The sequence below is a fragment of the Brenneria goodwinii genome (assembly GCF_002291445.1).
Classification (GTDB): Bacteria; Pseudomonadota; Gammaproteobacteria; order Enterobacterales; family Enterobacteriaceae; genus Brenneria; species Brenneria goodwinii.
On sequence record NZ_CP014137.1, the window covers coordinates 1,436,523 to 1,494,193 of the forward strand.

53 protein-coding genes and 1 tRNA gene (2 of these 54 cut by a window edge) are annotated in these 57,671 nt (G+C 53.8%); 27 read left to right on the forward strand and 27 right to left on the reverse strand.

Going from position 1 to position 57,671, the window contains the following annotated elements; translation table 11 throughout:
* On the forward strand, positions 1-385 hold the final stretch of the coding sequence (locus tag ACN28R_RS06485) for a YdcF family protein (RefSeq protein ID WP_236840193.1). Its footprint begins 449 nt before the window's first position; 385 of the gene's 834 nt are visible here — the last part of the coding sequence; its start codon lies off the left edge, out of view; it ends in the stop codon at positions 383-385.
* Positions 386-444: 59 nt separating this feature from the next.
* Here the strand turns inward: ACN28R_RS06485 and ACN28R_RS06490 are convergent, their stop codons facing one another.
* The 4 genes from ACN28R_RS06490 to ACN28R_RS06505 form a co-directional block, all read right to left on the reverse strand.
* Positions 445-2,097, reverse strand: coding sequence for an alpha,alpha-trehalase (locus ACN28R_RS06490; protein WP_095833962.1), 1,653 nt, complete (start codon positions 2,095-2,097; stop codon positions 445-447).
* A gap of 307 nt (positions 2,098-2,404) precedes the next feature.
* Complete coding sequence (gene otsA / locus ACN28R_RS06495; protein WP_048638659.1) at positions 2,405-3,829, reverse strand: alpha,alpha-trehalose-phosphate synthase; 1,425 nt, start codon at positions 3,827-3,829, stop codon at positions 2,405-2,407.
* On the reverse strand, positions 3,826-4,617 hold the full coding sequence (gene otsB / locus ACN28R_RS06500; RefSeq protein ID WP_095835748.1) for a trehalose-phosphatase: 792 nt from the start codon (positions 4,615-4,617) through the stop codon (positions 3,826-3,828). The genes otsA and otsB overlap by 4 nt, the downstream gene beginning before the upstream one ends.
* Before the next feature lie 495 nt (positions 4,618-5,112).
* The gene (locus ACN28R_RS06505; RefSeq protein ID WP_156186759.1) at positions 5,113-5,262 is read right to left on the reverse strand and encodes a hypothetical protein; all 150 of its coding nucleotides are present in this window, start codon (positions 5,260-5,262) and stop codon (positions 5,113-5,115) included.
* A gap of 259 nt (positions 5,263-5,521) precedes the next feature.
* On the opposite strand from ACN28R_RS06505, the gene ACN28R_RS06510 reads away from it, so the two are divergent.
* Positions 5,522-6,154: a TetR/AcrR family transcriptional regulator gene (locus ACN28R_RS06510; RefSeq protein ID WP_095833963.1), complete on the forward strand. Its 633-nt coding sequence runs from the start codon at positions 5,522-5,524 to the stop codon at positions 6,152-6,154.
* A gap of 46 nt (positions 6,155-6,200) precedes the next feature.
* Here ACN28R_RS06510 and ACN28R_RS06515 read toward each other — a convergent pair whose 3' ends face one another.
* From ACN28R_RS06515 to ACN28R_RS06525, 3 genes are all read right to left on the reverse strand, one after another.
* Entirely contained in the window at positions 6,201-7,046 is an 846-nt protein-coding gene (locus ACN28R_RS06515) for an AraC family transcriptional regulator (protein WP_095833964.1), read from the reverse strand.
* A gap of 30 nt (positions 7,047-7,076) precedes the next feature.
* A complete protein-coding gene (locus ACN28R_RS06520; protein ID WP_095833965.1) occupies positions 7,077-7,703 on the reverse strand; it encodes a YbhB/YbcL family Raf kinase inhibitor-like protein in 627 nt (208 codons plus the stop codon).
* Between the two features lie 321 nt (positions 7,704-8,024).
* Positions 8,025-9,092: an SDR family oxidoreductase gene (locus ACN28R_RS06525; RefSeq protein WP_048638679.1), complete on the reverse strand. Its 1,068-nt coding sequence runs from the start codon at positions 9,090-9,092 to the stop codon at positions 8,025-8,027.
* A gap of 92 nt (positions 9,093-9,184) precedes the next feature.
* Here ACN28R_RS06525 and ACN28R_RS06530 point away from each other — a divergent pair, with 92 nt between their 5' ends.
* Positions 9,185-10,123 carry a LysR family transcriptional regulator gene (locus tag ACN28R_RS06530; RefSeq protein ID WP_236840194.1) on the forward strand — a complete coding sequence of 313 codons (939 nt, stop codon included), beginning with the start codon at positions 9,185-9,187 and terminating at the stop codon, positions 10,121-10,123.
* An 81-nt stretch (positions 10,124-10,204) separates the two neighbouring features.
* Here ACN28R_RS06530 and ACN28R_RS06535 read toward each other — a convergent pair whose 3' ends face one another.
* Positions 10,205-10,402, reverse strand: a complete 198-nt coding sequence (locus ACN28R_RS06535; protein ID WP_145957965.1) for a hypothetical protein — start codon at positions 10,400-10,402, stop codon at positions 10,205-10,207.
* Positions 10,403-10,414: 12 nt separating this feature from the next.
* Here ACN28R_RS06535 and ACN28R_RS06540 point away from each other — a divergent pair, with 12 nt between their 5' ends.
* The gene (locus ACN28R_RS06540; RefSeq protein WP_095833966.1) at positions 10,415-10,573 is read left to right on the forward strand and encodes an SDR family NAD(P)-dependent oxidoreductase; all 159 of its coding nucleotides are present in this window, start codon (positions 10,415-10,417) and stop codon (positions 10,571-10,573) included.
* 99 nt (positions 10,574-10,672) lie between these two features.
* Positions 10,673-11,467: an SDR family NAD(P)-dependent oxidoreductase gene (locus tag ACN28R_RS06545; protein WP_095833967.1), complete on the forward strand. Its 795-nt coding sequence runs from the start codon at positions 10,673-10,675 to the stop codon at positions 11,465-11,467.
* 105 nt (positions 11,468-11,572) lie between these two features.
* Here ACN28R_RS06545 and ACN28R_RS06550 read toward each other — a convergent pair whose 3' ends face one another.
* Entirely contained in the window at positions 11,573-12,328 is a 756-nt protein-coding gene (locus ACN28R_RS06550) for a GntR family transcriptional regulator (RefSeq protein WP_048638681.1), read from the reverse strand.
* Positions 12,329-12,773: 445 nt separating this feature from the next.
* On the opposite strand from ACN28R_RS06550, the gene ACN28R_RS06555 reads away from it, so the two are divergent.
* Positions 12,774-14,156, forward strand: a complete 1,383-nt coding sequence (locus ACN28R_RS06555; protein ID WP_095833968.1) for a cation:dicarboxylate symporter family transporter — start codon at positions 12,774-12,776, stop codon at positions 14,154-14,156.
* Positions 14,157-14,481: 325 nt separating this feature from the next.
* Positions 14,482-15,705 carry an MFS transporter gene (locus ACN28R_RS06560; protein ID WP_095833969.1) on the forward strand — a complete coding sequence of 408 codons (1,224 nt, stop codon included), beginning with the start codon at positions 14,482-14,484 and terminating at the stop codon, positions 15,703-15,705.
* 35 nt (positions 15,706-15,740) lie between these two features.
* Here the strand turns inward: ACN28R_RS06560 and ACN28R_RS06565 are convergent, their stop codons facing one another.
* The 6 genes from ACN28R_RS06565 to ACN28R_RS06590 all read right to left on the reverse strand — a co-directional run bounded on the left by ACN28R_RS06565 (position 15,741) and on the right by ACN28R_RS06590 (position 24,593).
* Entirely contained in the window at positions 15,741-16,046 is a 306-nt protein-coding gene (locus tag ACN28R_RS06565) for a DUF2149 domain-containing protein (RefSeq protein ID WP_095833970.1), read from the reverse strand.
* Entirely contained in the window at positions 16,046-16,531 is a 486-nt protein-coding gene (locus ACN28R_RS06570; protein WP_095833971.1) for a MotA/TolQ/ExbB proton channel family protein, read from the reverse strand. Before ACN28R_RS06570 ends, ACN28R_RS06565 begins: the two co-directional genes overlap by 1 nt.
* 20 nt (positions 16,532-16,551) lie before the next feature.
* Complete coding sequence (cobN, locus tag ACN28R_RS06575) at positions 16,552-20,484, reverse strand: cobaltochelatase subunit CobN (protein ID WP_095833972.1); 3,933 nt, start codon at positions 20,482-20,484, stop codon at positions 16,552-16,554.
* Entirely contained in the window at positions 20,484-22,469 is a 1,986-nt protein-coding gene (locus ACN28R_RS06580; protein ID WP_095833973.1) for a TonB-dependent receptor domain-containing protein, read from the reverse strand. Before ACN28R_RS06580 ends, cobN begins: the two co-directional genes overlap by 1 nt.
* Before the next feature lie 482 nt (positions 22,470-22,951).
* A tRNA-Val gene (locus tag ACN28R_RS06585) sits at positions 22,952-23,028 on the reverse strand.
* A gap of 191 nt (positions 23,029-23,219) precedes the next feature.
* The gene (locus ACN28R_RS06590) at positions 23,220-24,593 is read right to left on the reverse strand and encodes an MATE family efflux transporter (protein ID WP_095833974.1); all 1,374 of its coding nucleotides are present in this window, start codon (positions 24,591-24,593) and stop codon (positions 23,220-23,222) included.
* 429 nt (positions 24,594-25,022) lie between these two features.
* On the opposite strand from ACN28R_RS06590, the gene ACN28R_RS06595 reads away from it, so the two are divergent.
* The gene (locus ACN28R_RS06595; protein WP_048638687.1) at positions 25,023-25,658 is read left to right on the forward strand and encodes a riboflavin synthase; all 636 of its coding nucleotides are present in this window, start codon (positions 25,023-25,025) and stop codon (positions 25,656-25,658) included.
* Between the two features lie 54 nt (positions 25,659-25,712).
* Here the strand turns inward: ACN28R_RS06595 and cfa are convergent, their stop codons facing one another.
* Together cfa and purR are read right to left on the reverse strand one after the other, a co-directional pair.
* A complete protein-coding gene (gene cfa / locus ACN28R_RS06600; RefSeq protein ID WP_048638688.1) occupies positions 25,713-26,873 on the reverse strand; it encodes a cyclopropane fatty acyl phospholipid synthase in 1,161 nt (386 codons plus the stop codon).
* Between the two features lie 345 nt (positions 26,874-27,218).
* Positions 27,219-28,250 carry an HTH-type transcriptional repressor PurR gene (purR, locus tag ACN28R_RS06605; RefSeq protein WP_095833975.1) on the reverse strand — a complete coding sequence of 344 codons (1,032 nt, stop codon included), beginning with the start codon at positions 28,248-28,250 and terminating at the stop codon, positions 27,219-27,221.
* 375 nt (positions 28,251-28,625) lie between these two features.
* On the opposite strand from purR, the gene cydH reads away from it, so the two are divergent.
* The gene (gene cydH / locus ACN28R_RS06610; RefSeq protein WP_095833976.1) at positions 28,626-28,715 is read left to right on the forward strand and encodes a cytochrome bd-I oxidase subunit CydH; all 90 of its coding nucleotides are present in this window, start codon (positions 28,626-28,628) and stop codon (positions 28,713-28,715) included.
* Positions 28,716-28,794: 79 nt separating this feature from the next.
* Here the strand turns inward: cydH and ACN28R_RS06615 are convergent, their stop codons facing one another.
* On the reverse strand, positions 28,795-29,637 hold the full coding sequence (locus tag ACN28R_RS06615; RefSeq protein ID WP_048638690.1) for a C40 family peptidase: 843 nt from the start codon (positions 29,635-29,637) through the stop codon (positions 28,795-28,797).
* Positions 29,638-30,058: 421 nt separating this feature from the next.
* On the opposite strand from ACN28R_RS06615, the gene grxD reads away from it, so the two are divergent.
* Positions 30,059-30,409, forward strand: a complete 351-nt coding sequence (grxD, locus tag ACN28R_RS06620) for a monothiol glutaredoxin 4 (RefSeq protein WP_048638691.1) — start codon at positions 30,059-30,061, stop codon at positions 30,407-30,409.
* Positions 30,410-30,503: 94 nt separating this feature from the next.
* On the opposite strand, the gene rnt is transcribed toward grxD, so the two are convergent.
* On the reverse strand, positions 30,504-31,175 hold the full coding sequence (gene rnt / locus ACN28R_RS06625) for a ribonuclease T (protein WP_048638692.1): 672 nt from the start codon (positions 31,173-31,175) through the stop codon (positions 30,504-30,506).
* A gap of 217 nt (positions 31,176-31,392) precedes the next feature.
* Entirely contained in the window at positions 31,393-31,800 is a 408-nt protein-coding gene (gene gloA / locus ACN28R_RS06630) for a lactoylglutathione lyase (RefSeq protein ID WP_048638693.1), read from the reverse strand.
* Between the two features lie 342 nt (positions 31,801-32,142).
* Between gloA and ACN28R_RS06635 the strand changes: the two genes are divergently transcribed.
* Complete coding sequence (locus ACN28R_RS06635; protein WP_072065885.1) at positions 32,143-32,382, forward strand: DUF1289 domain-containing protein; 240 nt, start codon at positions 32,143-32,145, stop codon at positions 32,380-32,382.
* Positions 32,383-32,551: 169 nt separating this feature from the next.
* Positions 32,552-33,001, forward strand: coding sequence for a transcriptional regulator SlyA (slyA, locus tag ACN28R_RS06640; protein ID WP_048638694.1), 450 nt, complete (start codon positions 32,552-32,554; stop codon positions 32,999-33,001).
* Positions 33,002-33,221: 220 nt separating this feature from the next.
* On the opposite strand, the gene ACN28R_RS06645 is transcribed toward slyA, so the two are convergent.
* Positions 33,222-33,689 carry an outer membrane lipoprotein gene (locus tag ACN28R_RS06645; RefSeq protein ID WP_048638695.1) on the reverse strand — a complete coding sequence of 156 codons (468 nt, stop codon included), beginning with the start codon at positions 33,687-33,689 and terminating at the stop codon, positions 33,222-33,224.
* A gap of 321 nt (positions 33,690-34,010) precedes the next feature.
* Here ACN28R_RS06645 and anmK point away from each other — a divergent pair, with 321 nt between their 5' ends.
* The 5 genes from anmK (at position 34,011) to pdxY (ending at position 39,121) form a co-directional block, all read left to right on the forward strand.
* Complete coding sequence (gene anmK / locus ACN28R_RS06650) at positions 34,011-35,123, forward strand: anhydro-N-acetylmuramic acid kinase (RefSeq protein ID WP_095833977.1); 1,113 nt, start codon at positions 34,011-34,013, stop codon at positions 35,121-35,123.
* Between the two features lie 116 nt (positions 35,124-35,239).
* A complete protein-coding gene (locus ACN28R_RS06655; RefSeq protein WP_095833978.1) occupies positions 35,240-35,551 on the forward strand; it encodes an MliC family protein in 312 nt (103 codons plus the stop codon).
* Positions 35,552-35,762: 211 nt separating this feature from the next.
* Positions 35,763-36,419, forward strand: a complete 657-nt coding sequence (pdxH, locus tag ACN28R_RS06660; RefSeq protein WP_048638698.1) for a pyridoxamine 5'-phosphate oxidase — start codon at positions 35,763-35,765, stop codon at positions 36,417-36,419.
* A gap of 389 nt (positions 36,420-36,808) precedes the next feature.
* Positions 36,809-38,086 carry a tyrosine--tRNA ligase gene (gene tyrS, locus ACN28R_RS06665; protein ID WP_048638699.1) on the forward strand — a complete coding sequence of 426 codons (1,278 nt, stop codon included), beginning with the start codon at positions 36,809-36,811 and terminating at the stop codon, positions 38,084-38,086.
* A 177-nt stretch (positions 38,087-38,263) separates the two neighbouring features.
* Positions 38,264-39,121, forward strand: a complete 858-nt coding sequence (pdxY, locus tag ACN28R_RS06670) for a pyridoxal kinase PdxY (protein ID WP_048638700.1) — start codon at positions 38,264-38,266, stop codon at positions 39,119-39,121.
* Positions 39,122-39,182: 61 nt separating this feature from the next.
* On the opposite strand, the gene gstA is transcribed toward pdxY, so the two are convergent.
* Positions 39,183-39,791, reverse strand: coding sequence for a glutathione transferase GstA (gene gstA, locus ACN28R_RS06675; RefSeq protein ID WP_048638701.1), 609 nt, complete (start codon positions 39,789-39,791; stop codon positions 39,183-39,185).
* A gap of 389 nt (positions 39,792-40,180) precedes the next feature.
* On the opposite strand from gstA, the gene acnA reads away from it, so the two are divergent.
* Positions 40,181-42,856, forward strand: a complete 2,676-nt coding sequence (acnA, locus tag ACN28R_RS06680; protein ID WP_095833979.1) for an aconitate hydratase AcnA — start codon at positions 40,181-40,183, stop codon at positions 42,854-42,856.
* 340 nt (positions 42,857-43,196) lie between these two features.
* A complete protein-coding gene (locus ACN28R_RS06685) occupies positions 43,197-44,837 on the forward strand; it encodes an ABC transporter substrate-binding protein (RefSeq protein ID WP_095833980.1) in 1,641 nt (546 codons plus the stop codon).
* A 44-nt stretch (positions 44,838-44,881) separates the two neighbouring features.
* Here the strand turns inward: ACN28R_RS06685 and ribA are convergent, their stop codons facing one another.
* A complete protein-coding gene (ribA, locus tag ACN28R_RS06690) occupies positions 44,882-45,475 on the reverse strand; it encodes a GTP cyclohydrolase II (protein ID WP_095833981.1) in 594 nt (197 codons plus the stop codon).
* Positions 45,476-45,906: 431 nt separating this feature from the next.
* Between ribA and pgpB the strand changes: the two genes are divergently transcribed.
* The 5 genes from pgpB to yciH all read left to right on the forward strand — a co-directional run bounded on the left by pgpB (position 45,907) and on the right by yciH (position 49,689).
* Complete coding sequence (gene pgpB / locus ACN28R_RS06695; protein ID WP_095833982.1) at positions 45,907-46,668, forward strand: phosphatidylglycerophosphatase B; 762 nt, start codon at positions 45,907-45,909, stop codon at positions 46,666-46,668.
* Positions 46,669-46,937: 269 nt separating this feature from the next.
* A complete protein-coding gene (locus tag ACN28R_RS06700; RefSeq protein ID WP_048638706.1) occupies positions 46,938-47,243 on the forward strand; it encodes a LapA family protein in 306 nt (101 codons plus the stop codon).
* A 12-nt stretch (positions 47,244-47,255) separates the two neighbouring features.
* Positions 47,256-48,425, forward strand: a complete 1,170-nt coding sequence (gene lapB, locus ACN28R_RS06705; RefSeq protein WP_095833983.1) for a lipopolysaccharide assembly protein LapB — start codon at positions 47,256-47,258, stop codon at positions 48,423-48,425.
* A gap of 194 nt (positions 48,426-48,619) precedes the next feature.
* Positions 48,620-49,360 (forward strand): orotidine-5'-phosphate decarboxylase, encoded by a 741-nt coding sequence (gene pyrF / locus ACN28R_RS06710; protein ID WP_095833984.1) that lies wholly within the window; start codon positions 48,620-48,622, stop codon positions 49,358-49,360.
* Positions 49,360-49,689 (forward strand): stress response translation initiation inhibitor YciH, encoded by a 330-nt coding sequence (gene yciH, locus ACN28R_RS06715; protein WP_048638709.1) that lies wholly within the window; start codon positions 49,360-49,362, stop codon positions 49,687-49,689. The genes pyrF and yciH overlap by 1 nt, the downstream gene beginning before the upstream one ends.
* An 81-nt stretch (positions 49,690-49,770) precedes the next feature.
* On the opposite strand, the gene osmB is transcribed toward yciH, so the two are convergent.
* A complete protein-coding gene (gene osmB / locus ACN28R_RS06720; RefSeq protein ID WP_048638710.1) occupies positions 49,771-49,983 on the reverse strand; it encodes an osmotically-inducible lipoprotein OsmB in 213 nt (70 codons plus the stop codon).
* A 333-nt stretch (positions 49,984-50,316) separates the two neighbouring features.
* On the opposite strand from osmB, the gene araD reads away from it, so the two are divergent.
* Positions 50,317-51,012 (forward strand): L-ribulose-5-phosphate 4-epimerase, encoded by a 696-nt coding sequence (araD, locus tag ACN28R_RS06725; protein ID WP_048638711.1) that lies wholly within the window; start codon positions 50,317-50,319, stop codon positions 51,010-51,012.
* Between the two features lie 74 nt (positions 51,013-51,086).
* Here araD and ACN28R_RS06730 read toward each other — a convergent pair whose 3' ends face one another.
* Both ACN28R_RS06730 and ACN28R_RS06735 read right to left on the reverse strand, forming a co-directional pair.
* Positions 51,087-53,156: a carbon starvation CstA family protein gene (locus tag ACN28R_RS06730; protein WP_048638712.1), complete on the reverse strand. Its 2,070-nt coding sequence runs from the start codon at positions 53,154-53,156 to the stop codon at positions 51,087-51,089.
* A 249-nt stretch (positions 53,157-53,405) separates the two neighbouring features.
* Positions 53,406-55,340, reverse strand: coding sequence for an exoribonuclease II (locus ACN28R_RS06735; protein ID WP_095833985.1), 1,935 nt, complete (start codon positions 55,338-55,340; stop codon positions 53,406-53,408).
* A 532-nt stretch (positions 55,341-55,872) separates the two neighbouring features.
* On the opposite strand from ACN28R_RS06735, the gene ACN28R_RS06740 reads away from it, so the two are divergent.
* Positions 55,873-56,931, forward strand: coding sequence for a colicin E3/pyocin S6 family cytotoxin (locus tag ACN28R_RS06740; protein WP_236840195.1), 1,059 nt, complete (start codon positions 55,873-55,875; stop codon positions 56,929-56,931).
* Entirely contained in the window at positions 56,931-57,182 is a 252-nt protein-coding gene (locus ACN28R_RS06745; protein WP_048638716.1) for a DUF7683 domain-containing protein, read from the forward strand. The genes ACN28R_RS06740 and ACN28R_RS06745 overlap by 1 nt, the downstream gene beginning before the upstream one ends.
* Before the next feature lie 341 nt (positions 57,183-57,523).
* Here the strand turns inward: ACN28R_RS06745 and ACN28R_RS06750 are convergent, their stop codons facing one another.
* Positions 57,524-57,671 carry the 3' portion of a VOC family protein gene (locus ACN28R_RS06750; RefSeq protein WP_048638717.1) on the reverse strand. Its footprint extends 224 nt past the window's final position, so 148 of the gene's 372 nt are visible here — the last part of the coding sequence; its start codon lies off the right edge, out of view — the gene reads right to left on this strand; its stop codon occupies positions 57,524-57,526.

Here is a 57,671-nt window from a genome sequence, read left to right on the forward strand (position 1 = left end):
ACCGAGGAATATTATTCTTATTCAAGATCCCTTGTTGCAGCGCCGGGCTTACGCCACCTTTTGTCATACGTGGTCGGATTCAGCTAATAGACCGGAGTTTTTTAACTGGCCGACGTATATTCCCAGTCTGGTGAATACAGCAGATGGCGTGCGTTTCTCTGGCGATATTAATTACGGTCTCTGGGAAGTCGATCGTTTTATCTCCTTATTGTTGGGAGAAATACCACGCCTGCGGGATGATGCGCAGGGATATGGACCAAAGGGAAAAAATTATCTTTGCCATGTCGATATACCCAAACCGATTGAAGCGGCCTGGCAGTATATCATGCAGCATCCGTTGCTGTTAGAAAGCGGATGGCGCGAACGCGTCAGCAATACGCAATAAGGCTGGTCATCGGCGAAACGCGCTATACCCGGCAGACTTCAAGCTGCATGTGTGTTGCTTTAGAAATTCTCTCCGTAAAGGCCAATCAGCCTGCGCACTACGCCGTTCGTCCAGCCAAAACCATCCTGAAGCGGGTATTCACCCCCTCTGCCTTCGCGCGGCGTACCGCCGGCGATATGGTATTTTTCAATCAGCTTATGGTGTTGCCGGTAAAAAAGATTCACCGTTGTTAGCCAGTTGCGGGCGATTTCATCGCCAAGCGCATCATGGCCGTACATTTTAAAGCCTTGAATGGCCATCCATTGCAGCGGCGCCCAGCCGTTGGGTTTATCCCATTGTTCGCCGCTTTCATATTCGGTGGTCATCAGTCCTCCCGGAGTCAGCAGGCGTGCGCGCACCGCTTCCGCCAGCCTGTCGGCCTGTTCGTGGGTGGCGAGTCCCACATAGAGCGGTACGATGCTGGCGGCGGAAAAGAGCGCCATCTGCTGGCGATGCCAGTCATAATCACGAAAACAGCCTTCCTCTTCATCCCACAAATAGCGGGTAACGGCCGCGCGCCGGTCTTCCGCCTTTTGCCGAAATAGCGTCTCCGTTTCTTTATCGCCTTTTAACACAGAAATATTGGCGATGGCGCTCTCCAACTTGTAAAGAAACGCGTTGAGATCCACCGGGATAAACTGCGTGGTGCGAATACTGGCGAGGCGATTTACATCACGCAACCAGCGTGATGAATAGTCCCACCCTGAGGCGGCGCCGGCCCGCAGATCCCGGTAAACCTCATTGGCCGGACGGGTGGAGTGTTTCGCGGTTTCCACATCTTCCAGCCAGGACTCATCGCGCGGGGTGTCCCTGTCATCCCAGTAGCGATTCAACAGCGTACCGTCCGGCATCCGCACCACGTGGCGATAGGCCTGATTAAGCGAAAGCGATTCGGCGCCGTCCATCCAGAAAGCATACTCTTGCAACAGATGATCCAGATAACGCCGGGCTCCGCGTACGCCGTCTTCTTCAAACAGTTCCACCATCAGTGCGAATACCGGCGGCTGCGAACGGCTGAGATAATAAGTGCGATTGCCATTGGGAATGTGCCCGTAGGTTTCAATCATCCAGGCGAAATTATCCGCCATACAGCGCAGCAGATCGTTGCGTCCGCTTTCCGCCAACCCCAGCATGGTGAAGTAGGAGTCCCAATAGTAGGTTTCGCTGAAGCGTCCGCCCGGCACAATATAGGCCTGCGGCAGCGCTAACAGCGACGACCACGGAATGTGGTCCTGGGGTTCACGCGTCAGCACGCCCCATAGATTATCGATATGCTCTTTAAGGGAGCTCTGCGGATTGGAGACGTAACCGTGGTTATCGTTTTCCGGCAGCCAGAAATGTTCTTCAATAAACTGTTTCAGGTCAAAACCGGGTTTATTTTTCACTCGCCGGTAGCGAATGAGAATATCCAGCGGATCAATTTTTGGCGCGCAGTCGGGGAACGTTTTACTGTCGTCAAAAATACGCGAAGACTGGACGCGTTCAAACAATTCCAGATAGCGATCGGCGGGCGTTAACGCATCGGAAGGCGGCAGCCCTTCGATCATTTCCGGCTCCGGCTCCGCTTCCAGCATGATATCCGGTGTTAGTTCGAGGGGGTCAAGCTCGTATTGGCGATTTTTATCGATGTCAAACTTCACTGATTCAGCAACGTGTAATTTCGAATTTAACATGTGCTACAAACCTCAGCATTGCGTCGTAAAAATACGGGATATGATCCAGGTTGATTTCTCTCTATTAAGTGTAGACATTCGCTTCATCACTTACAGTAAAAAACGTGCCATCCATCACATTTTCATCTAGCACAAGAAATGAAGAGATTATATAACTAATTATTTATATTAATAAAAATAACAAATCCGCATGAATGCGCCAAACCGTAATTTGGCGTATTTCATTTGCAACGTTTTATGAATAGCGCCCCGGTTGACGGGGCCGATTAAAAGGGGATGACGATGTCGCTTGAAGCGCGAGACGGCGTTATAAGGTCGCCGCTTTGACGACGGCGCTGTGCTCGGCGCTATGTGGCTGGATGGCCTGCAAGTCTTTCAGGTAACTGTCGCACCAGTGCGCGATATCATTTTTGCGCAGTAGCGCCATCATGTCGTTGTAGCGGGAAATCCGCTCGGCTCGCGGCATGGTCAGCGCTTTATCCAACGCCGCCGCCACCTCATCGCGATCGTAAGGGTTGACGATAAGCGCGGCGGTCAGCTCATTGGCCGCGCCGGCGAATCGCGATAGCACCAGTACGCCGGGATCGTCAGGATCTTGCGCCGCCACATACTCTTTCGCCACCAGGTTCATGCCATCGCGTAGCGGCGTGACCAGGCCGACATCCGTCAGACGAAATATTTTCATCAGTAACCGGCGGTCGAAATGTTGGTTGAGATAGTAGAGCGGCGTGCTGTTCAACGTTCCGTATTTGCCGTTGATCCGTCCGACTTCCATCTCCAACTGATGGCGGATATCTTGATAAGCCTGAACATCCCCGCGCGAGGTGGGGGCGATTTGCGAATAGCGAACCTTGCCGCGATGTTGCGGAAAGTTCTCCAGCAGGGCTTCATACGCCAGGAAACGTTCCGGCAGGCCCTTGGTATAATCCAGCCGCTCGCAGGAAATAATATTCTGCGCATCGCCCAGTTCGCGTTTCATCGCGGCCATTTTGGGCGGCAGCGGCCCTTCCGCCATTTCCTGAATGCTGTCCGGCGCGATGCCTATCGGATAAACTTCCGTCATGAAAGTATGGCCGAAAGCGCGATGGGTTTTTGCCCCGATCGGCTGCAGTGCGGTCAGTTGCCCCAGGTTGTCGAGAAACGCCATCCGGTCGTTTTCCGTTTGGAACCCGAGCAGATCGTATTCGCACAACATTTTCAGCAGATCTTCATGGGTGGGCAGCGCATTGAAAATTTCCGGCGTAGGGAAAGGAATATGCAGGAAGAATCCGATGCGGTTATTCACGCCTAATTTGCGCAACGCGGCGGCAAACGGCAGTAAATGATAGTCATGGATCCACAGAATATCGTCCGGTTTAATCAACGGCTGCAAGCGTTTTGCCAGCAGTTCGTTGACCCGACGATAGCCTTCCCAGGCTTCACGCTGAAACTGCACCAGATCGATTCGATAATGAAACGCAGGCCAGATGACGGCATTGGAAAACTGACAGTAATAAAGATCGTAGTCGTTTTGATTGAGCGGAACGGAGGCATAAGTGATGCCGTCATTTTCCAGCAAATTCAGATCATCCTCATCTTCACCGGATATTTCACTTATCTCTCCGCTCCAGCCAAACCACAATCCCCCGGTAGTTTTCAATGCATCCAGAATACCTACGGCCAATCCGCCTGCGCTAGACTTCGATTTATCGGGAATAGCGATGCGGTTAGATACGATAACCAGACGACTCATAACCTTAACTCCTTACCGACGTTATCTTGCTTTAGTTGTAATAGTAATTGTTCAAGCCAGCGATAAACGTCCGCTACCTGCCTGAGGCGGTAGCGGGCGTGGCCTGAACCGTCTCCAACCTTAACGGAAATGCCTTGCATGGCGTTCACAGCCAGAAATCCTTGCTCATCCGTCAGGTCGTCTCCAACAAAAACCGGAATGCGCCCGCTGAAAGGCGCTTCCCGCATGAAGGCGCCGATCGCCGCGCCTTTATCCGTTCCTCGCGGCTTTATCTCTACCACGCACTTGCCGGGCTGTAGCGTCAGTTGAGGAAACTGCGCCACGGCGGATTCCGCCAGCTTCAGTATCTGCGGCTGATACGGCATTGCCTGGCGATAGTGTAGGGCGAAGGCCATGCCTTTGGCTTCCAGCAAGGTGCCTGGCATGGCGCTCATACCTTGTTCCAGCATTTGCCGCAGAGGCGCCGCCACTTCCGCAGGCAGCGTGACGCGATGCACGTTACCCTCGCCGTCGCGCCGTTCGGCGCCGTGTACGCCTGCCAACGGCAGCTTGAGCGGCGCGATCAGTTTATCAAGTTGTTCGATAGGGCGGCCCGATACCAGCGCCAGCGCGCCGCGGCATGCCGCTGATAGCGCCTGCAAGTTGGCGAGGACGGCGGAAGGAATGGTAACGGTGTCCGGCTCCGGCTGAATTTCCGCCAGGGTGCCGTCGACATCGAAAAAGAAGGCGTATCGCCCGCCGTCGAGTTCGGGGAGGGGCTCGGTGTCTGCCGGGTTGTCTGTTGCCATGATGGTCAAACGGGTTCTCCTGTCTGCATAGTGTTCGTACTGCACTGCGTCACACGCTACATGGCGTTAGGCGACCAGTCTGTCGTCGCGGTGCCACTGCGGGCGCGTCAAGTGAAGTTCTAGAATCGCAATCGCGCGAGGAGTGTCTGATGTCACGGTAAAGAGGGGATATGCAGCAACTGAAATAACATGAACATGCAGCGAATGGGTAGGATAAAATCGCTGATAGCACGTTCTACAACCGAATAAATATAACCCAATAACCACAACCCGACTGTGAACATCATTGCAATTCATTGTAGCCGTTGCTGGATGTTTGTCCAGATTCTCGGCCTTTCTCATCGCAGCCGGTGACATTCCCAGTCGTTTTTTATCTCTCCATAATGCCGGTAGCGGGTTGGGTTGGCGTTTAACATTATCATAGAGATACAGCCTGCGCCGGATGAAAAAAATAGCCGTGAAGCAATTCATTTATTGCTTCACGGCGCCAGGAAGTTAATGCCAGCGATCGTGTGAGCGATGGGTTTCATGCCAGCGTTTATCGTCCTTATGATGGCGGTCCGGGTTATTATGTTTGCCCACGACAATGCAGCCACTGAGCAAGAAAACGGAAAGCAGGCAAACGGTGGCGACGAGCTTTTTCATAATCATTTCCTTCTTTTTGTCAGGCTTTTTTATTGGGTGAACATGTTATTGAGTGAACATGAAATGCAACGCTGATTGCATTTATTTAAAACTAAACTGTGTAGTATAGTTTATGGGTTTGCTAATGAAAATCAACGGACATAGCAAGAGAAATGAATAATTAGGAATATTCCTTTTGTTACAAATGCAATGACATAATTTATGCTTTTAAATGAATTGATTATGTTGTACGGAATCTGGGTAAACCCAAAGAGGCGGCATGAGAACATTGACTGAAGAACGGCGGCAGGCCTTTATTACCGCGGCCGCACAGCTTTTCCAGGAAATCGGCTATGAGCGCGCGTCAATGAATGAGGTCGCGAAGCGGGTTGGCGGCTCCAAGGCGACGCTTTATAACTATTTCACCTCGAAAGAAGAATTATTTGAATCGGTCGTGCGTACCTACAGTGCCGGCTTTCTGGCGGATGCCGCCGCTGAACTGACGAAACCCGGCAGTGAAGCTCTTTCTATTGAACAAAAGCTCACCCGCTTCGGCGAGCGCATGCTCCAGGTTCTTACCGGCGACAATCAGGCGCTGCAAATTTATCGTGTTGTGGTGGGCGAGGCCGGACATTCAGATATCGGGATCCTGTTTCGCGAGTCCGGCATCCGGCAAAGTATGGAAACGCTTGCCCAGGTGATGGATGATGCCGTGCAGAAAGAGGAACTGATCGAAGGCGAGCCGATGCTGCGCGCAATGCAGTTTACCGCGTTGGTTAAAGCGGAAACCGATGTGCTGATCTATCAGCGTGAACTGCCGCATTTTACGCCGGCGCAAATCCGGCGGATGGTCGAAAACGGCGTCCGGCTGTTCCTCAATGGTGCGGCGGCGAAAGCGGGGAGTAAGAAATAATCATAGGCGGCCAGGCCCGTAGCGACGGATTTTGTTTTCCGGTCGGTCAGCGGATATCGACGGGAGAGCAGCCGAATCGTTGTTTAAAACGCAATGAGAAGCGGGAAGCGGCGCGATAACCGCAGGCATCGGCGATTTGAGAAAGGCTCCAGCGCGTAGTTTGCAGCAGGGTCATCGCGTGATGCATGCGGATATCTTGTAGTATCGTGCGAAATTGAGTCTGTTCCTCCGCTAAGCGCCGTCTTAGCGTCGCTTCGCTCATTCCAAGCCGCCGGCCTGCATGCGCCGCCGTCCAGGCGAACTCCGGCGAGGCGGCCAACAGTGCGGTCAGCCGGCTGCCGAGAGGTTCCGAGGCGCGCGGCATAAAGATGAACCCGCGCTCGGCCAGCGCAATCAGTACGCCGCTTAAACGATGTTTCTGCACCGAGTAACTTGACGACTCGGCGTTAAGTCCGCGCAAGCAATAATCCAGCGTGTCTTGCAACTCGCCGTCCAGCGCCAGCGCTTTAAAGCCGGTAAACGGCGCTAGCGTGGTAAAGAGTTGCGCCTGATCGCGATAAAATTCGGCAATGAGTTCGCAAGAAAAGCTTAGGTATAGAGACTGAAAGGAACCCGTCGCCGGATCGGGCGTTTTAGCGATGTCGGCCAGCGTTTGCGGGGCAACCAGTATGAGCTGCTTTGCGTTATCCAATTGCAGGGATGAATCCCGATCGCGGCGGAGGTGCAATCGTCCTGCTTTTACCAGTAGCAGCGTTGCATCAAAAAAACGAAAATCCGCGACCTGGTGCGGGTGTCGCAGATAAGGTTGCGCCATCGAATAGAGCCGGCAGCGAGCCGCCGGCAACCCAGAAGGCGTCAGAGGGTTGGCGACATCATGGATGTCATGCTTCATCGGCTTTCCCGCCAAACGAAATAAATGTGGTTAGCCTACGTTGGGATTGAGGCTGTATGTACCGGTCAAGCTCGCTTCCGCCAGAATATGGCCGGCGATAGCCGATAATACCGCCGGACCGTCGAATTTTCCTTGCAGATCCAACCGCGGAATATCAAGCGCATAGAGCGTAAAGGTGTAGTCATGCGCAATGGCATCGTTCCACGGCGGACAGGGGCCGTCGTAACCGTAGTAATCGCCGCTCATCTGCTCATCGTTTTTGAACCATGCCGTGTAGTCATTAATGCCATGGCGCATTCCCGCTTCCGCAGGCAACGGCGGTTTTCCTTGCGCAGTGATGCCGTCGCTGTGGCTGCCGGCGGCAATCTCATGGATCTGCGCGGGAATATCTATCAGCGCCCAGTGGAAAAAATTAACGCGAGGCAATGATGCCGCAACCTCTTTTCCTTCCTGATTAACATTATCAAGGCTGCTCGGCGCGTGCGGATCCAGGCATATTAATACAAATGATTGCGTTTCGGCCGGAGCGTCGCTCCAGGCCAGGTGCGGGTTTTTATTGCTGGATAACGCCAGATGCTTATCCGGATCCTGAATGGCGAAAGCAAACTCGCCGGGAATGGGCGCACCCGGTTTAAAACTTTGGCTGGTCAATTTCATTGAAAAATCCCTCATGGGTTAGAAAAGCGGCGTTTGCGCGATGCCAGGCGACGGCGTTCGGCCCCTCGGCAATGTTCTTTGAGTATAAAGCGTTACTTCGTCAGGCAACTAACTTATCCAGTCATATTGATCACCTATTCCATCAAAATGATGTGAAGAGTGATTCACGAGCCGATAAAGCGCTCGCCATGGCAATGGCGGATCTCGCCGGGAGGTGAGGAGGAAGATGGGAGGGCGTTATTGACGATGCGGCGATAAACGCCCTGCGCGGAACATCGCTAGCGCCGATGCTCCGCCTTTTTAGCTCCGCGCCGTCAGGCTTCAGGCTGGGATGAGGCGTTCCGCCTTCAGCCGTTCGAACAGGTCGAAAAACGCATCAGGCGTGCTCTGGTAATTGAGGAATCCGGCCTTGCGGCTTTTCGTCATATCTGTCACGACTTCCATCGGGCGTCCGAGATCGGCATCCGTGTGCCACCACGACGCCAACTGTTCAATGCGCGGCTCCCGCAGTTGATGCTGCGCCGCGATATCGGCCCATTGACGCGCGGCGTCCTGCATCCGGCCTTCCAGCGGACGCTCCGTACCGTCGAACGGCGCGGCCTCGATGCCGAAGTAGTCGGCCAACTGCGACCACATCGATTTCCAGCGAAAAATGTCGCCGTTCACCACGTTGAAATCCTGGTTTTTCGCCTGCTCGCTGGTCGACGCCCACTCCAGATGCCGCGCGAGCAGACGCGCATCGGTCATGTCCGTGAGGCCGTTCCACTGCGCCGCCGATCCAGGGAAGACGAAGGGTTGATTGGCGTATTTGCATAGCGTGGCGTAAACGGCCAGCGTCTGGCCCATGTTCATCGCGTTGCCGAGCGCGAACCCGATAACCGTATGCGGGCGATGCACGCTCCAGGTGAAGCGGTAGCGGTCGGCCGCTTCGAAAAGCCGGTCTTCCTGCTCGTAGTAGAAATTTTCCACCGGCTGGCGGCCCTGTTCCTCGCGAAACGGCGTGATCGGCACGGCCCCCGACGCATAGGCTTCGAAAGGACCGAGGTAGTGTTTCAGGCCGGTTACCAACGCCGCGTGCTTGAGCGTCGACGCGCGTCCGAGCGGTTCGAGGACGTTGCGGACCATGGCGCCGTTGACGCGGATATTCTCCTTTTCGGTTGCCTGTCTCGACCACACGGTGAGGAACACATGGCTGATGTCCAGCCCCGCCACCGCGCTGGCGACGGACTCGCTATCCGTAAGGTCGGCGATAACCGGATGGCAGCCCGGCACAACGGCGCTACGCCCGCGCGACAAGCCGTGAACCGTCCAGCCGAGTGAGAGAAGATGTTCCGTCAGCGCGCTGCCGATGATACCGCTGGCGCCGACAATAAGTGCTTTATTGCTCATGCATAGCTCCCATTCTGGATCATGTGGACTTCATACTATGCAGACATCATACTTAAGATAATATTTCCAACTCATGATAAGTTTTCCGCAAATTGAAGAATATAATTCATCAATTGCCGGTCGCTTTTCCTACCGAGCGGCTCAAAGGCATCGTCCCGTTTGTCTGCGCGGCTGACGCCGGCAGCTTCACCGCGGCCGCGCAACAGCTGAATCTCACCAGTTCCGCCGTCAGTAAAAGCGTTGCCCGGCTTGAGCGTCGTCTGGGCGTTGCGCTGTTCGAGCGAACGACACGCAGTCTGAAACTCACTGACGCCGGGCGCGCCTACTATGAAACCTGCGCTAAGATCCTTGAGGAGCTTACCGAAGCGGAGGCAACGCTCGCGGCGCAAATACGAGAACCGATGGGCACCATACGGGTGGCTTTGCCCGCATCGTTTGGGCGGATCTGCGTGATGCCGGTACTACTGCGCTTTTCCGCCTTATATCCGGATATTCGTCCTTACCTGACGTTTTCCGATCGTTTCGTCGACTTTGCCGAGGAGGGCATCGATCTGGCCGTGCGCATCGGCGGTCCGCCGAACTTTCCGCCCACGCTGATACAGCGCTGCCTCGGCAACGAGCGGCTGATTTTCTGCGCCGCGCCGAGCTATCTGGAACGATGCGGCACGCCGGCAACGATTGATCAATTGCAGGAGCATGATTGCGTTGCCTACGGGCGAACCGACGGTACAGCGGCCCCTTGGCTGTATGCGTCTGGCAACGGTGACGTCGGTCAATGTTTCGTGCGGCCGCGTATTGTCGCCGGCGATGCCGAAGCCCAGCTTGCTTACGTGCGGGAAGGGCTGGGCATCGCCCAGCTTGCGACCTGGCTGGTACAGGATGATTTGCGCGCCGGGAGCCTTGTGGAGGTGGCGGCGGAACTGGCGACCGACGGACTGCCGCTTCATCTGCTTTGGCCGATTGCGCGGCAGTTGACGCCGAAAGTCAACGTTCTGGCGCAGCTACTTGAGGCCCAACTGCGTATTCGGTGAAAAATAGCCCGCGCGGACTTCGACTAATATTAAGCAAATGAACGTTTAACCGTTGTTGAAAATTAGCCTGGCGTTTACTGATTACGGCAGCGCTACGCTTGCGCAAGGGACAACGCAGCACAACTTCCCCGTTGGGCGATGTTCAAAGGCGATAGGTGCTGCAAGTCCATGGAGTGAGTTTGTCGGAATATTATCAATATAATGGAAATAGTCATTCTCGATTTTTTCTATTTTAACCACATAGAACATCGGCAAAAATGATTTTTCATTCTTTTTCATGAGGCAGAAATCATGGGTACAAGACTCTCTGAGCAAAAAGTTCTGGTCGTCGGCGGCAGTTCAGGATTGGGGTTAGCCATTGCCAAGGCGTTTGCCGAGGAAGGGGCCGATGTCACGATCGCCTCACGCAATCAGGCCAAACTGGACGCGGCGGCGGCCGATGTTGCGTAAACGATCTGAGTCGCCGGCGCGCAATCCCATATCACGCGCAAACGCGGCCGAACGCCGAGGCGTTCCCGCCGCTTGATGATTAACAAGGAGTATCCGCATATGAAAATCGATCTATCCGGCAAAACCGCATTGGTTACCGCTTCCACGGCAGGCATCGGACTGGCGATAGCCCAGGGTCTGGCTGAAAGCGGCGCCAGCGTATTGCTCAACGGCCGCAGCGCCGACAGCGTAGCCAGAGCGAAAGATAAACTGCTCGCTTTATATCCGCACGTCCAGGTCAGCGGCATCGCCGCCGATTTGGGCACAAACGACGGCGTGGAAAAGCTGACCGCCGCATTGCCCGATATCGATATTCTGGTCAATAACGCGGGCATCTACGGCCCACAGGATTTTTTCGCTACCGACGACGCCACCTGGGAGCGCTATTGGCAGACCAATGTGATGTCCGGCGTCCGTCTGGCGCGCGCGTTACTGCCGGCCATGGTGGATAAAGGCTGGGGCAGAGTGGTGTTTATCTCATCGGAATCGGCGCGCAATATTCCGGCCGATATGATCCATTATGGCGTCACCAAGACCGCGCAATTGGCGCTTTCCCGCGGGCTGGCTAAGCGCGTGGCCGGCAGCGGCGTGACGGTGAATAGCGTATTGCCGGGGCCGACCCTTTCCGATGGTTTCGCCGACATGATGGCGGAAGAGGCGGCGCGTACCGGCAAGTCGCTGGAGACGCTGGGGCGTGAATTCGTTATGACCAACCGTCCCAGCTCTGTCATCCAGCGTGCGGCCTCGGTCGAGGAAGTGGCCAACATGGTGGTTTATGTCTGTTCGCCGCTGGCTTCGGCCACTTCCGGCGCCGCGCTGCGCGTGGACGGCGGCGTGATTGACGATATTGTCTGATTAGGCGTCGCGCATATGAACGAGGACGGGCAAACCGCCGCTGGAACGACCGACGCGTGAACGTGTGTTGTGACCAGTCCCGGTCCCGTCATCCGGCGAGCGGCTTCATTTCTCTTCCTCTGCGCTGGGAGCTGCGTCCGACCGTTTAAGCTGTAGCACCACGGAAAAACGCTCTTCCGGATGCACCGTCACCGAAATTTCAAATGCCCGGCCCGTCGCATCAAGATAATGCCGTACCACCTTCAGCGCGGCGGCGCCGGTTTTCAACTGCAGCGCTTTCGCCATCGCGCCATCCGTCACGGTGCAGGCGCAGATCTCCTGGCGGATTCCCGCCACGCGGCGGCCAAAACGGTTTTCGATCAGGGAACAGACCAGCGTGTCCGACTGCTGATGTACATCAGCTACGATTTCCGCATAGTCCGGTTCGATATAGATGTCAGTCCAGCCGATCGGCATGCGACCGCCATCCTGAAGGTACAGGCTTGAAATACGTAACCACAGCGTATCCGGGGTGCAAGACAGCGTCCTGGCCAGCGGGCCGTTAACCTGAACGGGGCCAACATTCTGCACCACACGAATGTGCTCCTTGCCGAACTGAACCAGATCGTCAAGCGACGCCGGCGTTGGCTGAAAATCGTTGCGTACCCGCGTGGCCGTAACGCGCGTGCCGACATTTTTTCGGCGCGAAACCAGACCGAGCAGTTGCAGCTCATTAAGGGCGGCGCGCACGGTGTGGCGGCTGGTGCCGTAAAGTTCACACAGTTGAAGTTCGGTAGGCAACAGCGACCCCAGAGGAAAGAATCCCTGCGTGATACCGTCCATTAACTGGCGCACTAGCTGGATGTAATTGAGCTTGCCCATCTATATGACCGTTACTCCACTTAAAATAATTATAAAACCAGGCTAACACGCGATTCGTCACAGAATGCGATATTGGCTACTGTTCGGTAACAGAAAAACACATTACTTTTAAAATGTCCGAACATATTGGTGCTTATAAGTTCGGACATATAAGGTGAGTATCTTTGATGGCTCCGCATCTGGTGGTCCTCTGTTTATTCATTTTTATTATAAAAGCTGAGGTTCATTATGTCAGCTGGCTTCATTGGTAACTCATATTATTCGTGTAATGCCTTCGGCGCCGTCAGGAAGCGACTCTCTTTTTCAGTGTCGCACGCATCCTGAACGGCATCGACAACGGGGGCGCTCTGGTCTATGTCAAGGGTGGCCCGGTTCCTCAGCAAACCGCCGAGGTCATCACTCGCACAATATCCATACGCGGATATTCGTGGCGGAGGCTAACGTAATGAATATTTCACCAGTCACTCAAGGAGCGGCCAGACGGACACCGTGGTATCGGCGTCTGGGTACTCAGGTTTTCATTTCACTTATTCTGGGGATTGCAACAGGCCTCATTTTTCCGTTATTCGCCACACAATTCAAGCTGCTGGGCGACATGTTCCTGAATCTGATCAAGGCAGGCGTCGCGCCGCTGGTTTTTCTGACCATCGTTCACGGTATTGCCTCCGCGGGCGACGCCCGCAGTGCCGGACGCATAGCCTGGCGCGCCTTCGTCTACTTCGAAGTGGTATCGACCTTTGCGCTGATCCTGGGACTGATGGCGGGCAATATCATCAAAATAGGCAGCGGCATGTCGCCGCAGGAAGGCGGCGCTCCCGCGCTGGATATCCAACCCAACGCCACGCCGGGTTTCGCCGAATTTCTGATCCACATCGTGCCCGACAATTTCATCGGCGCTTTTGCCAAAGGGGAACTGCTGCAGGTCGTGGTTCTGGCTGTAATGGTGGGTATCGGTATCCTTGCCATCCCCACCGAGCGACGAAATCTGGTCAACAATAGTCTGGATATGATCTCCGAAATACTGTTTGCTTTTATCAATCTGGTGATGAAACTCGCGCCGCTGGGCACCTTCGGCGCGGTCGCATACTCGGTGGGAAGCAACGGTTCGACCGTATTGCTCGCGCTGGCGGAACTGGTGCTGGTGTTTTACGCGGTGATTGCGCTTTTCGTCATCCTTGGGATGGGGCTGATTGCGCGCCTGGCCGGGTTCAGCATATGGCGTTTTCTGCGCTATATAAAGGACGAGCTTATCATCGTTCTAGGCACCGCCTCCTCAGAAAGCGTGCTGCCCCGACTGTTGATCAAGCTTGAACGCCTAGGTTGCGCTAAACAGACCGTGGGCCTGGTATTGCCGACCGGCTACGCCTTTAACCTCGATGGCACATCCATCTTTATGTCAATGGGCGTCATGTTCATCTCTCATGCCTACGGCGTTCCGCTATCGCTGGAAACCCAGGTCGGCATCTTGTTGCTGATGCTGCTGACGTCCAAAGGGGCTGCGACGGTTTCAGGCGGCTCATTCGTGGTATTCGCCGCCACCGTGACCTCAACCGGCATCCTGCCCGTTGAGGGGCTGGCGCTGATTTTCGGCGTCTATCGCTTTATGTCCATGGCGATCGCCACCTGCAACACCGTCGGCAACAGCGTGGCCACCGTGGTGGTCGCCAAATGGTCAGGGACTTTCGACGCCGGTCAGGCCGAGCGGCACCTCTACCCGGAGCGCTATCCTGAAACGGCGCAGGAAGACGAAGATCTGGATAACCGCGCGATGCTGCCCGAACATCAGGCGTTGGAGTCAAAGTCGGAGTCGTCGGCGCGGCGGCCTTGACCGGTGCGGCAGGTGGATTGTTTATTTTCTTCGCATCAAACTGGCCGCAAGCAACAGATGATTTCGCGAGCAGGTAATAATGTCGTTCCGTCCGTCATAAAATAGCCGATGAAAAGATCCGTCCAGGCGCTGGCGGTCTGCGCCGGAACCGGATTTTACATCAGTTGGGCGAGCGGATGATCGGCGGCGGAATAGATTGAAACATCAACGTACCGATAGGGGAATGAGGGCCGGGCGTTGTACACAAAGAACGCAAAGTGGCATTACAACCCGCGCAGATGCGATATAATGCCCGAACCTTCACCTTAACATCATAAAGATCATCATGATTTTGTCTCAGGTTCGGCAAGGCGCTTTCTCACGCAATAAATTGTTGTTGATATGCGGAACTGGGTGGCTGTTCGATGCGATGGACGTAGGGCTATTGTCCTTCATTTTAGCCGCTCTGAAACAGGATTGGGGGCTGACGGCCGCGCAGATGGGGCTGATTGGCAGCGTAAACTCCATCGGCATGGCGGTCGGCGCCTTTATCTTCGGCCTCTATGCCGATAGAAAAGGGCGCAAGGCGGCCTTCATGCTTACGCTGCTGATGTTCAGCGTCGCCAGCGGGCTGAGCGCGTTTGCCTGGGGGCTGGGCAGTTTGCTGGTACTGCGTTTTTTCATCGGCATGGGACTGGGCGGCGAATTGCCGGTGGCCTCGACGCTCGTCAGCGAGAGCGTCGCGCCCGAAGTGCGCGGACGCGTCGTCGTGCTGCTGGAAAGTTTCTGGGCCGTGGGTTGGCTGCTGGCGGCGCTGATCGCCTATTTCCTTATTCCATTGCCCAGCGTCGGCTGGCGCGGCGCGATGCTTCTGTGCGCGTTGCCGGCGTTCTACGCGCTTTATCTGCGTTTCAGGCTGCCGGATTCGCCGCATTATCTCCATCTGAGCCAGCAAGACAAAGAATCATCGTTCCTCAGCAAAATCGCGGCGCTGTGGACCAAAGAGTACCGCCGCCGCAGCCTTATGCTGTGGATTGTGTGGTTCTGCGTGGTCTTTTCCTATTACGGCATGTTCCTGTGGCTGCCCAGCGTCATGATGATGAAGGGCTTCGATCTGGTAAAAAGTTTCGGCTATGTTCTGATGATGACCGTCGCCCAACTGCCGGGATATTTTTCGGTGGCCTGGCTGATTGAACGGGTAGGGCGGCGGTGGGTACTGGCCGTCTATCTGCTGGGAACGCTGGTCAGCGCCTATTTCTTCGGTATCGCCGAATCCGGCGCCCAGTTGCTGCTGTACGGTTCTTTGCTCTCCTTCTTTAACCTGGGCGCCTGGGGCGCGTTATATGCCTATACGCCGGAACAATACCCCACCCGGATAAGAACCACCGGGGCCGGCGTCGCCGCCGCTATCGGACGCATCGGCGGGATCTTCGGGCCGTTGATGGTGGGATATCTGGTTTCGGCCGGCGTACCCATCGGCGGTATCTTCTCACTGTTCAGCATAGCGATTCTGCTGGCGGTGCTGGCGATCGCCATTTTGGGGAAAGAAACCAAGCAGATTGCGTTGTAACCGCTCCAGAGTCGTGGGCGCCGTTCGTCGGGTGATTACTTTTCCGGTACGTAGATCATGCGTCCGTCATCGAGTCGGTAGGTGACTCCCGCTCTGGCGCCTTTCCCCTGACCGACTTCGCCGCTGGATTCGTAGCGCGTCAGTTCTTGTCCATCCTTGATGGTGATGCGCATATCTGCTTCACCCGCGTTTTCGATGACGACAACCTTGTTTTGGGCGTAGGGATTGAGCGGATTCTGCGCGATGACCACCATCAGAATACCGATGATGACCAGAAACAAATCGATCAGATTGACGACCGAGAGCATCGGGTCGTTATCATCGTCGTCCAAGAAACGCATCAGGCTTGTTCCTCCTGCAGTTGCTCCAGTTGGCGCATATCCTGCAACAACCAGCGCCGGCGAATGGTCAGGATAAAGAAACAGATGCTCGCCGCCAGCAATGCAAGGATCACCGACGAAAAAGCGGCCACCATGTTTTTGCCGACGGCGGCGGCGTCATTGTTGCCGAGCGCCAGCAGTGCGGGGCCCATCGGGATCATGGTGGCGATCAGGCCCAGCATGGGGGCGGTGCGCGAGATGATGCGTAGCCATTCCAGCCGCCGCATGATCCACAGTTCCAGATCGTCGCTGGCGGCGCCTTGCCGCGCATAGGCAAACAGCGCGCGCGGGTAGGTGTTTCGTCGGCGCTGCCAGGCCTCTACGGCAAAAGCGCCGAGCATCACCAGCGCGTAGGCCAGCGCGGCGGCGATCAGCGCCATTACCGGCGCCAGAAAAACGCGTGAGACGGCATAAAGTAACGTTTCGATTTCAGCAAATATGATCATGGCACTCTCTGGTCAATAGGTTATTCGGTTGTTCCTGACTGGCGGCGGTGGCTGGTGGCCTGCCACAGTCCGCCGCCGCAGATGAGCAGCAGCATTATCGCCAGCGCCCATATCGCATGGCTGTCGTCATGCCGGGGCGGTTCAACGGGTTCCAGCAACTGCCCCTGTACGGTCTGTAAGGCTGGTTCGACCGGTTCCTCATTCTCTGACTCGGCGGAGAGGGAAGGCGCCGCGTCGGCGGGCGGAGCGGCGGCCGTATCCAGTCCGAAGCCGTGCGCCATGTCGGCGATGAACCGGCGCGTCGTCTCGGCCCCGGCGTCGGTGCCGAACCTTTCCGCCAGTTCCTGCCAGCGCTGCGCCAGGTCGCGCCGGGTTTGTTCAGGGGCATCCCAATAGCCCTTGCGAATAGCCTCGGCCATGCGTTCGAGCATCTGCGCCTGCGCCGTCGGATTGTGTTGCTCGAACCATTCCCGGGTTCCCAGATCGCGGGTATCGGTCACGTAGGTGTCGAACAGCGCCTGCCACTGATCGTCACGTACGGTCGCGCTATCCGCCGCCTGCCAGCCGAACAGGTTGTTGGTGACGTTGAGCACCTGCAGCGTACCGGCGTAACCTTCCTGCTGCATGGCGTTGATCCACTGTGGGTTGAGGTAGCGGACGCGCATTTCGCTGGCGAGAAAACCAGCCAGACCGGTGGTTTTGACGTCCTGGCTGCGCAGGTCGGATATCAGCAGTTGCGGCGCCTGCCCGTCCAGATGGCGAATCGCCGCCGACAGGCCGCCCAGGAATTCAAACGGATGGTCGGTGGACAGCACGCCGTGCAGGCTGGATGAACGCGACATGATCGCCGCCTGCGCGCCACGCAGTTGTTCGGCCAACAGGTTAGACTGCGCCGACGCATCACCCCAGCCTTCGCTGCCGTAGGCATAGCGGCTGCTGGCGAGAAACCGCCGCGCCAGTGCGGCATCGTCATTCCATTCGGTCGAGCGCTGCGCCAGTTCGGGCACGCCGGTGCCGTACTCGCCCGGCGCGTTGCTGAAAATACGATAACGCGCCGCCGTCGCCGCCTCTTCGGCGGACATGCCTTCCTGTTGCAACGCCGCCGCGATACGGCGATTGTTCTCCGCGATGGGGTTATCCGGTTCGTCCAGCGTGGCCAGACGGGTTATCGCATCGTCCAGCAAGCGCATGAAACTGTCGAACTGGTCGCGGTATACGCCGGTGACTTGCACCACCACATCGGTGCGCGGCCGTCCCAATTCCGCGGTGGGAATGATCTCCAGCGCGGTAACGCGTCCGCTGGCATCCCAGACCGGGCGTAGCCCCAGTGAGTGCAGGATTTGCGCTTCGGTCACGCCCAGGTGGCGGATGGCCTCGGACGACCACAGGCTAAAGGCCAGCTTTTGCGGCCAGGCGCCATGGTGTTCGGCTTGAAAAGCCTGCACCAGTTGTTCATACGCCGTGGCGGCCGATGCGTAGGCGGAACGGGCCGGGATCTTATCGGCTTCAAACGCGTACAGGTTGCGGCCGCTTTGCACCTCGGGGTTGCGAATCGGATCGCCGCCGGCTCCCGGTGCTACGAATCGGCCCGCCAACGCGGCCAGCAACGCTGCGTTTTCCCGGGTGTCTCGCAGCCGGTTATCCAGTTCGCGGGCGCGCTCGGTAAAGGCCACCACGGCAGCAGGCAATGGCCTCGGCTCTGCGCCGGGCGACAGCATTTGGCGTACCGTCTGCCAGGCCGGATTATCAGGAAGGGTGGCGCGATCGGCTGCGAACAGCTCTTCCCGATCTACGCCCAGCGCGGCGTAAAACGGCGCACCGAGTTGTTGCATGATGGTGCTGGCGCGATGTTCATCATTTGCCGGCTGACCAAAGGTGTGCAGACCCAGCGGCATGGCGCTGCGTGCCAGTTCGTGCAACCAGTCGTGTAACTGCTGCAGAAAATTGTCGAAATCCTGCTCGATCTGCTGCGGCGTCCAGTCCAGATCTTCATGCAGATGTGCGGCGACAGCCGCTCTTTGGATCTGGCTGCGGACCTGCTCACGGACCATACCTTCGTCGAGCTGCTGGTATTCATGGATCAGATGGTGCAGATCGCGCAACTGATCGTATAGTCCGGCCGGCGCGAAAGGTGGCGTCTGGTGGCTTATGGTCACGGCGCGGCCGCGCCGTTTGGCCTGAATCGCCTCGCCTACGTTGTCCTGAATGTAGGGATAGAATACCGGCAGGCTACCCGCCGCCAGCCAGGGATAGTCGCTGGCGCTCAGCCCCCGATCCTTGCCTGGCAGCCATTCCTGTGTGCCGTGGGTGCCCAGATGGATCAGCGCATGGGCGGCGTATTGCTGCTGTAGGTACAGGTAAGCGGCCATGTAGAGGTGGTCGGGGGGGCTGGCGGTGTCATGGTAGTGTTCATGGGGAGCGCCATGACGCGGCATCTGCGGCATCACCAGTAAATTTCCGCGCTGCCAGCGCGGGATAACGAAATAGCGCCGGCCAGCAATTTCGCGTATGGCGCGGTGTCGTTCAGGGGGACCGGCGTGACGCAGTTCGCTCCGTCGTTGCGCGGGCAAACCGGCCAGCCAGCGTTCGTAGTCGTCCAGCGGGTACAGTCCGGCCAGGTTCTCGGCCAGCAGCGTGTCCAGCGGGACTTTACCGTACAGGGCTTCCAACATGCGCTGTCCCGTTGCGATGACCTGATCTTCGCTGACCGGGGCGCCCACCGAGTAACCTTCGGCGTTTAATGCCTGCTGAATGGAGATGATGCTGCGCGGGATGTTCAGGTTCGACGCGCCCAGATTTTTCTCGCCGGCCGGATAGTTCCAGAACATCAACGCCAGCCTCTTGTCGGGAGGTGGGGTGTGACGCAGCGCAATCAGGCTTTGCAACTTGGCGATCAGCGCGTCGGCCTGTTCGGGCAACAGTTCTTCCTTGCCCGCCGTTGTTGCGGACAGCACCAGCGGATCGCTGATGCCCCAGCCCTCGGGCGCGGCCAGAAATACGGCGGTAGTCCGGGGGGCGATGCCGCTCACGGCGGCAGGCCAGTCGGCGGCGTTGCCTTCACGGAAGCGCAAGGTCTGGATCACCGGAACGTCGAGCGCCAGAAAGTCGCGGCTGCGCGCCGCGCCGTTATGCATATGGGTGAGGTTCACCAGAATGTCCACCTGTCCGGGCGCGAGGATACCCGCCAGACCGTCTGGCTCGGCCGCATCGGCCCAGAAGACGATGGGTTGCAGACCTGCGGCTTCAGTACGTTTGATCAGCTCATCTACTTCATGGGTGATGCCGTCAGCCACCACGCTGCGGGCGATCAGAAAGGCCACTCGGCCGCCGGGAGACTGCCGCGTGGCCGCCTCGGCGCTCGGGTGCGCCGAATACCAGACGAGGTAGCTATCCAGATGGTCAAAGACGCGAGGCGCGCGTGGATGCCAGAAGCCGGTGGCGGGCAGATGCTCCGGGGGGGCGAGCAGGTGCGGCGGCGGTTCCGCGCCTGCGTGCAGGGTTTTGACCAGCGCAAAAAAACGGCGGAAATTGTTTTCGCCGCCCGCGCTATAAAGCTCGGCCAGCGTGTTGCCGTACGGATGCGGAAGGCGTTCCGATATGGAACCGCCGACGCCGACCGTCAGACGAGGCGTGTTGGCATAGCCGGACGACTGCGCCAGACGTTGCGTGACCATCGTGCGATCGTTTGGGCGCGGCACATCCAGTACGACGAGCGTTACGGGATCGCCCTCATGCCGCAGCGCGTCTGGCGAACGGTTCCCGACGTCCAGATGCCGCAACTCCACCCCTTCCTGTGCGGCGAAGGCCCGCAGGTGACGGAATTTCTCGGCCGATACGAAATCGTTGTGCAGCACCTGTACCAGCGGCTTCCCGCCCGCCCGGGCCGGCGATAGTCCCGGCAGGCACAGCAACAGGCAGCAAAGCGCCGCCTGAAACAGATGAAAATTCGGCATCAGAACCTCGCTGTCAGCCCGGCGAAATAACGTCGCCCTTCGTCCGCCCGGCCATATACGCTGGCATCGTCATTGGCCAACCGCTTGTCCGTCAGATTCTCAATGCCGGTGAGCAGCGTAAGGTTGCGGTTCAGATCGTAGTCCACATACCAGTGCAACAGGGTATAACCGGGACGATCGCGCTCGGTGGCCGAGCGGTATTGCGAGCCGACGTATTCGGCCCGCACGCGGGTGGAAAGCTGCGTCGTCGGCAGCGCCCATGTCAGCGTGGCGTTGGCGCGATGGCGGGAGCGATCGGCCAGCCGTTCATCCGTCGTCCGGTCGTGGGCGTCCAGATAGGTGTAGTTGGCATCCAACCGCCACTGCGGCGATAGTTCTACTCCGGCGGTTAGCTCCAATCCCTGCAACCGCGCTCTGGCGACATTTTCGTATTCCAGGCAGACACGGCCGCTTTCATAGCAGGTGGGCTGGCGTACCGTCTCGATCAGGTTTTTGACATCGTTGTGGAATACGGTGGCGCTGGCCGACCAGATATCCCGTTCGTAGACCGCGCCCAGTTCGAAGGACTGGTTGGTTTCGGGTTGCAGATTGGGATTGCCGCGAATGATGCCGCGTCCGCCCATGGCCGCCCGTGACTCGTACTCCGGGGATAATTGCTTGAGCGAGGGCGCCTTGAAGCCCCGTCCGGTGCCGGCCTTTAAGGTCAGCGTATCACTGGGATGGAACAGCAGATAGGCGCGGGGGCTGGTTTCCCAGCCGAAATCTTCATGGCGATCGAAACGGCTGCCCAGTACCAGTTCCCAACGATCCCCCAGAAAGATCTCATCCTGGGCGAACAGGGCGTAGTGTGTCTGGGCTTTCTTGCCGGCCCGGTTGATGCTCGGATCTTCCAGACTTTCCCGCCGGGTTTCCAGGCCAAAGGTCAGCTTCTGGGCATCGCCCGCTGTGAAACCAGCCCGGCCGTCAAGCACGGTATCGGTGAAACGGTTAGGTCCGGTCGCGTCGCCGCCGTCGCTGCGCCAGGCTTTCCGATCCAGCGTACTGCGGTACAACCTGATCTGGCTGTTGCCCCAGTCCCACTCGCCGGCATGGGTGGCCGAGTAGCGGCGGCGCTGAACGTCGTTTCCGGCCTGATAGATTGCGTCGCCTGTTCCGCTACGCACGCCTTCCAGCGACTCGTTGCCCGCATCCATGGACAGATCGATGCGTTGGCGCGGATCTGGCGTCCAGGTCAGGCCGATGTGTCCCGTTGTGGCGCGTTGCCGGTCGAGCGCGGTCAGCGTGGCGTCATCGGCGTCGCGCAACGCGGCGCGGCGTCGGTATTCTCCCCAGGCGTTCAGGCCCAGAATACCGGGGACCAGCGGTCCGCCGAGATAAAAGCCGTTCTTGTATTGATCGCCGTCCAGACCGTGATCGTTGACCATGCCATAGCTGCTGAAAGATCCCTGCCAGCGATCGGTCGCCGAACGGGTGATAACGTTGACGACGCCGCCCAGAGCCTCGGAACCGTACAGGGATGATATCGGGCCGCGTATCACTTCCACCCGTTCGATGGCTTCCGTGGGCACCCAGCCGAGCTCGAAATCAGAGTGGGCGATGGCCGACGCGGACGAATTGATACGCTGTCCGTCAATCAACATTAGCGTATGTTCGGCATCCATACCGCGAATCGAGATGCCGCGCCGTCCCAGACCGACGCTCTCAGGAGCGATACCGACGGAGTCCCTGACCGCGTCGGTCAGATCGTTGACCGGATGTCGGCGCAAATCGTCGCCGTTAATGGCGGAAACGCTGGCGGGCGCGTCGGCGACGCTACGTGCCGAGGTGGTGGCGGTGACCACGATATCCGCCGTCGGTTCGGCATTGAGGGACTGTGAGCCTGTTCGGGCGCGCCGTTCCAAATCCGCTTCTTCCGCACGGACGCCGTCGCCGAGCGACGTCAATGCAAGCAGGCAGGCCGCAACTGCTTTACGTTTTGTGTTCATCGTTCAATTCCCTGGTTTCATTACACCATGTCAATTTTCATCCGTACCGGTGGTACAAGATTGGCGAACCGCCATCTGGTGTGCTGCACCGGAGCAAATCAGAGACAGACTTTGCTGCACGCGTCAGTTGTCATCTGGTTGGTCGCGCCTTTGCCGCCACAACAGACGGATGTGATTTTTTTAAGTATTGTTATGTTATAACATAACAAATGCAAGCAACTTTGCAAAACGACCCCGACATGGACGATCTCTACGTGGATGTTGAGAGCACATTTAGAGGGGCTGCAGATGTGTGGGCGACCTGGAACAACCCATTTCCAGAATGGTTCTGACCGATCACCGTGCCCCGTGTGAACGGGGACATTTCTTCATTGCAAATGGAGTTAAAAGTCGTGATTCGGGTGGACTTCAATGGAACGAGGACGGGCCTTCCCAAAGACTAGCGGACTTTAAATATTAATAGATGTCAGCGGGATAAGAAATGGTGCGTTCTAATGGACTCGAACCATCGACCCCCACCATGTCAAGGTGGTGCTCTAACCAACTGAGCTAAGAACGCATTAGGAGAGTAAACAACGTAAAGTCAGACGTTCTGCCTGACAGCGGGGACGAATATTAACGGGCGCTATCGCTGCTGGCAAGGGGAAACATGCAAATTTGTGCCCTTGTCCGGTGCGATTGCTGCGCTTCTATTCATCCCGCTGTTTTTTCATCCGGTTATCGCCATCCATGGCGCCTGGCCGTGTGCAATCAATGCGTTGACCGAGACAAAATCAGCGCGGCCGGTTGGCGCTGAACCCAGCGAATACGTGCGACCATCATGACGGCGGAAGCCGTTAAGCCAATGATAAATCCGCACCAAAAACCGGCCGGCCCCATGCGCGGGACAATATAATCGGTTAATGCCAGCAGGTAGCCGCTGGGAAGTCCCAGTATCCAATAAGCGACGAAGGTAATATAGAAGATTGAGCGGGTATCTTTATAACCACGCAGTACGCCGCTGCCGATGGTTTGTATGGCATCGGAGATTTGGTACACAGCAGCCAGCAACATTAACTGTGACGCCATCGCCACGACGGCCGGATCCTTGTTGTAGAGCAGGGCGATGGGTTCGCGTAGCTGGATGGTGAAAATAGCAGTGCAGAATGCTATTACCACGCCGCTGACTATTCCCGTATAGGCGGCGACGCGCGCGTTGTCCACTGAGCCTTCCCCCAGACGGTGGCCGACCCGTATGGTGGTTGCAATACCCACGGAAAGCGGCAGCACGAACATCAGCGAACTAAAGTTAAGCGCAATCTGATGGCCGGCGACATCAACCACGCCAAGCGGCAGCACCAGTAACGCCACGACGGCAAACAGCGTCACCTCAAAAAGCAGCGCCAGCGCTACCGGCAGGCCGAGGCCGAACAAACGCTTCAACGCCGGCCAATCCGGTTTGAATCCGGCCTGCTGCGGTTTGATGTCCCGCCGCCAGGCGGCGCGTTTGCTATAGGTCGCCAGCAGCAAGAACATAGCCCAATAAACCGAGGCGGTCGCAACGCCGCAGCCAACCCCGCCCAACTCAGGCAGGCCGAACTTGCCGTGGATAAAGATGTAGTTGATCGGAATGTTAATCAGTAAACCGATGAAACCGATGATCATCCCCGGCTTGGTTTTCGACAATCCTTCGCACTGGCCGCGTAACACCTGATAGAACAGATACCCCGGTACACCCCAAAGAAGCGCGTGCAAATAGCCAATGGCCTTTTCGACCAGGGCAGGCGAGTCATCATTCATCAGACGGATAATATGCCCGCCCTGATACAGCGCCAGCATCGTCACCAGGGAAACCACCAAAGCCAGAAAGAAAGACTGCTGCACCTGATGCGCGATACGATCGCGGCGTCCTGCGCCATTTAACTGGGCGACGACCGGGACAAGCGCCAGCAGCAAGCCATGGCCAAAAAGAATGGCGGGTAGCCAGATTGAAGTGCCGATAGCGACGGCTGCCATATCCGTAGCGCTATATGCGCCGGCCATGATGGTATCAACCACCCCCATGGACGTTTGAGACACTTGCGCAATAATGACGGGGATAGCGAGCGCTAATAATTTTCGCGCTTCTGACAGATACTTTTGCACAAACACCTACCTTGGATTGACTAAATAGGATAGCCAGGGAATTAAACAGGATAAACGCAAGCTATTGTAACGACTTGTTAGCAGTAAATCAGCCTGTGGAAAGGTAAAGCAAACGCAGTTGAGTCGTTGTAGGATATTGACGATAAAATATCCTGTTTTGATGATAAAAATTAGAAAGCGCTAACTATAAATCAGTTTTAGATAAAGTTCGAAATAAATAGAACTGTCGCAGAAATAAATACCGCCATTTGTTTCCGCGATTAAATTATCGCCACAAGTTTTATTAATCAGGTTTTTGCCGAGGCGCGTTTCCGCAATCAGGTTTGGTTTTCATCTAAATATGGGGCACACTGCATGATACAGCAATGAGTCGTGATCTTATCGCTTAGCACTCATTTCATTTACGTCATTCTTTGAGAGGCGAGCCGCATGTTTACCGGTATTGTTCAAGGCACTGCGCCGGTGGTGTCTATTGATGAAAAAGTAAATTTTCGCACCCACGTTGTTCAATTGCCGCCAGAGTTATTGCCGGGATTAGTGCCAGGCGCTTCGGTGGCCAATAATGGCTGTTGCCTGACGGTAACGTCAGTAGATGGCGATCGCGTCAGTTTTGACCTGATGAAAGAAACGCTTCGGTTGACCAATTTGGGGGATATCACCGAGGGCGATTGCGTGAACCTTGAGCGGGCGGCGAAGTTTGGCGATGAGATTGGCGGGCATGTTATGTCCGGTCATATTATCTGCACGGCGGAAGTGGTAAAGATTCTGGTTTCAGAAAATAATCACCAGATCTGGTTCCGTCTGTCGGATGAGTCTTTGATGAAGTATGTATTACATAAAGGGTTTATCGGGATCGATGGCATTAGCCTGACAATCGGTGAAGTCACCCGTAGCCGCTTCTGCGTGCATCTGATCCCCGAGACGTTAAATCGTACCACGTTGGGGCAGAAGAAGCTGGGGCAGCGGGTGAATATCGAAATCGATCCGCAGACTCAGGCCGTGGTGGATACGGTGGAGCGGGTATTAGCCAGCCAGCAGGTTAACGGTTCGGACAGCGAAGAATAACCGGTTAAAAACCGCCCGGGAAAGATTCCCGGGCGGTCTGATATCAAAAAACGATTAGCGTGGAACGCGTAATCCCCCTTCGATACCATCCTTACTGAATAGGACTTGCCATAGCTGGATATTCCTGGCTCGGAAAGCGCCGGCGCAGGCATTAAGGTAGTAGCTGAACATACGGCGGAAACGCGCGGAGTAGCGATCGGAAAGCTCCGGCCAATGCTGCTGAAAACGTTCGTACCATGCCATCAGGGTGCGATCGTAGTCGGCGCCAAAATTGTGCCAGTCCTCCATCACCATATAAGGCTCGCTGGCGTGAGCGATGTGCAGGACGGAGGGAACGCAACCGTTAGGGAAAATGTATTTGTTGATCCAGGGATCAACTTCGGAGTCGGTTTTTTGCGCGCCGATGGTATGCAATAAAAATAATCCGTCTGGCTTAAGGTTCTTATTTACGATGCGGAAATAGGTATCGTAATTTTTCGGCCCGACATGTTCGAACATCCCGACGGAAACAATCCGATCAAATTGTAAATCCAGATCGCGGTAGTCCTGCAGTAATATGGTGACATCCAGATCCTTGCAGCGTTGCTGTGCTAATTTTTGCTGCTCTTTGGAAATCGTCACACCGCTGACGGATACGCCGTAATGGCGAGCGGCGAATTCAGCCAATCCGCCCCAGCCGCAGCCAATATCCAGCAGTTTCATTCCGGGTTTCAACTGGAGTTTTTCGCAGATCATCTGCAGTTTGTCTTCCTGCGCCTGCTCCAGGGTGGATGCCTGTTTCCAATAACCGCAAGAGTATTGCATGTAGGGATCCAGCATCAGTGAAAATAGGTCGTTGCCTAGATCATAGTGCTCTTTGCCGACAATCCAGGCTCGTCTTTTGGATTGCAGGTTAATTAGCCTTGCGGCGATAACGCGCGCAATGTCTTTCAAGTGATGAGGAACTTTTTTATCCAGACCGGCTCGTAATATGCGATGAAAAAACATATCCAGCTTTTCGCATTCCCACCAGCCATCCATGTAACTTTCACCTAATCCCAATGAGCCTTCACGCAATACGCGTTTAAAAAAATCAGGGTTTTTAACCTTAATATCAAAAGGGCGCGAACCGTTGATTTTGATATCGGCCATGTCCAGCATTTCGCGGACAATTTGAAACCAGGAGCTGGCGTGACTCCCCAGGTCTTCTACATCCTCTACACATGATGAACTCATAATTTCTCCCTACCTTGCTGCTTAAGGTGAAAACTGCAAGGAAAGCATAGACAATTTTTTACCCATTAACGGTATCGGTGGGTATAACCCATCGTCTACCCTCTGAATGACAAGAGGAAAATGAAGAGAAAAAAGCCGGTACGCAAATACGTAGGGGCACTCATCCTTAAAATAAACACGCACGTCCCGTATGCGTTTAACACTAAAGGATAGTGATAAATATGGTTGTTGTCGTTTAAAGCCGTAAATTAGTTTATGACTGCTTCAGCCTGGGTACAAGTATAAATTGGCTGAAGCAGCATTAGAGATATGTTGGTTTCTGCGGGGTATAAGCGCTGCGGGTATTTAGGAATAACGCCGGTAATCGCGAAATGGGCCGTCGGCAACGGAGCGGCGCTCAATCAGAGTAGGGTGCACCTCAATGACCTGCGCGTCTTCACGTTTACTGGTGATACGGTCCAGCAGCATCGCCAGGGCCGATTGACCCAGACGCTCTTTGGGCTGGTGGATGGTGGTCAGCGCGGGAGTGAAGAACCGGGCATGACGAACATTGTCATATCCGATTACCGAGATATCTTGGGGAACGCGCAGTCCCAGCTCATCCGCGGCGCAAATCGCGCCCATGGCCATAATATCCCCACCGCAAAAAACCGCCGTAGGCCGGTGTTTCTGCGCCAGAATTTGCTGCATCGCTTTGTAGCCGGATTCAGGCTCAAAATCTCCCCGAACGACCCATTCGTCATGGATTTGAATATCGGCATCGCTCAGCGCTTTTAGAAAGCCAAGATAGCGCCCGCTGCCGGTATTTCGCTCCAGTATGCCGTGGATGACGCCGATATCCCGGTGACCGCGTTCGATAAGGTAACGGCCCGCCATATAACCGCCTTCAAAGGCGTTATCAATGATGGTGTCGGTAAAATCGCTGTGCGCCTGTCCCCAATCCATAACCACCATGGGAATGCTGCGATAGTCTTCCAGCATAGCGAGCAATTGGGGAGGATATTCCGCACACATCACCAGCAGCCCATCGACACGCTTTTGCGCCAGCATGGAAAGGCAGGCGCGTTGTTTATCGATATCGTTATGCGAATTGCACAAAATCAGCGTGTAACCCTTGGCGTAGCAACTATTTTCAACGGCTTCGATGATTTCAGCGAAGTAGGGCGCTTCACTGGACGTTGCCAGCAGGCCAATGGATTTGGTGTGATTCACTTTGAGGCTGCGGGCGACGGCGCTGGGTGAATAGTGTAACTCTTTAATGGCCGCCTTTACGGCAGCCTTGGTTTCTTCGGCGACGAAACGTGTTTTGTTGATCACGTGTGATACGGTTGTGGTCGAAACGCCAGCACGTTTTGCCACATCTTTGATCGTTGCCATGTAAAAATGACTCCTAACCGACTCGTTGCAGTCGTAAGTATATTGTTAATCGTTTGCCTACGTTTAAAGTTCTCTTTCTATGTAAAAAAACAGAATTTCAGAAGGAGAATGCCGAATGTTATACCTAAAGGGACAAGGCTGACTTTTTTCGACCAATACGCAGCGTGGCATCAAACAGCGGATTTTGTCCGATTTGACACGAAAGTGGAAGCGGTAATTTATACTATTAGTGATACAGCGGTATGCGTTTTTGCCGCCGGACTATGGAAGAATTGCTACAGTTATACAGTATATTGTTTTAGCCCAGCGTATGCTTGGGATTACAAAGACGGTTGCTGTTTTTTCTGATAACGCGAGTGCACAAAGGAAACGCTTATGGATACTGACCTGAAGTTGTCGCTGTTCGCCACTGTTGGTGCGTTGGTAATGATTATTGTGTTTAGCTTTGTGGCGGTAATGAATTAATCGGCGTTGAACCGCTCGACGGTTTACGTCATCACCTGTTCGGGCGCGTTTAAACGCGCCCGAATCGCTTATACGGGTTTCAGCGAATAGTTTGCGGGGTAACGACGCGGCGCGCGCCGACGTAATGATCCTGCCAATAATCTTCACTCAGTTTGCTGATGCGAATATCCGAGCCTGTTCGCGGCGACTGAATAAATTTGCCGTCACCCAGATAAACGCCTACATGGTCGGCGGCGCCGCGGTTGTTGATGCGGAAAAACACCAAATCTCCGCTTTCCAATTCACTCTTCTTAATCGGCGCGGCGTCGCGCAGATGATACATTTCGTTGGCGGTGCGGGGGATGGAAATTTTCACCACGTCTTTGTAGGCGTAATAAACCAAGCCGCTGCAGTCAAATCCGGTGAAGGGCGATGAGCCTCCCCAGTGATAAGGTTTGCCCACTTGGCCCATCAGTTTATTCATCGCCGTCAATTTGGCATGCTGATAACGTTTTTTGTGCGCTTCGCTCAGCGTTAAGCCTTTTTCTGCTTCGCCTTTCAGACCCGGTTTGGCTTTGGTATGTACGGCAGCCTGTCTGGAATCATTTTCTGCATGTCGCTTGATTAGATTCCGCTTAACTAACGCCGGCGTGCTGCTCTTGGTTCTCGATAGCGCGGGTTCTGGCTTACGCTTAGCGACGTGGAGTATTTTAATTTTAGTGGGGGAGTTCGTTTTGTTGGCCGCTGTTTGTTTGTTTTTTACCGGTGTCGGCGATTTTGAGGGACTCTTCTTCGTTTGCTTGGTTTTTTTATGATTTCCATCAGGTACGCTATTCACACTGGCCTTTCGTGGCGATAAATTCGGCGTGTGAGGCGCCGCCTGCGCTAGATTCAGGAATAGGTTACTGAAAAATAATATGAAGAGAGTAGTAAATAAACGCATGATTCCTGTGATCGAACATCGTCATTAAATCACTAAGTGCGCACAGTATTCCCGAAAACGGCATTATAAAAAAGTGGGTTCGGCCTCTTTATTCATACAAAATAGTGAAAAAAAGTTAATGGCGATTTTTTTACGGCGAGCCATCCTGGACCGCCTGCCTTACGGATTATCTCTGGTGCGACGTCAAAAAACGTCTCCCGACAATTTTCGCTGGATTTCCCAGCGGTTTTTGTTGTGAGTTTAATCAACCATAATCTATGGTAGGGTGAAATTATATCCACACAAAAAATGGCGTTTTTTTGTGGCCGCCGCCCTCGCTACAATGTAATGGAGTGGATAGCGCTGTAATGGCACATCTGATAGATGCTCATGGTTAATGAACATGACGTTAGCCATCCTATAGGTTTGAGGAAGCAAGAGAATGACGACAACGACAATTGAAAAAATTCAGCGCCAGATCGCTGAAAACCCGATTCTGCTGTATATGAAAGGTTCACCTAAATTGCCAAGCTGCGGGTTTTCCGCACAGGCAGTACAGGCGTTGTCTGCTTGTGGCGAACGTTTTGCCTATGTCGATATCCTACAGAATCCGGATATCCGCGCCGAGTTGCCTAAGTATGCCAACTGGCCGACGTTCCCCCAACTGTGGGTCGATGGCGAGCTGGTCGGCGGCTGCGACATCGTCATTGAAATGTATCAGCGCGGCGAATTGCAGCAACTGATCAAAGAAACGGCGGAAAAATATAAATCCCAGCAGGAAGACCAGAAATAAGCAGGGGAATGCATTTGCATACAGGCAGGTAATTAACTGTTTCTGCAAAATAAAAGAGGGTGGCGTAAGTCACCCTCTCTCTTTTTAGCCCGATTTACCCTGCGGCAGATGTTTTTTCTGATTGATTTTCATCAATGGCGATCGGCCATCCGCCCATCCGTTTCCAGCGGTTAACCAGCTCGCAAAATAGCAGCGCGGTCTGCTTGGTATCGTAAAGCGCGGAGTGCGCCTGACTGGAGTCAAAATCGATACCGGCCGTGATACAGGCTTTCGCCAGCACGGTCTGACCCAGAACCAGCCCGCTCAGGGCTGCGGTATCAAACGTGGCGAAAGGATGGAAAGGATTACGTTTTAAGCTGCAGCGTTCGGCCGCGGCCATCATAAAACTATGATCAAACGTTGCGTTATGCGCCACGATAATGGCCCGGTTACAGCCCTGTTCTTTTAATCCCTTACGCACCACTTTAAAAATTTCATGCAGCGCTTCATATTCGCTGATCGCGCCGCGTAACGGATTGTTGGGATCGATGCCGTTAAACGCCAGGGCCGCGGGTTCCAATATTGCGCCCTCGAACGGCTCAACGTGAAAATGTAAAGTTTCATCTGGCTGTAACCAACCATCAGCGTCCATTTTTAATGTTATCGCCGCGACTTCCAGTAACGCATCGGTTTTAGCATTAAACCCGGCAGTTTCAACATCTATCACCACCGGGTAAAACCCACGGAAACGACCGCTCAGGGCGTTCAGGTCATTTTTATCAGCCATTAGTCTCTTAATCTTTAGCAAAATGCAGCGCGCATTATGGCAAATTTTGACGGGAGATGCAGTATGCGGAGAAAAGACGGACGTTTGTAACCCGCTCATCGCCGCCTGGATAGCGGTATCCGGTTTAACCACGGCGTGGAGCGTTGTTGTGCTGCTTCAACGCCGTGTTTTTCATGATATCCGTGCTGACCGGCATCGGTCTGGACACTCAACGCTATTAATTTCCGAGCCCTTGACCGGACTGCGATTTTTCAATCAGTTCAATTTTATAGCCATCTGGATCTTCAACAAATGCGATGATTGTTGTGCCGCCTTTCACCGGGCCTGCTTCGCGGGTCACTTTCCCCCCGGCTTTGCGGATGCTATCGCAAGTCGCGGCAACATCATCGACTGCCAGCGCGATATGACCGTAGGCATTCCCCAGATCGTAACTATCGACGCCCCAGTTATAAGTTAATTCGATGACTGCTCCTTCACTTTCTTCGGTATAACCGACGAATGCCAGCGTGTATTTATATTCGGCGTTTTCACTGGTACGCAACAGACGCATACCTAACACGTTGGTATAGAAGTCGATAGCGCGTTGTAAATCGCCGACGCGCAGCATGGTGTGGAGTAGGCGCATAATTTCATTTCCTCATTGGCTACTGTGGTTAACGGCAAACATGGTGGAAAAAGTTAACAGAATGGAATTATAACGTTGTAGATATACTGAGTCCAAGTTATTACCAGTATAAATATCAGTCAGACTATTTGTGCCATTACCATAAGGCTTGCGCTTAAACATTAACTATTCCTGATAGAGTAGGGTAAAAAACAGACGATTTGTGTAGGGAAATTAAATAATCTCACAGAAGAATTATCTGAAATTACAATGATTACCTAATTATTTTATTGTTATCCTTAGCAAGGGCTTGCCAGCGAGGGAGAACAAGGCTTCAATAAATAGATTGTAGAGGGAGGTACAGTGCCTGAGCAACTCGAACTCTTTGCTGTCCCTAATCCGTGTCGTGGCGTTTGTCAGGCTGATGCGCGCGGCTTTTGCCGCGGTTGTTTTCGCAGTCGGAACGAGCGTTTTGCATGGGGACAAATGAGTGATGCGCAGAAACAGGATGTGCTGCGTTTGTGTCGGCAAAGAATGAAGCGTCAGCAGCGTATAGAGAAAACAGCACAGCCAGTAGAACCCCAGCAGCCGACTTTATTTTAGCTGACATGGGTCGTTTACTGAATAAAATAAGTATAAGATCATTTTTAAAAGCGTTTAATTTGCTAGAATCTTTTTCTTAAATAATAAGAATCACTTTTCTATTTTTTATAAATCAGAATTGATTGCAATCCAGGGATATAACTTAGCATGCTAATTATAAGGAGAGTTTATGGAATTGCCATTAGGATCTGATTTAGCCCGCTTAGTGCGTGTATGGCGCGCTTTGATTGATCATCGGTTAAAACCACTAGAATTAACACAGACGCATTGGGTGACGTTGCATAATATATATCATCTACCGCCCGGACAGTCACAGATTCAACTGGCTAAAGCTATAGGGATCGAGCAACCCTCGTTAGTTCGGACATTAGACCAACTGGAAGAAAAGGGATTGATTACCCGGCATGTATGCTCACATGACAGACGCGCCAAGCGCATCATGCTTACTGAAGCCGCGGAGCCAATCATAAAAGCGGTCAATGATGTGATTAGCCACACGCGTAACGAAATTTTGTTTGGCATCACGCCGGAGCAGGTTGATGAATTAGCTTTGTTGATCTCGCGTTTGGAGCAAAATATACTGGCACTACATGAGAGCCAGACTGAGAGCCAATCTTAATTATTACCCCAATCGCGTTGAGGGAAAGGATAATTCCCGGCGATATCGTTCATCCAGTTTATTACTGATGGCAATTAGGGTTGATGTTTGATGGTAGAAGGAAATCACCACCGTACAGGTGGTGATCATATCCCCGTTATCTTTCAAGTTGCCGTTGTGTCGGCTGCACAAAACGGCAACGTTTCGTCCTGCATCTTGAAATCTAGTGGCTGTTGATTTATCAGCGAGGGGAGACGGTAATGCTGCGACCGTTGCTTGCCATCGCAACACGTTGGCCAGCGCTGAATTTTGTGTCGCCCTGTTTCTGTACAACCATGATGGTGCTGCCATCATCTTTACGAATTTCCAGCTCGACGCCCTGCGTACGGTTCATCGCACCCGTAGCGCTTTGGCCGGCTACGCCGCCAGCAACGGCCCCGGCTGCTGTTGCCAGGCTGCGACCGCTTCCTCCGCCGATGGTATTACCCAGGAAACCACCCAGGACTGCACCACCTAGCGCGCCAATAACGTTGGACTCATCACCTGCCTGAATTTGTACCGGACGCGTCGATACAATAGTACCGTAGGTGACGGTCTGTACCTGTTTGGCTTCGGAGGCACTGTAAACATCTCCTGAAAGCGTACTGGTATTGGCGCAACCAGCTAGTGTGACACCCGCTAGCGTAACCACAAGCAAACGCTTCATCATAATAAACACTCCTGTAATGGCGATATGTCGGGCTGATTCACCTTGGCCGACAACGTTGATACCTATAAATTATGGTCTGGCTTAATGTTCCATTCCACTCTTTTTACTCTTTTTTGCAGAATATAATAGTGCTCTTACATAGATCATAAACGGGAAAGCGAATCTGTTTAGATATCATTGACCGGCTATTTTTAACAAAAACGCAACCAGGATAACAAAACATAAAAAATATAATAATTCAGTGTTTTAAAATGCTATTTTTGTCTTAGTCATATTTTCAATTGTTAGCTTTCTTGAGCCCTTGGCGGCAAAGGTCATGAAATGAGATCAGGCAGATACATTGGCGTAATGTCAGGCACCAGCCTCGACGGTATTGATGTGGTGATGGCTGCCATTGATGAAAACACCGTTGCGCAGCAAGCCAGCTATAGCCACCCGATACCGCAGGAAATTAAACAGGCTGTTCTGGGAATGTGTCAGGGACAGCGCGTTACACTCTCCGCACTCGGTCACTTAGATACTCAGCTCGGAATACTCTTCGCTGAAGCGGTTCTGGCATTGCTTAAAGAAACACGACTGAAGGCGCACGATATTACGGCTATCGGTTGTCACGGGCAGACCGTCTGGCATGAACCGAATGGCGAAGCTTCCTGTACGCTGCAGATTGGCGATAATAACCGCGTAGCGGCGATGACCGGTATCACCACCGTGGGCGATTTTCGCCGTCGCGATTTGGCCTATGGCGGACAGGGCGCGCCTTTGGTTCCGGCATTTCATCATGCGCTATTGCTGCATCCGGTTGAGCGGCGCATTGTGCTCAATATCGGCGGGATCGCCAATTTGTCGCTGTTGGTTCCAGGGGCCGCCGTGCGCGGCTATGACACCGGGCCGGGCAACATGCTATTAGATTCCTGGATCTGGCGTCATCGTGCGCAACCCTATGATAAAGATGCCGAATGGGCGATGTCGGGGCAGGTTAATCCGCTGCTGTTACATCGTATGATGACCGATCCTTACTTCGCCCTCAGCGCGCCGAAAAGCACCGGCCGTGAATATTTTAACTTAGGTTGGCTGGAAAAAATGCTGGTTGATTCGCCGTCGATACCGCCCGAGGACGTTCAGGCTACGTTGGTTGAACTAACGGCCCGCAGTATTGCTGAACAGGTACTGTTAAGCGGCGGCTGCGAACGCTTGCTGGTTTGCGGCGGCGGTGCGCGAAACCCACTTATCATGGCGCGGCTTTCTGCGTTGCTACCTGGTATTGAAGTCAGTACGACGGATGAATTCGGCATCAGCGGTGATGACATGGAAGCCTTGGCGTTTGCCTGGCTGGCATCGCGTACCTTATCCGGCCTTGCGGGAAATTTGCCGTCTGTAACCGGGGCGAGCCAGGAAACCGTGTTGGGCGCGATTTATCCCGTCATCTTGAACTAATCGGATTTTGCTTAGGTTTCATTAACCAGGCCGTTGTTAAACTGATATCGGTGAAAGATTTGATGCTATTTGACCATAGCGCTTTCGCTGATATCAGAACAACAGGAGAAGAAATAATGAAACCACTGCTGACAGGGGCGGTACTGATTTTATTAAGCGGATGCAGCTATTTGGGGCACCAGCAATCGGTTAAAACCCTCGCTTACCAGTGCGGCACGATGCCGTTGACGGTAACGATACGGCAGGGGAGCGAGTCATCATCGCAGGCCGATTTCCTGCTTGATGGGGATCGCCATGCATTGCCGCAGGTTGCCTCCGCCTCCGGGGTAAAATACAGCGACGGAACCTACACCTTCTGGAGTAAAGGAAGCCATGCCTTTATCCAGCGCGGGGAACGGGTGATTGTGGATGACTGCGCTCTGCGCTAGCGGCGCTTTAACGCGAGAGCCGTGGGTATGGCGTTTTCGGCCGGATGTTTTTAACGAATTGACGTTGATCTGACAATAAGTTGTGCGGGCGGTTGCTGATTGAGATTTTCCGGGGAGGGGCGCAGAATAATGAAATCTCATCCTTTTCCGGCTTGTTATTGCCACAGCAGGACATCATGACACTATGACACAGGAAAGCTCTCCCTCTAGTATGACACCTCCTTTTCAGGAAACCGATATTGCCGATCTGCGCCGTGAGTATACGCGTGGAGGGCTGCGCCGCAGCGATCTCACCGATAACCCGCTGGATCTGTTTGAGCGTTGGCTAAGACAAGCCTGTGACGCGAAACTGGCCGATCCGACCGCCATGTCGGTCGCCACGGTTGATGAGCAGGGCCAACCCTATCAGCGTATTGTGTTGTTAAAGCATTACGACGAAAAAGGGATGGTGTTTTACACCAATATGGGCAGCCGTAAGGCGCATCATCTGGCTAATAATCCCAAAGTCAGTTTGCTGTTTCCCTGGCACATGCTGGATCGGCAGGTCATGGTGTTGGGGCGGGCCGAGAAACTGCCAGCGCTGGATGTTCTGAAATATTTTCACAGCCGCCCCAAAGACAGCCAGATTGGCGCCTGGGTGTCCAGGCAGTCCAGCCGTATCTCGACTCGCGGTATTCTGGAAAGCAAATTTCTGGAGCTAAAGCAGAAATTTCAAAGCGGCGAAGTCCCGTTGCCGAGTTTCTGGGGCGGGTTTCGCGTCACGATTGACTCCATGGAGTTCTGGCAAGGGGGAGAACACCGCCTGCATGACCGATTCTTCTATCAACGGCAGGGCGATAGCTGGCAAGTTGATCGTTTAGCCCCTTAATCCTGAAATATCCTCGTTAAACTCTGGCGCTCCCGCTGTGAGCGCTTTATCCTATGTCATTTCGCGCCATCTGCGTTTTGTTGCCGGGGCATGCGATTAACCTGATGTTTTAGTCCTTATTTTTAAGCGTACTCAATGTTATCAACGTTGCAGACAATCACGCTGCAGCTGAAAAAATGACGGGTATATACCTATTTATACCCAATAGATTTCGAGTTGCAGGAAGGCGGCAACCGAGTGAATCCTCAGTCGCTTACTCAAGTAAGTGACTGGGGTGAATGAGGGCAGCCAACGCACCTGCGACTTGAAAGATGAAGGGTATAAGATGCAACTGCAAGTAAGCTTGCCTTGCATATAACACGATATTTTGCATACAAATGGAGTTATCGATGGCGAGTAGTAACCTGATTAAACAACTGCAAGAGCGGGGCTTGATTGCCCAGGTGACGGATGAGGAAGCGTTGGCAGAGCGACTGGCGCAAGGGCCAATTGCGCTGTATTGCGGTTTCGATCCCACCGCTGACAGCTTGCATTTGGGGCATCTGGTTCCGCTGCTTTGCCTGAAGCGTTTCCAACTTGCCGGGCATAAACCCGTGGCGCTGGTAGGTGGCGCCACCGGTCTGATTGGCGACCCAAGTTTCAAAGCAACGGAACGTAAACTGAACACCGCCGAAACGGTCAATGAGTGGGTTGAAAAGATCCGTCATCAGGTTTCGCCGTTCCTGGATTTTGATTGTGGTGAAAACAGCGCGATCGCCGCCAATAACTATGATTGGTTCGGTGATATGAATGTGCTGACCTTCCTGCGCGACATCGGTAAGCATTTCTCAGTTAATCAGATGATTAATAAAGAAGCGGTCAAGCAGCGTCTGAATCGTGACGATGTGGGGATTTCCTTTACCGAATTTTCTTACAACCTGTTACAGGGTTATGACTTTACCTGTTTGAATAAACAGCATAATGTCGAACTGCAAATCGGTGGTTCCGATCAGTGGGGCAACATTACGTCAGGTATCGACTTAACTCGCCGCATGAACCAGAAACAGGTTTATGGCATGACGGTGCCGCTGATCACCAAAGCGGATGGAACTAAATTCGGTAAGACCGAAGGCGGCGCAATCTGGCTGGATGCCAGCAAAACCAGTCCCTACAAATTTTATCAGTTCTGGATTAATACGGCGGATGCCGACGTTTACCGCTTCCTGAAATTCTTCACCTTCATGAGTCTGGAAGAGATCGACGCGCTGGAAGAAGAAGATAAAAACAGCGGTAAAGCGCCGCGTGCTCAGTATGTGTTGGCGGAAGAAGTGACGCGCATGGTTCACGGCGACGCAGGGCTGGCCGCCGCTCGTCGTATTACGCAGAGTCTGTTCTCCGGCTCATTGCAGGATATGACGCAAGACGATTTTGCCCAACTGGCTCAAGATGGTATGCCGATCGTTGAACTGGAGCAAAACGCCGATTTACAGCAGGCGTTGGTCAGCGCCGAACTGGTGCCGTCACGCGGTCAGGCCCGTACGATGATTTCCTCCAATGCGGTGGCGGTCAACGGTGAAAAACAGGCCGATCCTGAATACTCTTTCAGGGAATCCGATCGTCTATTCGGCCGTTACACGCTGCTGCGTCGGGGTAAAAAGCACTACTGCCTGATTTGCTGGAAGGCATAATTACAGGTAACCAGGGGGTGTTAGCCCCCTGAGGTTGATGACCCCCTCCTGACTGACTAAACGGTTATCGCTGAGCCGGCTCGCATGGATCATCAATCTCGAAAACAACCGTTCCCTTTATTCCGGTAGTCCGTTATTGAGGCGCAAACGCGCTGGCAAGGATTTGAGTCATATCTAATGAAAAATATACTTTCTATTCAGTCACACGTTGTTTTCGGACACGCGGGAAACAGTGCGGCGGAGTTTCCCATGCGGCGGATGGGCGCAAACGTTTGGCCGCTTAATACGGTTCAATTTTCCAACCATACGCAGTATGGCCACTGGACGGGATGCGTGATGCCGGCCAGTCATTTGACCGAGATCGTGCAGGGCATAGCGGATATCGGTAGATTGAAAGATTGTCATGCGGTACTGAGCGGTTATATCGGTTCGCCTGAGCAGGGCGAACACATTTTAGGCATTGTTCGGCAGGTTAAAGCCGTGAATCCGCAAGCGCTGTATTTCTGTGATCCGGTTATGGGCTCGCCGGAAAAAGGCTGCATCGTAGCGCCGGGCGTGGCGGAGTTCCATTGCCGCCAGGCGTTGCAGGCGGCGGATGTGATCGCGCCCAATCTGCCAGAGCTGGAACAGCTCAGTGGTCATGCGGTGCATAATGTGGCGGAAGCCGTGGAGACGGCGCGGGCCCTGTGCGCACAAGGACCGAAAATCGTGCTGGTCAAACACCTCAGCCGGGCGGCTTATCGTGACGACAGCTTTGAAATGCTGCTGGTGACGCCGACGGATGCCTGGCACATTAGCCGGCCTCTGATTGACTTTGAGCGTCAGCCCGTTGGCGTCGGCGATTTGACCAGCGGACTATTGCTGGTGAATTTACTGAAAGGCGTGGCGCTGGATAAAGCGCTGGAACATACCACGGCCGCCGTTTATGAAGTGATGCTGATGACGAAGGAAATGGGCGAGTACGAATTGCAACTGGTTGCCGCCCAGGACGGTATTGCTAATCCGCGTCATCATTTCCAGGCAGTACGGCTGTAATTGGTAAATAGATGCGGTATCAGACAGAGAGCGCGGGGGGCATGTACCGCGCTCTTTTCTTTTAACCTTTCAACCTTTCAACCTTGAGCGCCGTGACCACCGAAGGTCTTTCTGCAATATGCTCAAGGTAGGCGGCCAGCGCCGGATAACGGAACATATCCAACTTCAATGACTGCGCCCATCGCATCACGGTGAACAGGTAGGCATCAGCGATACTGAAACGGTTGGCTACCAGATAGTTCTGTTCGCTCAGCACTAAATTTATATAGCGGAATTTTACCTGTAAGTACTCAATAATCAGTTCTTTATAGGTTTCTGGCGTGCTGCGGCGAAATATCGGAGAAAAGCTTTTATGTAGTTCAGCCGCGATGTAGTTCAGCCATTCAATGGTGTGATAGCGGGCCATACTGCCTATTGGCGCAATAAGATTACAGTGCGGAACCTTGTCCGCCACATACAGCGCAATGGCGACGCCTTCGGTAAGAACGGTTCCGTCGTCGAGTAACAGCGCCGGAACAAGCCCTTTGGGGTTGATTGACAAGTAATCTGTACCGCGTTCAGTCTTCTTGGATTTTAGATCCACCTTTTCGAGTTTGAAGTCTAACTTGGACTCCAGTAAGACAATATGAGTAAAAAGGGAACTGCTTTCGGGCTTGTAAAACAGTTTCATGTATAACCCCTTGATATTATTATTTTATCCACCAAAAGATGGGCTATCGTTTATTAAATAAACGGATGTTTACTTTTACTACAGACTGCGATACCAGGCTGTGAAGCGTTCAGCAAAACGCCTGTTGTATAAAAAACGCTAAAAAGTTAACGGTTAGCCTTATCGTTATCGGCCAAAACGTTTGCTAACTTTACTTAATTTATCACTATCCAAAATTTCTCATCTCCTGCCTTATCAATAGTTGTCAGCTATTGCTGCATTCATCACGAATGTTGCGAAAACGTTATCTTTTGTTTGTGTTATCTTTAAATAAGACCTCATCTTCATGCTGGGTATTGAAGGGCCGGCCGACAAAAATAATGATTAATCGAATGACTTTGGGAGGAAGCATGTCACCACATTTTCTTCGCGATACGTGTCTGGATACGCTTAAAGTACGGCAACAAACCTATCACTATTACAGTTTGCCCCTGGCGGCTCGGCAGCTTGGAGAGATTGATCGCCTGCCCAAGTCGTTAAAAGTCTTGCTGGAAAACCTGCTGCGCTATTTGGATGGCGACACCGTGCAGCAAGACGATCTTCAGGCGGTGGTGTCCTGGTTGAAAACCGGGCATGTCGATCGCGAGATCGCCTATCGCCCGGCGCGCGTACTGATGCAGGACTTTACCGGCGTGCCCGCCGTGGTCGATCTTGCCGCGATGCGTGCGGCGGTAGGGCGCCTTGGCGGGGACGTGAATAAAGTGAATCCGCTGTCGCCGGTCGATCTGGTTATCGACCACTCGGTTACGGTCGACCACTTTGGCGATGGGCAGGCGCTAGAGGACAACACCCAGTTGGAAATGGAACGCAATTATGAGCGATACCAGTTTCTGCGCTGGGGGCAAAACGCGTTCAGCCATTTTCGGGTGGTGCCGCCGGGAACCGGTATTTGCCATCAGGTTAACCTTGAATATCTGGCGAAAGCGGTGTGGTTTGAGAAACAGGGAGATAGGTTGTTGGCCTATCCCGATACGCTGGTCGGGACGGACTCGCATACCACCATGATCAATGGGCTTGGGGTATTGGGATGGGGCGTCGGGGGCATTGAAGCCGAGGCCGCCATGCTGGGCCAGCCGATCTCCATGCTCATTCCGGACGTGGTTGGGGTTAAGTTGGTCGGGAAAATGCGTGAAGGGATCACCGCAACCGACCTGGTTCTCACCGTGACCCAGATGTTGCGTAAACATGGGGTAGTCGGGAAATTCGTTGAATTCTACGGCGACGGTCTGGACAACTTACCGCTGGCGGACCGGGCGACCATCGCCAATATGGCGCCGGAATACGGCGCGACCTGCGGATTTTTTCCGATCGACACCATCACGCTGGAATATATGCGCTTGACCAATCGCAGCGATGAGCAGATCGCGCTGGTGGAGGCCTATAGCAAACAGCAGGGGTTATGGCGCAATAGCGGCGATGAACCGGTATTCACCAGCCAACTGATGCTGGATCTGGATAGCGTCGAAACCAGTTTGGCCGGCCCCAAGCGTCCGCAGGACCGGGTGCCGCTGGCGAACGTGCCTCAGGCATTTGCAGCGAGCCGGGAACTGGATATCAATACGGTGAAAGATCGGGCGGAGTATGAGGAGTTTACGCTGGATGGAGAAACGCATCGTTTATATCAGGGCGCCGTGGTTATTGCGGCAATCACCTCCTGTACCAATACCTCGAACCCCAGCGTACTGATGGCGGCCGGGTTGCTGGCGAAAAATGCGGTAAAACGCGGGTTGCAGAAAAAACCTTGGGTTAAAACATCGCTGGCGCCGGGATCGCGCGTGGTAACGGATTATTACGCCAAGGCAGGGTTAACGCCGTATCTTGATGAACTGGGCTTTAACCTGGTGGGGTATGGCTGCACGACGTGTATCGGTAATTCGGGGCCGTTGCCTGCATCGATCGAAGCGGCGATTAAAGCCGGTGATTTGACGGTCGGCGCGGTGTTGTCCGGCAACCGTAACTTTGAAGGACGTATTCATCCGCTGGTGAAAACCAACTGGCTGGCTTCTCCGCCGCTGGTGGTGGCGTATGCGCTGGCGGGTAACATGAATATCGACCTTACCCGTGAACCGCTGGGGGAGGACAGGCAGGGGAATCCCGTCTATCTGCGCGACCTCTGGCCTTCCGCGCAGGAAGTGGCCAATGCCGTATTGAATGTCAGCGCGGATATGTTTCATAAACAGTATGCCGCCGTATTTGAAGGAACGCAGGAATGGAAAGATATTGAGGTCGATAGCAATCCCACCTATCAGTGGCCGGCGGATTCCACCTATATTCGCCAGACGCCGTTTTTCCTCGATATGAAAAAAGATCCCGAAGCGGTGCAGGATATTCATGGCGCCCGTATTTTGGCGATGCTGGGCGACTCGGTCACCACCGATCATATCTCACCCGCGGGTAACATCAAACGCGACAGCCCAGCAGGGCGTTACCTGCTGGAGCGTGGCGTGGAAACCAATGAATTCAACTCTTATGGGTCACGCCGGGGCAATCATGAAGTGATGATGCGCGGTACGTTCGCCAACATCCGTATCCGTAATGAGATGGTGCCCGGCAAAGAAGGGGGATATACCCGGCATCTTCCGTCGCAAAATGAGATGACCATCTATGACGCGGCGATGCGCTATCAGGATGAACATATCCCGCTGGCATTAGTGGCGGGAAAAGAGTACGGCTCTGGCTCCAGCCGCGACTGGGCGGCGAAAGGTCCGCGTTTACTCGGAGTACGCGTGGTGATCGCCGAGTCATTTGAACGTATTCACCGTTCCAACCTGATCGGTATGGGGATCCTGCCGCTGGAATTTCCGCAGGGCGTAACACGTAAAACGCTGGGGTTGACGGGTGAAGAACAGATATCGATTACCGGGTTAAGTCAGCTAACGCCTGGCGCCATGGTCGAGGTAACCATTACCGATAATAAGGGCAAAAGCCGGGTGATTAACACCCACTGCCGTATCGATACCCACAATGAGTTAACCTATTACCAGAATGACGGCATTCTGCATTATGTGATCCGCAACATGCTTTAAGACCGCCGCCGCGATATCTGGACTTTCGGTATCGCGGCGTTCGCTTAATCACTCAGCAAACCGTCTGCGCACTATTTCTCGCCCGACGCAATCATCGATCTATTCCCGCTGGGAACGGACCGATTTAGCATTGAGTCACATCTCATCATCGAGCGATTAAATTTCACACTGTGGATGACCACGTTCACAGTTCCACGATTTACGCCGGGATAAGGTAATTAAGTCCATAAAATAATTATCCGCTATTTATTCCGCTGCTGGTTAACAGCTTGCCAGCTATGGCGCTAGCGCGGTATTACATCATACGGATGTTGATCAGCATGAAACATAAGGAATCTATATGAATTTCGCGTTAAACGTCATCAGCAAGAAAGCGCTCTGTACTCTGCTATTCCCGCTTTGTTCCGCCATGGGGGCGCTTGCCGTTTATGCGGCGGAGGTTCCAGCCGGCGTTCAACTGGCGGCGAAGCAGGAACTGGTGCGTGGCAACGGTTCCGAACCGGCCTCGCTCGATCCGCATAAAGTCGAAAGCGATGTGGAATCCCATCTTATTAATGACTTTTTTGATAATCTGATTCACATACGGGACGACGGCGTCATTCAGCCCAGATTGGCCGAGCGTTGGGACAATGACGGTAACCGGGTTTGGACATTCCATTTGCGTCCGGGGTTGAAATGGTCTGATGGATCGCCGTTGACGGCTGATGACGTCGTCTATAGTTGGCAACGTCTTAGCGATCCCAAGACGCTATCGCCTTACGGTAGTTATATCGCCAGCATGTACGTAGAAAATGCGGCGGATATTATGGCCGGGAAGAAATCGCCGCAGGAATTAGGAATAAAAGCGCTTGATAGTCAAACGGTTCAGGTCACGCTGGAGCATCCGGTGCCTTATTTTCTGGCAATGGCCGATTACCATGTCCTGGTCCCGCTGCCGAAAGCCGTCATTGAGAAATATGGGGACAGTTGGACTCAGGTAAAAAATTTCGTCAGCAGCGGACCGTATGTAATGAGCGAATGGGTGGTTAACGAGCGGTTGGTCGGCAAACGCAATCCGCAATATTGGGATAACGCTCATACGGTGATTGAAAAAGTCACTTATTTACCCATTGCCTCACAGGCCGCGGAGCTTAGCCGCTATAAGTCGGGTGAAATCGACGTAACGAATATACTTTCTCCGATACAGTTCAAGCAATTGCAGAAAGATTATCCCGATGAAGTGAAAATCTCGCCGCTGCTCGGCACCTATCTTTATCAGTTCAATACCCGGAAAGCGCCTTTCAACGATCCTCGCGTGCGCCGGGCGCTGGACCTGAGTCTTGATAAAGCCATTATTGCCGATAATGTGTTGGGCATGGGACAAATTTCCGCTTATAACCTGCCGCCGGACGGCACCGGCGGGTTTAAAACGCTTATGCCTGAATGGGTAGGGTGGACGCAGCAACAGCGAAATGAAGAAGCGAAAAAACTGCTGAAGGAAGCGGGATTTGATGAAAAACATCCGTTGAAATTCAGCCTGCTTTATAACACTTCCGAGTCACACCAGCGCATTGCGATCGCCGCCAGTTCCATGTGGAAGAAAAATCTGGGTGTTGAGGCGAAATTAGTGAACCAGGAGTGGAAAACCATGCTGGATACCATGCGGCTTGGCGATTATGAAGTCGTTCGCTATGCCTGGATTGCCGACTACAATGAGCCAAGCACCTTTCTGAATATCATGCGGTCGCAGGACAGCAATAACAATTCGAAATTCAGCAATGCGGAATATGACGCCTTGCTGCAAAAAGCGTTAACCGTCAGCGACAAAGCGGAAAAAGAGAAGGTATACCAGCAGGCGGAAGCGATTCTTCAGCAGCAGATGCCGGGCTCGCCAATCTATCATTACGTGCAGCCGCAGATGGTGAAACCTTACATCGGCGGTTTTCATGCGAATAACCGGGGGCAGTATTATACGCAGGATATGTACGTTATCGCTCACTAATTAAGCCGTCTGGTCAGGCCGGTGTCTGACCAGACGGATGAGCGCTACTTCATATTCAGCAGATGACCCAGCTTGGCTTCTTTGGTTTCCAGATAACGTTCATTTTTCGGGTTGCGGCCAACGATCAATGGCACCCGTTCAACGATATTGATACCCGCTTCATTGAGGATTTTTACTTTTTGCGGATTATTGGTCAGCAGCCGGATCGCATCAACGCCCAGCAATTTGAACATGTCCGCGCACAGCGTGAAATCACGTTCATCGGCGGCGAAACCTAATTGATGGTTCGCTTCAACGGTATCCGCGCCCAAATCCTGCAAGGCATACGCGCGAATTTTATTCAGCAAGCCGATATTCCGGCCTTCCTGCCGGTGATACAGCAGTATGCCGCGTCCCTCTTCGGCAATATGCCGTAGCGCGGCTTCAAGCTGAAACCCACAGTCACAACGCAGGCTAAATAAGGCATCACCCGTCAGACATTCAGAGTGCACACGTGCCAGAACAGGCGTTGGGCCGGAAATATCACCATATACCAATGCGAGATGATCATGTCCTGTGGCTAATTCTTCAAATCCTACCATCAGGAAATCGCCCCAGAGGGTGGGTAATTTGGCTTCTGCCACCCGTTTTAGCTGCATGTTATTCTCCAAAAAACAAAAATGCTGACGCGCATCCTACTGCCGGAAGCGGGCATTGACCAGCAAAAAACATTGCCATGCCAATAGATTTTAAAGTGCAGCCAAGCGGCAACGAAATGGCGCTCCAGATGCGCTGTAAATCGAGTGATGGGAGTGACAAATCTGTCCGCTGCCTGCCGCAGCCCAAAGAGGCGCCGGGTAACTTAAGAAAGCCAACATCGCGGTAATCTGGAAGATGAACGGCATAAAAAAGTTAGGGTATCGCACTCACCGACCGTGTCTAAGCGGCTCAGAAATATCGATACGATCGGTCACTCATTGACTGAACCGAGAGCTATTTTACGCCATACTGACCGTTCTTGTCGTTTTTTTTGATATAATTGTGACAATATTGTTGCGAGCATCACACTGAATTATAGGAAGAAAAAAAGATGTATGACATCGCCAAGCGAACCACTATTGGTGCGGTAATTTTACTGATAATGCCATTGATTATTTGGGCGAGCGGATGGCAATGGCAACCGGGCTATCATGGTTTATGGCTGCGAGCGTTGTTCTGGATGACTGAAACGGTAACATCGCCATGGGGGACTTTAACCAGCATTATCTTGGGCGCCTGGTTTCTGTGGTGCTTGCGTTTTCGGGTAAAACCGGCGATTGGCGTGCTGGTCATCATGCTTATTACGGTAATGATTGGTCAGGGCGTGAAGTCGGCGATTAAATCGTGGGTTCAGGAATCCCGGCCGTTTGTTGTCTGGCTGGAAAAAAGTCACCAGATTGACGATAGCTATTTTTATTCTCTGCCGCGTAAAGAACGCGCCGAACTGGTAAAAAACCAATTGCATGACCAGGAGAGCATCCCTCGCTGGCTGCGCCATCACTGGCAGGCTGAAACGGGATTCGCTTTCCCGTCCGGACACACTATGTTCGCCGCTACCTGGGCGCTGCTGGGGGTGGGCTTGTTGTGGGCGCGCCGGCATTACAAAACGGTCGTGATATTAATGCTGTGGGCGTCATCGGTGATGGGCAGCCGGCTGGTGTTGGGAATGCACTGGCCGCGCGATCTGATTGCGGCGACGTTGATCAGTTGGTTGCTGGTGCTGATTGCCTGCTGGCTGGCTCAGCGATGGTGCGGCCCGTTCTCTTTGCAACGTGAAGAGATCGACCAACAGGCCGCAGAAGATAATGCGTAGCGATCCTGGCCGTTGACCCTGTCTTAATATTGTTATCCCTATCGCTGACATGCGACTATTCTTTTATTCAGCCTTGAATAACCAATGCGACTGGCGGCGCTGATATCCCGCCGCCTGAGCTTTGCATTCCGAAGACCGTAGGGGGAGATCACGCGCGGGTCGGCCCGGCGTTGTTTCCCGGTTAGCGGAGAAGGTGGTAATTTAATGGGGTTTATCGCCAAAATTTGGCATAATTCATTTGGTTAATGGGATATCACAGGAAATAGAATGTGAAATACTTGCTGATTTTTTTACTCGTGCTGGCGATATTCATCATTTCTGTCACACTGGGCGCGCACAACGATCAGACGATTACGTTTAATTATCTGTTGGCGCAAGGGGATTATCGCATATCGACACTGCTCGCCACGCTATTCGCGGTAGGCTTTATCCTTGGTTGGGTAATTTGCGGTTTGTTTTATCTGCGTCAGCGCATTGCGTTAGGCCGTGCTCAACGTAAAATCAAGCGCCTGGAACAACAACTTTCCGCTTCAAGTGAGGAAAGCGTGACGCCAGTTCAGACTGCCACCCACTAAGGAATTTTTTCTATGCTAGAACTGCTGTTTCTGTTGCTGCCTGTGGCCGCCGCGTATGGGTGGTACATGGGGCGCAGAAGTGCGCAGCAGGACAAAGAGCAAGAATCCAACCGTCTGTCGCGTGAGTATGTCACCGGGGTGAACTTCCTGCTATCCAATCAGCAGGATAAAGCGGTCGAGTTGTTTCTCGACATGCTCAAGGATGACAGCAACACATTTGAAGCGCACCTCACGCTTGGCAATCTGTTCCGTTCGCGCGGCGAAGTCGATCGCGCTATCCGCATTCATCAGGCATTGACCGAAAGTACATCGCTTACGTTTGAGCAGCGTTTGCTGGCCGTGCAGCAGCTTGGCCGGGACTACCTGGCGGCGGGGCTGTATGACCGGGCGGAGGACGTTCTTAAACAGTTGGTGGATGAAGAGGATTTTCGGCGTGGCGCGCTGCAGCAGCTGTTACAAATTCATCAGGCGACCAGTGACTGGCTAAACGCGATTGATGTGGCGGAAACGTTGGTCAAAATGGGCGAGGATCAACTCAGGGCGGACATCGCCCATTTTTACTGCGAGCAGGCGTTGCTGGCCATGAGCAGCGATGACATGGACAAGGCATTGACGCTGTTGAAGAAGGGCGCCGCCGCGGATAAACAGTGTGCCCGCGTATCAATCATGATGGGGCGCATCTACATGGCGCAACAGCAGTATGCCCGCGCGGTGGATTCCCTGCAGCAGGTGCTTGATCAGGACAAGGAGTTGGTCAGTGAGACGCTGTCGATGCTGCATGAGTGCTATCAGCATTTGCAGCAACCTCAGGCCTGGGCTGAATTTCTGACACGCTGCGTGGAAGAGAATTCAGGCTCGACGGCAGAACTGATGCTGGCTGATATCATTGAGCAGGAACACGGTACCGAAGCGACCGAGGCGTATCTCAATCGCCAGCTCCAGCGGCACCCGACGATGCGCGTATTTCATCGGTTAATTGATTACCATCTGAATGAAGCGGAAGATGGCCGGGCAAAAGAGAGCCTGCAGGTTCTGCGTGACATGGTCGGCGAGCAAATCCGAACCAAACCGCGCTATAGCTGCCGTAAATGCGGTTTCACTTCCCAATCGTTATATTGGCACTGTCCTTCCTGCCGCAGTTGGGCCAGCATCAAACCTATTCGTGGATTAGACGGTCAATAGCGGAAATATCCAGTGGTACCGCGTACGCATTGCCGAATGCGCGCTTTAGTTACAACATACTATAAGCTGAGCCCATTTACCGTTCCAGCGGTTGCGGTTAATACTATTCGTCTATCAGGCGGCTGGGATTTCAGCGGCGGGACGGGTAGAATGCGGCGGGAATTTTAGGCGCGAGTTAAATCAAGGGGTGACAAGTGAAACACGAAAATCTAAAAGAAAACGGCATGGCGACATCATCCCCAATCATTGTGGCGCTGGACTATGCCGATCGGCAGTCCGCGTTGTCGTTTGTCGACCGAATTTCCCCTGAGGATTGCCGGTTAAAAGTGGGCAAAGAGATGTTCACGCTGTTTGGCCCGCAGTTTGTGAAAACACTTCAGCAGCGGGGTTTTGACGTATTCCTCGATTTGAAATTTCATGACATTCCGAATACTACCGCTCATGCCGTTGCCGCCGCCGCCGACCTGGGCGTCTGGATGGTTAACGTGCATGCCAGCGGCGGTACGCGCATGATGATGGCGGCGAAAGACGCATTGCTGCCATTTGGCAACGACGCGCCGTTGTTGATTGCCGTTACGGTGCTAACCAGCCTGGAGGCGGAGGACTTGCGCGATCTGGGCATCACGGCCAGCCCGGCGGAACAGGCGGAAAGACTGGCGTTGTTGACATATAACTGCGGACTGGATGGCGTGGTCTGTTCCGCGCATGAAGCCGAACGCCTGAAACAGGTATGCGCTGCAGACTTCAAATTGGTTACGCCGGGGATTCGTCCCGCCGGTAGCGATATTGGCGATCAGCGTCGCATCATGACGCCGGTTCAGGCCCAGCTTGCCGGCGTGGATTATATGGTGATCGGCCGTCCGATTACCCAATCCGCCGATCCGGCGCAAACGCTGCGTGATATCCGTGCATCGCTGGCCGCGGAGGGTGAATAATGAGCCGTAATGACGATAGCCGTTTAGTCTATTCAACGGAAACCGGACGAATCAAGCCGGAAGATGAGAAGGTGGTTCGTCCGCGTGGCGATGGCATCGTCCGTATTCAGCGTCAGACCAGCGGGCGCAAAGGCAAAGGCGTTTGCGTTATCAGCGGCGTCGATCTTGATGATGCCGCACTGGATAAACTGGCGGCAGAGTTAAAGAAAAAGTGCGGCTGCGGCGGCTCGGTAAAAGACGGCGTAATCGAAATTCAGGGCGATAAGCGTGACTTGCTGAAACAACTGCTGGAAGCGAAAGGGATGAAGGTTAAGCTGGCCGGCGGGTGATTTGCACTGATTGAATGACGATCGGTTTTAGCGCTTAGAAATGACAGCAGGCGCGGAATTCGCCTGCTGTCAGAAAATTTGTTAATCGACCTGACGGCCAATAAGACCACCAATAGCCGCGCCCCCCAGCGTTCCCAACGTCCCGCCGTCTGTGAGCACCGCACCGCCTACTGCGCCGGCGCCGGCGCCAATGGCGGTATTGCGATCGCGTTTGGACATATTTGAACACCCAGTTAACGCGACGGTCAGCGCAATGGCTAAAACCGCTGTAGCAAACCGTTTGTCTACTTTCATATGATTCCCCTTGTTACTCTGATTCCACATTCTTCAGATGAAGAAAATATCGCATTACGACTTTTTCTCGGTATTAAATAAACAAGCCGAGCCTTTCATTCTCTGCCCGCCAGTATAATCATCGGGAAAAAGCGCAACAGGTAAAAAATCTTAATTCCCTCGCGTTACGATAACGATAGCAACAATTGGTAAAAACGGTTGTTTTTTAGACATGGAAATAAAAATAAATAATGGGCGACAGCAGAACACTGCCGGATCTTTAGCGATTTAGCCCATAGCGATGACGGCCTGCGGCCGGGAGAATGGTTTCATTCCATTCAATGGGGGCAGGTCATGTTAGATGAACTCAAAATAAAAGTATTGAAGGCCAATCTGGCGCTGCCGCAACATCAGTTGGTGACATTTACCTGGGGCAATGTCAGCGCGGTGGACAGGGCGCGGGGGCTGATGGTGATAAAACCGTCCGGGGTGGAGTATGACGTTATGACGGTTGATGACATGGTTGTCGTTGAGTTGGAGAGCGGCAAGGTGGTTGAAGGAACGAAAAAACCCTCTTCGGATACCGATACTCACCGCGTGCTGTATCTGGAATTCCCCAATATTGGCGGCATTGTTCATACCCATTCCCGACATGCCACCATCTGGGCGCAGTCTGGCAAAGATATTCCCGCCTGGGGAACCACGCATGCCGATTATTTCTATGGCGCGATCCCCTGTACCCGTTTGATGACGGACGAAGAGATTAACGGACGTTACGAATGGGAAACGGGGAAAGTTATTGTTGAAACCTTCCATTCCCGGCATCTTTCGCCATCGGATATTCCGTCGGTGTTAGTGAATTCACACGGCCCCTTTGCCTGGGGCAAAGATGCGGATAATGCCGTGCACAATGCCGTGGTGCTGGAGGAGATTGCCTATATGGGGATCTTCTCGCGCCAGATAACCCCTGAACTTAACGCTATGCAGCAAACCTTGCTGGATAAACACTATTTGCGCAAGCATGGCAAAAACGCGTACTACGGGCAGTAAAATCCCTCCTTGGCGGAGGGATTGGCTGCAAATTACGCTTTTACGCTTATCACGTTAGGCAAGCGCGAGTCGGATCACTTGGCCGCTTGACCTTCTTCACGTAAAACCACCGCTGTTTCATGTGTCGTTGGTATTTCGCTATTCAGCGCGCGACGAATGACGAACAGCGCGGATATCAGCATCGTGACGGCAACCAGCATGAAAAATCCGCACAGCGCGGCGTTAATCTGGTTGCTGAATACGATGGTCTCCATATCCTGAATGGTTTTGGCGGGGGCGATCAGCGTGCCTTGTTCGATACCGGCGGAGAAACGTTTGGCCTGGGCCAGGAAGCCGATACTGGCTTGCTCATGGAATATTTTCTGCCAGCCGGCGGTCATGGACGTGATAAACAGCCAGACCGTGGGTACGATGGTAACCCACGCATAGCGCTGCTTCTTCATTTTGAACAGCACGACGGTGCCGAGAATTAACGCCATCGATGCCAGCATCTGGTTACCGATACCGAACAGCGGCCACAATGTGTTGATCCCGCCCAGCGGATCGATCACCCCTTGGTAAACGAAGAACCCCCAACCCGCGACGGCAACCGTGGTTCCGGCCAAATTACCCAGCCACGAATGACTGTTCGCCAGCCTTGGGATCACCACGCCCACCAGATCCTGCACCATAAAGCGGCAGGCGCGGGTACCGGCATCCACCGCGGTGAGAATGAACAGGGCTTCGAAGAGAATGGCGAAGTGATACCAGAACGCCATCATGGCCCGGCTATTAAAAATTTCGGTAATGATAAAGGCCATGCCCACGGCGAAGGTGGGGGCGCCGCCTGCGCGCGACAGCACCGAGGCTTCGCCTACGTCGCTGGCAATGCCGGCAAGCGCTTCCGGCGTAATGACGAATCCCCAACTATTAATAACCTGAGACGCGTTTTCCACCGTGGTGCCGATCAATGCCGCCGGCGAGTTCATGGCGAAATAGACGCCGGGTTCAATTACCGAGGCGCAGATTAACGCCATAATGGCCACAAAAGATTCCATCAGCATTGCGCCGTAACCGATGAAGCGGATGTGGCTCTCACGCTCAACCAGCTTCGGCGTCGTTCCGCTGGAAACTAATGCATGGAAACCAGAAATTGCGCCACAGGCGATAGTAATAAACAGGAAGGGAAACAGGCTGCCGGAGAATACCGGGCCGCTGCCGTCGATAAAGCGGGAAACGGCGGGCATTTTCATTTCCGGCATGGCGAAGACGATGCCAACCGCCAACCCGACAATAACGCCGATTTTCAGGAAGGTGGAGAGATAATCACGCGGCGCCAGCAACAGCCAGACCGGCAGTACCGAGGCGATGAAGCCGTAAATGACCAGCGCCCAGGTCAACGAGGTTCCTTTTAATGTAAAGAACGGCCCCCAGTACGGATGCGCGGCAATGTTGCCGCCATAAACAATCGCCAACATCATCAGCACAAAACCGATAATGGATACCTCCGCGATTTTCCCAGGGCGTAGGAAACGCATATACACGCCCATAAATAGCGCAATCGGGATGGTTGCGGCGATGGTGAACAATCCCCACGGGCTGTCTGCCAGCGCTTTTACCACCACCAGCGCCAGCGCCGACAGGATGATGATCATCACGCCCAGAGCGCCAAGCATGGTGATGACGCCGGCAAAGGCGCCCAGCTCCTGTTTCGCCATCTCTCCCAACGAGCGCCCGTCGCGGCGAGTGGAAATAAATAACACCAGGAAGTCCTGCACCGCGCCGGCAAGCATGACGCCCACCAGGATCCAGATCGTTCCGGGCAGAAAGCCCATCTGGGCGGCGAGGATGGGGCCAACCAGCGGTCCGGCTCCCGCAATCGCCGCAAAATGGTGGCCGAACAGTACCCATTTATTGGTTGGGACATAGTCCAATCCGTCATTATGGCGTTCCGCCGGTGTTAAGCGACGGTCATCAAGTTCGAAAACTTTCTTGGCAATAAACAGGCTATAGAAACGATAAGCAATGCTGTAACACGCTACGGATGCGACAACCAACCATACGGCATTCACATGTTCACCGCGACTCAAAGCCAGCATAGCGAACGCGACGGCGCCTGCCAGGCCGACCAACAGCCAGATCACGATGCTCTTGACGTTATTCATAACAACGACTCCTTCGTTATTCAGGAAGATGTGTAGCACGACTGTTAATGCAATTTAACCATAGTGGGTTTGATGCCGAAGAGAAGGGCGTGAATGAGAAACTGTGAGCGACTATGAATTTATGTAAGGAAATTTAAATGTTAAAGCGAGGCGGGGGACGCAAGATGAACGATGACGTCGTGGGAATTCGCCGTTAATGGCGGAACTGAAATAGACGCCGCCTCATGGCGAGGCGGCATCGGAAGAGAACTACGCGGCAGGTTTGGCGATGACGCTACGAGTTTCGAGGCGAACTTCGGTAATGACGACATCAAGGGTATCGCCCTGACGGTAAACTTCTTCGCCTTTTACCGACACCGTACCGGTATCCTGACTGCAGACTAATTCATCACGCACCGCGTGGATAAAGGATGAAGGAATAAAGGCCACCGCGCCGTTATCCAGCAGGCGCACGCGCAGTCCGCCACGGGTAATATCCATGATCTCCGCCGGGAAACGCGTACCGGTTCCTGCCTTATCTTTAAGGAAACGGGCGTATAGCCAGTCGCCGACATCCCGTTCCGCCATCCGGTTAAGACGACGGCGCTCCGCCAGCAGCACGGTCACGTCATCCTGAGGCTTCTCTGCCGGTTGTCCGGCGATCGCGGCCTTCAGCAAGCGATGGTTGATCATATCGCCGTATTTACGAATCGGCGACGTCCAGGTGGCGTAGGCTTCCAGGCCCAGACCAAAATGCGGCCCCGGCGCAGTGCTGACTTCGGCGAATGATTGGAAGCGGCGTATCCGGTTATCCAGGAACTGAGTGGGTTGGGCATCTAATTCCCGGCGCAGGGAACAGAAACCGTCAAGCGTCAATAACGCCTGAGGATCGGCCTTGATACCGAACGAATCCAATACCGCGACCGCCTGTTCGACGGATGCCGGGTCAAAGCCGTTGTGAACGTTGTAGATACCAAAGCCCAGTTTGTCGCGCAGCACAATGGCGGCGCAGACGTTAGCGGCGATCATCGCCTCTTCGACGATGCGGTTGGCGATGCGTCTGGGTTCAACGACGATATCCAGCACTTCGCCTTTTTCTCCCAGCAGGAAGCGATAGTCCGGACGGTCTTTGAAGACCAGCGCATGGATGGTGCGCCATTCACTGCGGGCCAGACAGACGCGATGCAGCAGACGGAGTTGTTCGGCAATCGCTTCGCTTGGCGGCTGCCATTCACCTTGCTGCTCCAGCCAGTCGGATACGTCGTCATAGGCCAGTTTGGCTTTGGATTCGATCCAGGCGGCAAAGAACTGAATATCATCACCCAGCGCACCGTCGGCGGCGATAGTGACGCGGCAGGCAAGCACCGGGCGGCGTTCATCGGGCCGCAATGAGCAGATATCGTCCGATAACTGGCGCGGCAGCATCGGGATATTGAAGCCGGGCAGATAGTTGGTGAAAGCGCGCTGGCGGGCAATATTGTCCAGTTCGCTACCGGCCTCAACGTAAGCGGTGGGATCGGCAATAGCGATAGTTAACTGCAGCGAACCATCGCCGTTGTCCTGCACATAGAGTGCATCATCCATGTCTTCGGTGCTGGCACTGTCTATGGTAACGAAGTTCAGGGCGGTCAGATCTTCACGCACCAGCGAACCATCGTTACGTTCAGTAGCGTCGCCCTCGGGCGCCGCACGTTCCAGATTGTGACGTGACAGTGTCACCCACCACGGCGCCAGCGGATCGTCGCCAGTGGTGATGTATTGCGTTAATTCGGCATGAAAGCCGCGATCGCCTTTGAGCGGATGACGACGCATTTCAGCCACCGCCCAGTCGCCATCCTGAAACGTATGGCCGATGTCGCGGGCGGGACGGCAGGAGATCGCGTCTTTTAATAACGGATGGTCGGGAACAATGGATAAACGATCGTCTTTTTTCTGAACGCGGCCAACAAAACGGCTCAGGAATGGCTCAATCAGCGTTTCCGGCTCGGCGATTTCGCGATCTTTTTCTGTGTGCAGCGCGGCAGTGATGCGGTCGCCGTGCATCACTTTTTTCATATGCGGCGGCGGGATGAAATAGCTTTTTTGTGCGTCAGCTTCAAGAAAGCCAAACCCTTTATCAGTGCCTTTGACGACACCTTCAACCCGTGGCGTCTGAGAGTGAAGTTGCTGTTTTAGCTGTGCAAGCAGCGGATTATCTTGAAACATAGCGTCCAGAAATACGGTTATAAGTAGCTCGATTAGCGGCTGACAGTTTTACGCGAATCGGGTGTCGGCGGCAAGCGTTGATAGCAGGATAATTGACTGAGACGAAATAAGGCTGCGGGCATGCGTGATGCCGATCGCTTAAGAAAGCAAAGATGCGAGACGGCCGGGGTATTCGTCGGCCAGTTGATAACCCGCCAATCAACTTTCCCTCCTCAGAAAATCCAACTCGCAGGACTGTGTAACCGGGCAGCGGGACATGCCTCAATTATCATATAACCAGAAGGGAATTGCAGGCTAATGAAATGAAAAGTAATGCTTTTAAGTCGAATTAAAGATCGGCGGTGCTATGGGAGGGGATAACGTCGGCAGTTGATTGTTCGCTCGTTATATGTGGTTGTCCGCCAGGCGCGAACAGAGTGATAGCGCCCGTAGGGCAGTGGCTTGGTCAAGGGCCGTCCCCGGCGCAGACAGCGCGGGAAAAGCGTTTGACCATGCTGGCAGGCAGCGCGAACCCCACAGCAATTTTGCCGGTATGGCTTTTTTTCAGGCGGCTCCTGCCGCTGCTCCCGATGTCCCGCAACAAGCTCAAACCGGCAAAAAGAATCACTTCGCACAAGATCTCCCGCAACTGAAGAAACGCGGCGCGTTATATAAATGGTGGTTCGGCAATCACGAGGAAATGGACTATCAGGCGGCGTTGGCGGCAGCGACAAGCGTCGCCCGAGTTCAGACCGCCACGGCGGGAGCCAGCATTCTTGAACCGATAGTCGGAAACATTGCGGTGAGGGGAACGTGGGCTGTGCGTGCTGCGGGTGTTGCCGTTGGCGGTGTCGGCGCACCATTAGCCGGATTACTGGTTGGGATGATGCCCGGCAGGCTGAATGACGGCGAGCAGGATTTTATCGACCGTATGCGGCTGGAGCAGATGCGGGAAGCGCCGACGCGCGCCCGGTTTACCTGGGAAAACGATAGCCACGGCAATCCGGTTCCGCACGGTTGGCATACCCCGCCGGGTAAGGACCGCGTGCGGGTACGGAAAATGGCGTGGAACGATACCCGGCAGGCGTATACCTTCACCACGGAAGAAGATAACCCGGTCACTATCATCTGGACGCCAGACAGCTCAGGCGTGAGAGTACCGGCAAATACAGGCAACCAAACACAGCCACCGCTGCCGAATCCGGTGATCGTTGACCCGCTGCCGGACAATACCGGCATTGAGAGCACGACCAGCCCGGAGCCGGAAGAGAAGGCATTCGCGGACTATATTCTGATTTTGCCCCTGCCGGATATTCCGCCGATCTATATTTACCTAAATGCGGATCATAAATACTATGCTCCACCGAAAGGAATCCCTCCATTACCTGCGTATCCTGATGCTAAAAAAGCTCAAGCGAAAACGCCTGTTAAAGGTGGCGGTAAATTGCGTAATCGTTGGAAAGATTCAAGGGGTAAAATTTATGAATGGGATTCCCAACATGGCATGGTCGAAGTTTATGATCGCTCGGGGCGTAACCATTTAGGTGAGTTTAATCACATTACGGGTGAGCAAACGAAGCCTTCTGATCCAACCAGAAAGGTAGAAAAATAATGATCATATATACCATTGATGCATATAGTAAAACAGACGAAGATTTACTTTTTGAAGTTGATATTCCAGCGGATAAACTGGCAGAAGTAGCCCAAATTATGGGATGGAGCGAGGAAGATAAGACCGAATTCTCACTCGGTATTGGTGTATATAATATCAATAAAAATCAAGCTCTTTGCTTAGAAAAATTGCTAGATAAAAAATTCTACTCATCTGATCTTACCCTACAACTTTCCGGTGGCAGCATTTAACTACGAAGACCCTGGAATTTTGTAGCCCAAAGCAGCACATCTATTTTGTGTGCTGCTCTACAGCCTATACCTTCGGTAACATCAGGCAGTTTTTGTCTTGCGCATAGCTGCGTGCTCTATGCCGTTGGCTGGCTCCCTTGTCAAAGGGCTGTCTCTGATACACAAATGTAGGAGCTATGACGGGGTTTGCCGTTATCCGGCGTCTGAGCCCCCTATGTCGGGCGCGTGCTGCGAGGCAGCATGAAAATAGCGGCATTGTGGCGCACGAAACTATCTCCAAGTCCGCATAAAAATGTGACTAAGAGACAGAGTCAAAGGGGAGGCGCTAACCCGGCACTTATTTATTTTTCGGCTGGTGCGAAAACACGCAGACGGTGGCCATCCGGATCGGCGGCGACAAAAGTGTAGCCAAAATCCAGATGCGTCGGTGTTTGAATCATCTCCAGCCCACGCTGGCTCCATGAAGCGTAAAGGATATCGACTTCCTCA

Coding starts and splice junctions, on each gene's coding strand:
- ACN28R_RS06490 (WP_095833962.1), bottom strand. CDS start 2,097: ATGTTAAATTCGAAATTACACGTTGCTGAATCAGTGAAGTTTGACATC.
- otsA (WP_048638659.1), bottom strand. CDS start 3,829: ATGAGTCGTCTGGTTATCGTATCTAACCGCATCGCTATTCCCGATAAA.
- otsB (WP_095835748.1), bottom strand. CDS start 4,617: ATGGCAACAGACAACCCGGCAGACACCGAGCCCCTCCCCGAACTCGAC.
- ACN28R_RS06505 (WP_156186759.1), bottom strand. CDS start 5,262: ATGAAAAAGCTCGTCGCCACCGTTTGCCTGCTTTCCGTTTTCTTGCTC.
- ACN28R_RS06510 (WP_095833963.1), top strand. CDS start 5,522: ATGAGAACATTGACTGAAGAACGGCGGCAGGCCTTTATTACCGCGGCC.
- ACN28R_RS06515 (WP_095833964.1), bottom strand. CDS start 7,046: ATGAAGCATGACATCCATGATGTCGCCAACCCTCTGACGCCTTCTGGG.
- ACN28R_RS06520 (WP_095833965.1), bottom strand. CDS start 7,703: ATGAAATTGACCAGCCAAAGTTTTAAACCGGGTGCGCCCATTCCCGGC.
- ACN28R_RS06525 (WP_048638679.1), bottom strand. CDS start 9,092: ATGAGCAATAAAGCACTTATTGTCGGCGCCAGCGGTATCATCGGCAGC.
- ACN28R_RS06535 (WP_145957965.1), bottom strand. CDS start 10,402: ATGAAAAAGAATGAAAAATCATTTTTGCCGATGTTCTATGTGGTTAAA.
- ACN28R_RS06540 (WP_095833966.1), top strand. CDS start 10,415: ATGGGTACAAGACTCTCTGAGCAAAAAGTTCTGGTCGTCGGCGGCAGT.
- ACN28R_RS06545 (WP_095833967.1), top strand. CDS start 10,673: ATGAAAATCGATCTATCCGGCAAAACCGCATTGGTTACCGCTTCCACG.
- ACN28R_RS06550 (WP_048638681.1), bottom strand. CDS start 12,328: ATGGGCAAGCTCAATTACATCCAGCTAGTGCGCCAGTTAATGGACGGT.
- ACN28R_RS06555 (WP_095833968.1), top strand. CDS start 12,774: ATGAATATTTCACCAGTCACTCAAGGAGCGGCCAGACGGACACCGTGG.
- ACN28R_RS06560 (WP_095833969.1), top strand. CDS start 14,482: ATGATTTTGTCTCAGGTTCGGCAAGGCGCTTTCTCACGCAATAAATTG.
- ACN28R_RS06565 (WP_095833970.1), bottom strand. CDS start 16,046: ATGCGTTTCTTGGACGACGATGATAACGACCCGATGCTCTCGGTCGTC.
- ACN28R_RS06570 (WP_095833971.1), bottom strand. CDS start 16,531: ATGATCATATTTGCTGAAATCGAAACGTTACTTTATGCCGTCTCACGC.
- cobN (WP_095833972.1), bottom strand. CDS start 20,484: ATGCCGAATTTTCATCTGTTTCAGGCGGCGCTTTGCTGCCTGTTGCTG.
- ACN28R_RS06580 (WP_095833973.1), bottom strand. CDS start 22,469: ATGAACACAAAACGTAAAGCAGTTGCGGCCTGCCTGCTTGCATTGACG.
- ACN28R_RS06595 (WP_048638687.1), top strand. CDS start 25,023: ATGTTTACCGGTATTGTTCAAGGCACTGCGCCGGTGGTGTCTATTGAT.
- cfa (WP_048638688.1), bottom strand. CDS start 26,873: ATGAGTTCATCATGTGTAGAGGATGTAGAAGACCTGGGGAGTCACGCC.
- purR (WP_095833975.1), bottom strand. CDS start 28,250: ATGGCAACGATCAAAGATGTGGCAAAACGTGCTGGCGTTTCGACCACA.
- cydH (WP_095833976.1), top strand. CDS start 28,626: ATGGATACTGACCTGAAGTTGTCGCTGTTCGCCACTGTTGGTGCGTTG.
- ACN28R_RS06615 (WP_048638690.1), bottom strand. CDS start 29,637: ATGCGTTTATTTACTACTCTCTTCATATTATTTTTCAGTAACCTATTC.
- grxD (WP_048638691.1), top strand. CDS start 30,059: ATGACGACAACGACAATTGAAAAAATTCAGCGCCAGATCGCTGAAAAC.
- rnt (WP_048638692.1), bottom strand. CDS start 31,175: ATGGCTGATAAAAATGACCTGAACGCCCTGAGCGGTCGTTTCCGTGGG.
- gloA (WP_048638693.1), bottom strand. CDS start 31,800: ATGCGCCTACTCCACACCATGCTGCGCGTCGGCGATTTACAACGCGCT.
- slyA (WP_048638694.1), top strand. CDS start 32,552: ATGGAATTGCCATTAGGATCTGATTTAGCCCGCTTAGTGCGTGTATGG.
- ACN28R_RS06645 (WP_048638695.1), bottom strand. CDS start 33,689: ATGATGAAGCGTTTGCTTGTGGTTACGCTAGCGGGTGTCACACTAGCT.
- anmK (WP_095833977.1), top strand. CDS start 34,011: ATGAGATCAGGCAGATACATTGGCGTAATGTCAGGCACCAGCCTCGAC.
- ACN28R_RS06655 (WP_095833978.1), top strand. CDS start 35,240: ATGAAACCACTGCTGACAGGGGCGGTACTGATTTTATTAAGCGGATGC.
- pdxH (WP_048638698.1), top strand. CDS start 35,763: ATGACACCTCCTTTTCAGGAAACCGATATTGCCGATCTGCGCCGTGAG.
- tyrS (WP_048638699.1), top strand. CDS start 36,809: ATGGCGAGTAGTAACCTGATTAAACAACTGCAAGAGCGGGGCTTGATT.
- pdxY (WP_048638700.1), top strand. CDS start 38,264: ATGAAAAATATACTTTCTATTCAGTCACACGTTGTTTTCGGACACGCG.
- gstA (WP_048638701.1), bottom strand. CDS start 39,791: ATGAAACTGTTTTACAAGCCCGAAAGCAGTTCCCTTTTTACTCATATT.
- acnA (WP_095833979.1), top strand. CDS start 40,181: ATGTCACCACATTTTCTTCGCGATACGTGTCTGGATACGCTTAAAGTA.
- ACN28R_RS06685 (WP_095833980.1), top strand. CDS start 43,197: ATGAATTTCGCGTTAAACGTCATCAGCAAGAAAGCGCTCTGTACTCTG.
- ribA (WP_095833981.1), bottom strand. CDS start 45,475: ATGCAGCTAAAACGGGTGGCAGAAGCCAAATTACCCACCCTCTGGGGC.
- pgpB (WP_095833982.1), top strand. CDS start 45,907: ATGTATGACATCGCCAAGCGAACCACTATTGGTGCGGTAATTTTACTG.
- lapB (WP_095833983.1), top strand. CDS start 47,256: ATGCTAGAACTGCTGTTTCTGTTGCTGCCTGTGGCCGCCGCGTATGGG.
- yciH (WP_048638709.1), top strand. CDS start 49,360: ATGAGCCGTAATGACGATAGCCGTTTAGTCTATTCAACGGAAACCGGA.
- osmB (WP_048638710.1), bottom strand. CDS start 49,983: ATGAAAGTAGACAAACGGTTTGCTACAGCGGTTTTAGCCATTGCGCTG.
- araD (WP_048638711.1), top strand. CDS start 50,317: ATGTTAGATGAACTCAAAATAAAAGTATTGAAGGCCAATCTGGCGCTG.
- ACN28R_RS06730 (WP_048638712.1), bottom strand. CDS start 53,156: ATGAATAACGTCAAGAGCATCGTGATCTGGCTGTTGGTCGGCCTGGCA.
- ACN28R_RS06735 (WP_095833985.1), bottom strand. CDS start 55,340: ATGTTTCAAGATAATCCGCTGCTTGCACAGCTAAAACAGCAACTTCAC.
- ACN28R_RS06740 (WP_236840195.1), top strand. CDS start 55,873: ATGGCTTTTTTTCAGGCGGCTCCTGCCGCTGCTCCCGATGTCCCGCAA.
- ACN28R_RS06745 (WP_048638716.1), top strand. CDS start 56,931: ATGATCATATATACCATTGATGCATATAGTAAAACAGACGAAGATTTA.